The 49149-nt window shown below is 69.2% G+C and carries 43 protein-coding genes and 4 pseudogenes (1 of these 47 running past the window's edge); 15 read left to right on the top strand and 32 right to left on the bottom strand.

The annotated features are described in order from the left end of the window. Positions 1-263: 263 nt before the first annotated feature. Genes IH68_RS0113495 through IH68_RS0113480 form a run of 4 tightly spaced genes read right to left on the bottom strand, consistent with a single transcriptional unit; the run spans position 264 to position 3862 of the window. On the bottom strand, positions 264-1355 hold the full coding sequence (locus tag IH68_RS0113495; protein WP_030933628.1) for an amidohydrolase family protein: 1092 nt from the start codon (positions 1353-1355) through the stop codon (positions 264-266). 21 nt (positions 1356-1376) lie between these two features. Then, positions 1377-2168, bottom strand: a complete 792-nt coding sequence (locus tag IH68_RS0113490; protein WP_030933625.1) for an amino acid ABC transporter ATP-binding protein — start codon at positions 2166-2168, stop codon at positions 1377-1379. Further along, a complete protein-coding gene (locus tag IH68_RS0113485; RefSeq protein WP_030933622.1) occupies positions 2165-3001 on the bottom strand; it encodes an amino acid ABC transporter permease in 837 nt (278 codons plus the stop codon). The genes IH68_RS0113490 and IH68_RS0113485 overlap by 4 nt, the downstream gene beginning before the upstream one ends. A 3-nt stretch (positions 3002-3004) precedes the next feature. After that, positions 3005-3862, bottom strand: a complete 858-nt coding sequence (locus IH68_RS0113480) for an ABC transporter substrate-binding protein (protein WP_030933619.1) — start codon at positions 3860-3862, stop codon at positions 3005-3007. 188 nt (positions 3863-4050) lie between these two features. Here IH68_RS0113480 and IH68_RS0113475 point away from each other — a divergent pair, with 188 nt between their 5' ends. The 6 genes from IH68_RS0113475 to thpD all read left to right on the top strand — a co-directional run bounded on the left by IH68_RS0113475 (position 4051) and on the right by thpD (position 8861). After that, positions 4051-5151, top strand: coding sequence for a pyridoxal-phosphate-dependent aminotransferase family protein (locus IH68_RS0113475; RefSeq protein WP_030933616.1), 1101 nt, complete (start codon positions 4051-4053; stop codon positions 5149-5151). A gap of 28 nt (positions 5152-5179) precedes the next feature. Next, positions 5180-5347 (top strand): DUF664 domain-containing protein, encoded by a 168-nt coding sequence (locus IH68_RS59760; protein WP_078912436.1) that lies wholly within the window; start codon positions 5180-5182, stop codon positions 5345-5347. A 318-nt stretch (positions 5348-5665) separates the two neighbouring features. Beyond that, positions 5666-6172 (top strand): diaminobutyrate acetyltransferase, encoded by a 507-nt coding sequence (gene ectA, locus IH68_RS0113470; protein ID WP_030933613.1) that lies wholly within the window; start codon positions 5666-5668, stop codon positions 6170-6172. 81 nt (positions 6173-6253) lie between these two features. Continuing rightward, positions 6254-7525: a diaminobutyrate--2-oxoglutarate transaminase gene (ectB, locus tag IH68_RS0113465; RefSeq protein WP_030933610.1), complete on the top strand. Its 1272-nt coding sequence runs from the start codon at positions 6254-6256 to the stop codon at positions 7523-7525. A 30-nt stretch (positions 7526-7555) separates the two neighbouring features. Beyond that, a complete protein-coding gene (locus IH68_RS0113460; protein ID WP_030933607.1) occupies positions 7556-7966 on the top strand; it encodes an ectoine synthase in 411 nt (136 codons plus the stop codon). A gap of 7 nt (positions 7967-7973) precedes the next feature. Continuing rightward, entirely contained in the window at positions 7974-8861 is an 888-nt protein-coding gene (gene thpD / locus IH68_RS0113455; protein ID WP_030933605.1) for an ectoine hydroxylase, read from the top strand. Between the two features lie 119 nt (positions 8862-8980). Here the strand turns inward: thpD and IH68_RS59755 are convergent. From IH68_RS59755 to IH68_RS0113435, 5 genes and pseudogenes are all read right to left on the bottom strand, one after another. Next, a pseudogene (locus tag IH68_RS59755) lies at positions 8981-9308 on the bottom strand (hypothetical protein); the annotation flags it as partial. Positions 9309-9365: 57 nt separating this feature from the next. Then, positions 9366-10415, bottom strand: coding sequence for an aminotransferase class V-fold PLP-dependent enzyme (locus IH68_RS0113450; protein WP_037884756.1), 1050 nt, complete (start codon positions 10413-10415; stop codon positions 9366-9368). A gap of 100 nt (positions 10416-10515) precedes the next feature. Further along, complete coding sequence (locus IH68_RS0113445; protein WP_030933599.1) at positions 10516-11232, bottom strand: DsbA family oxidoreductase; 717 nt, start codon at positions 11230-11232, stop codon at positions 10516-10518. A gap of 81 nt (positions 11233-11313) precedes the next feature. Next, entirely contained in the window at positions 11314-11838 is a 525-nt protein-coding gene (locus IH68_RS0113440; protein ID WP_030933596.1) for a GNAT family N-acetyltransferase, read from the bottom strand. After that, positions 11835-12830 carry a GlxA family transcriptional regulator gene (locus tag IH68_RS0113435; protein WP_030933593.1) on the bottom strand — a complete coding sequence of 332 codons (996 nt, stop codon included), beginning with the start codon at positions 12828-12830 and terminating at the stop codon, positions 11835-11837. Before IH68_RS0113435 ends, IH68_RS0113440 begins: the two co-directional genes overlap by 4 nt. Before the next feature lie 70 nt (positions 12831-12900). On the opposite strand from IH68_RS0113435, the gene IH68_RS0113430 reads away from it, so the two are divergent. Next, positions 12901-14268 carry an MFS transporter gene (locus IH68_RS0113430; protein WP_030933589.1) on the top strand — a complete coding sequence of 456 codons (1368 nt, stop codon included), beginning with the start codon at positions 12901-12903 and terminating at the stop codon, positions 14266-14268. A gap of 78 nt (positions 14269-14346) precedes the next feature. Here IH68_RS0113430 and IH68_RS0113425 read toward each other — a convergent pair whose 3' ends face one another. Continuing rightward, positions 14347-14955 carry a DUF1349 domain-containing protein gene (locus tag IH68_RS0113425; RefSeq protein WP_030933586.1) on the bottom strand — a complete coding sequence of 203 codons (609 nt, stop codon included), beginning with the start codon at positions 14953-14955 and terminating at the stop codon, positions 14347-14349. 146 nt (positions 14956-15101) lie between these two features. Continuing rightward, positions 15102-16631 (bottom strand): aldehyde dehydrogenase (NADP(+)), encoded by a 1530-nt coding sequence (locus tag IH68_RS0113420; protein WP_078912435.1) that lies wholly within the window; start codon positions 16629-16631, stop codon positions 15102-15104. Positions 16632-16786: 155 nt separating this feature from the next. On the opposite strand from IH68_RS0113420, the gene IH68_RS0113415 reads away from it, so the two are divergent. From IH68_RS0113415 to IH68_RS0113405, 3 genes are all read left to right on the top strand, one after another. After that, the gene (locus tag IH68_RS0113415; protein WP_004002235.1) at positions 16787-17560 is read left to right on the top strand and encodes an IclR family transcriptional regulator; all 774 of its coding nucleotides are present in this window, start codon (positions 16787-16789) and stop codon (positions 17558-17560) included. Between the two features lie 18 nt (positions 17561-17578). Further along, entirely contained in the window at positions 17579-18049 is a 471-nt protein-coding gene (locus tag IH68_RS0113410; RefSeq protein ID WP_030933579.1) for a GNAT family N-acetyltransferase, read from the top strand. Positions 18050-18127: 78 nt separating this feature from the next. Further along, complete coding sequence (locus IH68_RS0113405) at positions 18128-19576, top strand: peptidoglycan D,D-transpeptidase FtsI family protein (protein WP_030933576.1); 1449 nt, start codon at positions 18128-18130, stop codon at positions 19574-19576. An 84-nt stretch (positions 19577-19660) separates the two neighbouring features. Here IH68_RS0113405 and IH68_RS0113400 read toward each other — a convergent pair whose 3' ends face one another. Beyond that, positions 19661-21112 (bottom strand): NCS2 family permease, encoded by a 1452-nt coding sequence (locus IH68_RS0113400; protein WP_030933574.1) that lies wholly within the window; start codon positions 21110-21112, stop codon positions 19661-19663. Positions 21113-21342: 230 nt separating this feature from the next. On the opposite strand from IH68_RS0113400, the gene IH68_RS0113395 reads away from it, so the two are divergent. From IH68_RS0113395 to IH68_RS0113385, 3 genes are all read left to right on the top strand, one after another. Next, positions 21343-21909 (top strand): SigE family RNA polymerase sigma factor, encoded by a 567-nt coding sequence (locus IH68_RS0113395; RefSeq protein ID WP_030933571.1) that lies wholly within the window; start codon positions 21343-21345, stop codon positions 21907-21909. Then, positions 21906-22745: a hypothetical protein gene (locus IH68_RS0113390; protein ID WP_030933568.1), complete on the top strand. Its 840-nt coding sequence runs from the start codon at positions 21906-21908 to the stop codon at positions 22743-22745. Before IH68_RS0113395 ends, IH68_RS0113390 begins: the two co-directional genes overlap by 4 nt. A 139-nt stretch (positions 22746-22884) precedes the next feature. After that, positions 22885-24567, top strand: a complete 1683-nt coding sequence (locus IH68_RS0113385; RefSeq protein ID WP_030933566.1) for a rhamnogalacturonan lyase B N-terminal domain-containing protein — start codon at positions 22885-22887, stop codon at positions 24565-24567. Positions 24568-24674: 107 nt separating this feature from the next. On the opposite strand, the gene IH68_RS0113380 is transcribed toward IH68_RS0113385, so the two are convergent. Next, positions 24675-25829 carry a right-handed parallel beta-helix repeat-containing protein gene (locus IH68_RS0113380; RefSeq protein WP_030933564.1) on the bottom strand — a complete coding sequence of 385 codons (1155 nt, stop codon included), beginning with the start codon at positions 25827-25829 and terminating at the stop codon, positions 24675-24677. A 239-nt stretch (positions 25830-26068) separates the two neighbouring features. On the opposite strand from IH68_RS0113380, the pseudogene IH68_RS0113375 reads away from it, so the two are divergent. After that, positions 26069-27118 (top strand): annotated as a pseudogene (locus IH68_RS0113375) (glycoside hydrolase family 43 protein); the annotation flags it as partial. A gap of 16 nt (positions 27119-27134) precedes the next feature. On the opposite strand, the gene IH68_RS0113370 reads toward IH68_RS0113375, so the two are convergent. From IH68_RS0113370 to IH68_RS0113280, 19 genes and pseudogenes are all read right to left on the bottom strand, one after another. Next, entirely contained in the window at positions 27135-27932 is a 798-nt protein-coding gene (locus IH68_RS0113370; RefSeq protein WP_030933558.1) for an HAD family acid phosphatase, read from the bottom strand. Positions 27933-28051: 119 nt separating this feature from the next. Then, entirely contained in the window at positions 28052-29164 is a 1113-nt protein-coding gene (locus IH68_RS0113365) for a right-handed parallel beta-helix repeat-containing protein (protein WP_030933554.1), read from the bottom strand. 101 nt (positions 29165-29265) lie between these two features. After that, positions 29266-30447: a dienelactone hydrolase family protein gene (locus IH68_RS0113360; protein WP_078912434.1), complete on the bottom strand. Its 1182-nt coding sequence runs from the start codon at positions 30445-30447 to the stop codon at positions 29266-29268. A gap of 22 nt (positions 30448-30469) precedes the next feature. After that, complete coding sequence (locus tag IH68_RS0113355; protein WP_030933550.1) at positions 30470-31495, bottom strand: pectinesterase family protein; 1026 nt, start codon at positions 31493-31495, stop codon at positions 30470-30472. Position 31496: 1 nt separating this feature from the next. Then, positions 31497-32633, bottom strand: a complete 1137-nt coding sequence (locus IH68_RS0113350; RefSeq protein ID WP_030933548.1) for a pectinesterase family protein — start codon at positions 32631-32633, stop codon at positions 31497-31499. 70 nt (positions 32634-32703) lie between these two features. Next, positions 32704-34017, bottom strand: coding sequence for a pectate lyase family protein (locus IH68_RS0113345; protein ID WP_030933545.1), 1314 nt, complete (start codon positions 34015-34017; stop codon positions 32704-32706). Positions 34018-34034: 17 nt separating this feature from the next. After that, a complete protein-coding gene (locus tag IH68_RS0113340; RefSeq protein WP_030933541.1) occupies positions 34035-34841 on the bottom strand; it encodes a rhamnogalacturonan acetylesterase in 807 nt (268 codons plus the stop codon). A 114-nt stretch (positions 34842-34955) separates the two neighbouring features. Next, positions 34956-36293: an ABC transporter substrate-binding protein gene (locus IH68_RS0113335; RefSeq protein WP_030933539.1), complete on the bottom strand. Its 1338-nt coding sequence runs from the start codon at positions 36291-36293 to the stop codon at positions 34956-34958. A 68-nt stretch (positions 36294-36361) separates the two neighbouring features. After that, entirely contained in the window at positions 36362-37390 is a 1029-nt protein-coding gene (locus tag IH68_RS0113330) for a right-handed parallel beta-helix repeat-containing protein (protein WP_078912433.1), read from the bottom strand. Positions 37391-37423: 33 nt separating this feature from the next. Next, on the bottom strand, positions 37424-38923 hold the full coding sequence (locus tag IH68_RS0113325) for a glycoside hydrolase 43 family protein (RefSeq protein WP_037884798.1): 1500 nt from the start codon (positions 38921-38923) through the stop codon (positions 37424-37426). 347 nt (positions 38924-39270) lie between these two features. Further along, the gene (locus IH68_RS0113320; protein ID WP_030933530.1) at positions 39271-40116 is read right to left on the bottom strand and encodes a PmoA family protein; all 846 of its coding nucleotides are present in this window, start codon (positions 40114-40116) and stop codon (positions 39271-39273) included. Then, positions 40116-41261, bottom strand: coding sequence for a Gfo/Idh/MocA family protein (locus IH68_RS0113315; RefSeq protein WP_030933527.1), 1146 nt, complete (start codon positions 41259-41261; stop codon positions 40116-40118). Before IH68_RS0113315 ends, IH68_RS0113320 begins: the two co-directional genes overlap by 1 nt. Continuing rightward, positions 41258-41839 (bottom strand): annotated as a pseudogene (locus IH68_RS0113310) (pectate lyase); the annotation flags it as partial. The gene IH68_RS0113315 and the pseudogene IH68_RS0113310, both read right to left, overlap by 4 nt. A gap of 392 nt (positions 41840-42231) precedes the next feature. Then, complete coding sequence (locus IH68_RS0113305) at positions 42232-43116, bottom strand: carbohydrate ABC transporter permease (protein ID WP_030933520.1); 885 nt, start codon at positions 43114-43116, stop codon at positions 42232-42234. Beyond that, entirely contained in the window at positions 43113-44048 is a 936-nt protein-coding gene (locus tag IH68_RS0113300; protein ID WP_030933517.1) for a carbohydrate ABC transporter permease, read from the bottom strand. Before IH68_RS0113300 ends, IH68_RS0113305 begins: the two co-directional genes overlap by 4 nt. 198 nt (positions 44049-44246) lie before the next feature. Next, positions 44247-45977 (bottom strand): L-arabinonate dehydratase, encoded by a 1731-nt coding sequence (gene araD / locus IH68_RS0113295; RefSeq protein ID WP_030933514.1) that lies wholly within the window; start codon positions 45975-45977, stop codon positions 44247-44249. After that, on the bottom strand, positions 45974-46885 hold the full coding sequence (locus tag IH68_RS0113290) for a dihydrodipicolinate synthase family protein (protein ID WP_030933511.1): 912 nt from the start codon (positions 46883-46885) through the stop codon (positions 45974-45976). Before IH68_RS0113290 ends, araD begins: the two co-directional genes overlap by 4 nt. Beyond that, positions 46882-47550 (bottom strand): GntR family transcriptional regulator, encoded by a 669-nt coding sequence (locus tag IH68_RS0113285; protein ID WP_030933509.1) that lies wholly within the window; start codon positions 47548-47550, stop codon positions 46882-46884. Before IH68_RS0113285 ends, IH68_RS0113290 begins: the two co-directional genes overlap by 4 nt. A 212-nt stretch (positions 47551-47762) precedes the next feature. Beyond that, entirely contained in the window at positions 47763-48350 is a 588-nt protein-coding gene (locus IH68_RS0113280) for a TIGR03086 family metal-binding protein (protein ID WP_030933505.1), read from the bottom strand. Between the two features lie 155 nt (positions 48351-48505). Between IH68_RS0113280 and IH68_RS0113275 the strand changes: the two are divergent. After that, a pseudogene (locus IH68_RS0113275) lies at positions 48506-49149 on the top strand (MFS transporter) (its annotated part continues 589 nt past the right edge of the window); the annotation flags it as partial.

Raw genomic sequence — 49149 nt, 5'->3', positions numbered from 1 at the left:
ACCAGCTCAACATGCCCATGCCCGCCGACCGGCCGGGATGCCGCACCGCCACACATTCAGGTGAAGACAAAACACCTATGCACTCACGTACCGCCCTCTCAGAGGATTCTTGCTCGGGACCCGTCAAGAATTGCGCACCAGGGGTGATCTGACGGCATTCCGGCGCCACTTCACCCCATCGTGCGTTCGTCGTGAACGTTTTCGAATCGCCAGGCACAGGCGTTCCACTCTTTCACCGCCGTATCGCCTCGCGCCCGCGTCGGCTAGCCGACGACGTGTCCGTTCACCACTACCCGCCGAGGGGTCTCCAGTACACGTACGTCGGCCCGTGGATCGCTTTCGTACACCACGAGGTCGGCCGGGGCCCCCTCCTCCAGGCCGGGGCGGCCGAGCCACTTGCGGGCGCCCCAGGTGGTCGCCGACAGCGCCTCGACGGGTGGGATGCCGGCGGTGACCAGCTCCGCCACCTCGCCCGCCACCAGGCCGTGCGCGAGGTGGCCGCCTGCGTCGGTGCCGACGTAGACCGGGATGCCGGCGTCGTAGGCGTTGCGTACGGTGTCGTAGCGGCGTTCGTGGAGCCGGCGCATATGGGCCGACCACCGCGGGAACTTGTCCTGGCCGCCGTCGGCGAGCTGCGGGAAGGTCGCGATGTTGACGAGGGTCGGGACGATCGCGACGCCGCGCGAGGCGAAGAGGGGGATCAGGTCGTCGGTCAGGCCCGTCGCGTGCTCGATGCAGTCGATGCCGGCCTCGACCAGGTCCTGCAGGGAGTTCTCCGCGAAGCAGTGCGCGGTGACGCGGGCGCCGAGGCGGTGGGCCTCGGCGATGGCCGCCTCCACGGCCTCACGGGGCCAGCTGGGGGCCAGGTCGCCGAGGTCGCGGTCGATCCAGTCGCCGACCAGCTTCACCCAGCCGTCGCCGCGGGTCGCCTCCCGGGCGACGTAGGCGACGAGATCCTCCGGTTCGATCTCGTGCGCGTAGCCGCGCATGTAGCGGCGGGTGCGGGCGATGTGGCGTCCCGCCCTGATGATCTTCGGGAGGTCTTCGCGGTCGTCGATCCAGCGGGTGTCCGAGGGCGAGCCCGCGTCGCGGATGAGCAGGGTGCCGGCCTCGCGGTCGGTGAGCGCCTGCTTCTCGGCGACGTCCTGCTCGACCGGGCCGTGCGGGCCGAGGCCGACGTGGCAGTGGGCGTCGACGAGCCCGGGGAGGGTCCAGCCCTCGACGGTACGGATGTCGCGGGCGCCGGCGGGACGGTCGTACGAGACCCGGCCGCCGACGACCCACAGCTCGTCCCGGACGTCTTCGGGTCCTGCCAGGACCCGGCCCTTCACATGCAGCACCGCACGATCGCTCATGTACCGCACCCTAATGACCGCCTAGTCGGCCTTGCCCACCTGGTCCGAGGTCTCCTCCTCCACCTGGGCCATGGCCGGGTCGAGGAGCCGGGACAGGAAGTGGCGGGTGCGTTCGTGGGTGGGGGCGCCGATGACCTGGCCGGGGGTGCCGTCCTCCACGATCGCGCCGGCGTCCATGAAGACGACCCGGTCGGCGACCTCGCGGGCGAAGGTCATCTCGTGGGTGACGACCATCATCGTCATGCCCTCGTCGGCGAGCATGCGCATCACGGCCAGTACGTCCCCCACCAGCTCGGGGTCGAGCGCCGAGGTCGGCTCGTCGAACAGCATCACCTCGGGGCCCATGGACAGCGAGCGCGCGATCGCCACACGCTGCTGCTGGCCGCCGGAGAGGGAGGCCGGGTAGGCGTCCGCCTTCTCCGACAGGCCCACGCGCTCCAGGTTCTCGGCGGCGACCTGCGCGGCCTTCGCCCTGTCCCGCCTGAGCACCCGGCGCTGCGGCAGCGTGAGGTTCTCGGTCACCGTGAGGTGCGGGAAGAGGTTGAACTGCTGGAAGACCATGCCGATACGGCGGCGTACGGCGTCGATGTCGACATCGGGGTCGGTGAGTTCGGTGCCGCCCACGAAGACCTGGCCCTTGGTGGGCTCCTCCAGCAGGTTCACACAGCGCAGCAGGGTCGACTTGCCCGAGCCGGACGGGCCGATGACGCAGACGACCTCGCCCTGGCCGATCTCCAGGTCGATGCCGCGCAGCACCTCGTTGTCGCCGAAGGACTTGTGCAGGCCGCGTACTTCGATTTCCGGACGGCTCATTTGACGGCCTCCTGGGCCTTCGCCTCCATACGGCGTACGACGAAGCCGAGAGGGATCGTGATCAGCAGGTAGCACAGGCCGGCAACCAGGATCGGCGTGGAGTTGGCGGTCGTACTGGCCAGGTCACGGCCGTACTTGGACAGTTCGCGCTCCTCCAGCGTGACGCCGAGGAACAGGACGAGCGAGGAGTCCTTGAAGAGCAGGACGAGCTCGTTGGTCAGCGGCGGGAGGATGATGCGGAACGCCTGCGGGATGATGATCGAGACCATGGCACGGCCCGGAGAGAAGCCCAGCGAACGGGCCGCCTCCATCTGCCCCTTGGGCACCGCCTGGATGCCCGCGCGGATCGTCTCGGCCATGTAGGCGGCTGCGACCAGGCCGAGCGCGAGCGCCACCTTTCCGTAGGTGCCGCCGACGATCTCCGTGCCGGGGAAGGCCAGCGGGACGGCGACCCCGATGAAGATGAAGATCAGCAGGGCGGGCAGACCGCGGAAGATCTCGATGTAGATGCCGGCCAGCCAGCGGTACGGGCCCACGGACGACAGCCGCATCAGAGCGATCACCATGCCGAGCGCCAGTCCGACGACGAACCCGGACACCGTGTACAGCACGGTGTTCTTCAGCGCCATCGTGATGATGTCCGGGAACATCTGCTTGGCGATGCTGCCCTGCGCGAACTGGTTCTTCAGCCGCCCCCAGTCCGCCGAGACCGCGAAGGCGATCACGGCGGCGACGAAGACGACGTACTGGGCCCCGCGCGACAGGCTACGCTTCTGACTACGCGTCAGACCCTTTTTCCTGGGCTGGAGTTGTACGTCCGTGTCGGTGGTCATGGGTCAGGACGCAGCAGGGGACGGGGAGGCGGCGGCGGGGTTGTACGGGCCGATCCACTTCTCGTACAGCTTCTTGTACGTGCCGTCGGCCCTGGCGTCCTTGATCGCCTTGTTGATGGCGGCGAGGAGCTTGGTGTTGCCCTTCTTCACCGTGAAGCCGTACTGCTCACCGGTGTTGAGGTTGTCGGCGACCTTGAACTTGTCCGCGTTGGCCTTGTCCTTGAGCCAGCCCTGGACCACCGGGTAGTCGATGATGACGGCCTTGACCTGGCCGGTGCGCAGGCCGTTGAGGACGGCGTCGGAGGACTCGAAGGAGACCGGGTCGAAGCCCTGCTTCTTCGCGTAGTCCTCGCCGGTGGTCTGTGCCTGGGCGCCGAGCTTGACCTTCTTGGCCTTCGCGTCGGCGAGCGAGGTGATGCCGCTGTTCTTGTCGACCAGGAGGGCCTGGGTGGCGTCGAAGTAGGGGTCCGAGAAGTCGACGTTCTTCTTGCGCTCGGCGGTGATGGTCATGCCGGCCGCGGCCACGTCGCACTCGCCGGAGTTGAGGAACGCGCCGGTCTTGAAGTTCTCGAACGGCGTGTCGAGGATCTGCTGCTTCACGCCCAGGTCCTTGGCGACGAGGTCGATCAAGGACACGTCGAAGCCCTGCACCTTGCCGTTGATCTCCGACTGGAAGGGCGGGTACGGCAGGTGGGTGCAGGTGGTGAGCTGTCCGGCCTTGACGAGCTCGACGCCGCCGGCGGCGGTCTTGCTCCCGCTGCCACCGTTGCCGGTGGATGTGCAGGCAGCCACGAGCACCAGCCCGGCCGTCGCGGTGGTGGCGGCCAGAATGCGGGTCCGGCGCCCGGAGAACGTCTTCACGGGTGGCCTCCTGTGTGGGAACTGTGGGTTCCGATTATAAGGAGATGTTTGGGTCTCTCAAATCAAACCGATGGTTGCGGGGCTGTCCGGCCTAAGAAGTCGCAAGTGGCGGGAGTGGCACGAGTGGGGTCACGGGTGGTGGATACCCTCGACCGAGCCGACCACTCGTGAGCGAAGAGAGCACCCTCGTGACCCACCCTTTCCTCGATCTGCCCCCGATGAGCGCCGCGCACTTCGCGTCGATCGAGGACCGGGTGGCGCGGCTGCTCGGCACCGAGCAGGATGTCGTGATCATGCAGGGCGAGGCGCTGCTGCCGCTGGAGGGGGCGATTCGCGCCGTCGCAGGGCCAGGGACGGTCGCGCTTAACGTCGTCACGGGGCCGTACGGGCAGACCTTCGGGAACTGGCTGCGGGACTGCGGGGCGACGGTCGTCGACCTGGCCGTGCCCTTCCACACGGCGGTCACCGCCGAGCAGATCCGGGCCGCGTTCGCCGAGCGCCCTGAGATCGACTTCGTGTCGCTGGTGCACGCGGAGGCGGCGACCGGAAACACCAACCCCGTTGCGGAGATCGGGGAGGTCGTACGGGAGCACGGGGCACTGTTCTACCTGGACGCCGTCGCCTCCATCGGGGCCGAGCCGGTGCTGCCGGACGCATGGGGTGTGGATCTGTGCGTCATCGGGGCGCAGAAGGCGATGGGCGGGCCGGCCGGGGTGTCGGCGGTGTCGGTGAGCGAGCGGGCGTGGGCGCGGATGGCCGCCAATCCGAGGGCGCCGCGGCGGTCGTATCTGTCGCTGCTGGACTGGAAGGAGCGGTGGGTCGACGCCGGGCGCAAGGCGCTGCTGCATGCGCCGGCACAGCTGGAGATGCTGGCGCTTCAGGCGTGCGTCGAGCGGATCGAAGGGGCGGGGCTGGATGCCGTCATGGCCCGGCATGCGGCGGCCGCGGCGGCGACCCGGGCGGGGGCCGTGGCTCTGGGTGGGGGGCTGGAGCCGTATGTGTACGAGGCGCGGGAGGCTGCGCCGGTTGCGACGACGCTGAGGGTCCCTGCCGGGGTTGTGGCGTCGGAGCTGGTGGCTCGGGCGCTGGAGGGTGACCCTTCGCTGCCGTTGGCGGCGGGTGGGGGTGCCTTTGCCAAGGAGATGGTTCGGGTCAATCACTATGGGATGGATGCTTCGGTGGGGGTGGTGCAGGGGTGCCTGGCGGCGCTGGGCGCTGCGCTGGCCGAGCGGGGGGTGGCGGTCGACCTTGCGGGGGCTCGGCGGGCTGTGGAGCAGAGCTGGGGCTGACCGACGCCCGCGGCGGAGCCGCTGATGGATGCGGCTTCGCCCCCGCCGCCCCTTCCCGTCCCGACCCGGGGCCGGCCCCCGGACCCCCGCTCCTCAAACGCCGGAGGGGCTGAATTTGGCGGTCGAGGAGTACGCCCGGACCAACGGGCACGCGGATATCTTGCGGGAACGGATCGACGGAGTAACCCGCGCCTAATTCCTGGCCAAACTCCGGGTGTAATTCGGGAATTCACTTCTGCACAGCTTCCCGTATTCTTCTGCCCGCTTTTCCCCGACCTAAACGCAAAGATTTCGCGAACGCCAACCGGGGGAATTCGGGCAGATCTCGTGGGGGTTACATGCTTGTGACGCGTTACACATCACGGTCGATTTGCCCGGTATTTTCCGGACAATACCGCCGATACCATCCCCACCCCCTGCGATCGTCCGCGCCCGCGTGATAACACACAAGCCCGCTGTTCGTAACCCTCACCGGCGATGCAATTTCGAATTTCCCTCGGTAAATTCAATCCGCATGACTGCCGCTCAAGCAGATCTGCACATCGACCGTCCGCAGGTCGCGGACGGAGCCGCGTTGTGGCGGATTGCCAAGGACTCGAAGGCCCTCGACCTGAACTCGTCGTACAGCTATCTGCTGTGGTGTCGCGACTTCGCGGCCACCTCGGCCGTGGCCCGCGACGGGCGCGGGGAGCCGGTCGGCTTCGTCACCGCCTACGTACGGCCGGACCGCCCGCGCACCCTGCTGGTGTGGCAGGTGGCCGTGGACGAGGCGTACCGCGGGCGCGGGCTCGCCGGCGCACTGCTCGACGGGCTCGTCGCGCGGGCCGGTGCCGCGCACCGGATCACCGCCGTCGAGACGACCATCACACCCGGCAACACCGGCTCCGAGCGTCTGTTCACCTCGTTCGCCGAGCGGCACGGCGCCCTCGTGGAGCGCGAGGTGCTGTTCGACGAGGGCCTGTTCCCCGACGGGCCGCACGACCCCGAAGTCCTGTACCGCATCGGTCCCCTCTCCCTCTGACCGACACCGATGACGGCACGCAAGACCCACCCCACTGACGACCCACACGCACTCCCCCCACGCAACGAGGAGCGATTCGTCGTGACCATCACCCAGCCCGACCTCAGCGTCTTCGAGACACTCGAGTCCGAGGTGCGCAGCTACTGCCGCGGCTGGCCCACCGTCTTCGACCGTGCGCACGGCAGCCGCATGTACGACGAGGACGGCCATGAGTACCTGGACTTCTTCGCCGGAGCGGGCTCGCTGAACTACGGCCACAACAACCCCGTCCTGAAACGGGCGTTGATCGACTACCTGGAGCGGGACGGCGTCACGCACGGGCTCGACATGTCGACCACCGCCAAGCGTTCCTTCCTGCAGACCTTCCAGGATCTGGTGCTGCGGCCCCGTGACCTGCCGTACAAGGTCATGTTCCCGGGCCCGACCGGCACCAACGCCGTGGAGTCCGCGCTCAAGCTCGCGCGGAAGGTGAAGGGGCGCGAGGCCATCGTGTCGTTCACCAATGCCTTCCACGGGATGTCCCTGGGGTCGCTGGCCGTCACCGGTAACGCCTTCAAGCGGGCCGGGGCCGGCATCCCGCTCGTCCACGGCACGCCCATGCCGTTCGACAACTACTTCGACGGCAAGGTGCCGGACTTCCTGTGGTTCGAGCGGCTCCTGGAGGACCAGGGGTCCGGGCTCAACAAGCCCGCCGCCGTGATCGTCGAGACCGTGCAGGGCGAGGGCGGCATCAACGTCGCACGGCCCGAGTGGCTGCGGGCGCTGGCCGAGCTGTGCGAGCGCCAGGACATGCTGCTCATCGTCGACGACATCCAGATGGGCTGCGGTCGTACGGGTGCCTTTTTCTCCTTCGAGGAGGCCGGCATCACGCCCGACATCGTCACCGTGTCCAAGTCGATCAGCGGCTACGGACTGCCCATGTCGCTGTGCCTGTTCAAGCCCGAGCTGGACATCTGGGAGCCGGGCGAGCACAACGGCACCTTCCGCGGCAACAACCCCGCCTTCGTCACGGCCACGGCCGCCCTGGAGGCGTACTGGGCGGACGGGTCCGCGATGGAGAAGCAGACCCGGGCGCGCGGCGAACAGGTCGAGCAGGCCTTCGCCGCCATCACCGAGGAGAACCGCGCCGACGTCAAGGAGTACCGCGGCCGCGGGCTCGTGTGGGGCCTGGAGTTCCACGACAAGGAGCGGGCCGGTCGGATCGCCAAGCGCGCCTTCGAACTCGGGCTGCTCATCGAGACGTCGGGCCCCGAGAGCGAGGTCGTCAAGCTCCTCCCGGCGCTCACCGTCACGGCCGACGAGTTGGACGAGGGGCTCAGCATCCTCGCCCGCGCCGTACGCGAAACCATCTAGCCACCACCAGCAAGGAGTAGTGCAAGCACCGTGATCGTCCGTTCGTTCAAGGACATCGAAGGCACCGACCGGCATGTGAAGGCCGCGTCCGGCACGTGGGAGAGCAAACGCATCGTCCTCGCCAAGGAGAGGGTCGGCTTCTCCCTGCACGAGACGATTCTGTACGCGGGTACGGAGACGTCGATGTGGTACGCGAACCACATCGAGGCCGTCGTGTGCGTCGAGGGCGAGGCCGAGCTCACCGACGACGAGACCGGGCAGAAGTACACGATCACGCCCGGCACCATGTACCTCCTCGACGGCCACGAGCGGCACACGATGCGGATCAAGGAGGACTTCCGCTGCATCTGTGTCTTCAACCCGCCCGTGACCGGCCGGGAGGACCACGACGAGAACGGCGTGTACCCGCTGCTCACCGAGCCCGAGCCCGAGGAGGTGTGACATCACCATGACCACCGTCACCGATCTCTACCCCAGCCGCGGCACCACCGAGGTGTCGACCCCGCGCCAGGACCCCGTCGTGTGGGGCTCCCCCGACACACCGGGCCCGATCACGTCCGGCGACCTCCAGTCGTTCGAGCGGGACGGCTTCCTGGCCATCGACCAGCTCATCGCCGACGACGAAGTCACCGTCTACCGGCAGGAGTTGGAGCGTCTCGTCACCGACCCGGCGATCCGGGCCGACGAGCGCTCGATCATCGAGCCGAAGTCCAAGGAGATCCGCTCCGTCTTCGAAGTGCACAAGATCAGCGAGGTGTTCGCGAAGCTGGTGCGCGACGAGCGGGTCGTGGGCCGGGCGCGGCAGATCCTCGGCTCGGACGTGTACGTCCACCAGTCGCGGATCAACGTCAAGCCGGGCTTCGGGGCCAGCGGCTTCTACTGGCACTCGGACTTCGAGACCTGGCACGCCGAGGACGGTCTGCCGAACATGCGGACGGTGTCCGTCTCGATCGCACTGACCGAGAACTACGACACCAACGGCGGCCTCATGATCATGCCGGGGTCGCACAAGACGTTCCTCGGGTGCGCGGGAGCCACACCCAAGGACAACTACAAGCAGTCGCTGCAGATGCAGGACGCGGGCACGCCGTCGGACGAGGCGCTGACCAAGATGGCGAGCGAGTACGGCATCAAGCTCTTCACGGGCAGGGCCGGCTCGGCGACCTGGTTCGACTGCAACTGCATGCACGGCTCGGGCGACAACATCACGCCGTTCCCGCGCAGCAACGTGTTCATCGTGTTCAACAGCGTGGAGAACGCGGCCGTTGAGCCCTTCGCTGCGCCGATTCGGCGCCCGGAGTTCATTGGAGCGAGGGACTTCACGCCCGTGCGATGAACGCCGCTGCCCCGCGACCGGCCCGCCGCGCAGCGGCAATCGGACACAGCATTGGGGCGAGGGACTTGACTCCCGTGCGGTGACTCCTCCTGGAGGAACTCATTCTGGAGCGGGCGGCGTCACAGCCAGGACAGTGACGCCGCCCGCTCCAGTACGTTCCGGACGGCGCCCTCGCCTCCGGTGGCACGGCGCGGAACCTGGTCGGCGGTGTGCCGGCCGCCGACCAGGTGGCAGAAGTCGACCGGACCCAGGGCGAGTTCGGCGCGAACCGGCTCGCCCTGAGCCCAGCACCGGCTGTGCGGTGGGGCCGAGGATGCGGACCGCCGGCCGTACCAGTCGGCCCAGGTGCCCGACGGGCGGCGGCGGGACGGCGAGGCCCAGGGCGCGGCGGATGTCGTCGCTGTGGATCCAGGTCTCGAGATCGCGCACCACGAAGTGCTCGGCGATGGCGCCGCAGATGAACAACGGCACATCCCGCGGAGCGGCCGGGCCCGCTCCAGTGCTTCAGTCGGACAGGACGTCCAGCAGCCGGTCGACGTCGGCCGCGGTGTTGTACAGGTGGAAGGCGGCACGCAGGTTGCCCGCGCGGTCGGAGACCTCCACTCCGGCGCTGCTCAACTCGCCCTGGCGGCGGCCGAGTCCGGGGACCGAGACGATCGGGGAACCGGGCGAGGGGACGGGCTCGTGGCCGAGGGAGGCCAGGCCTTCGCGGAAGCGGTCGGCGAGCGCGAGGTCGTGGGCGCGTACGGCGTCCGTGCCGAGTTCCTCCAGGAGTTCGAGGGAGCGCCGGGCGCCGGCGTAGGAGAAGAGAGCGGGACTCTCGTCGAACCGCCTTGCGGAGTGGGCGAGTTCGTCGATGGGGCCGTAGCACGCGTCCCAGGGGTGCTCCCCCGCCACCCAGCCGGCGAACAACGGGGTGAGTCCGCCGAGGTCCTCCGGGACGACGAGGAAGGCCACACCCCGCGGGCACACGAGCCACTTGAAGGCGACGGAGGCGGAGTAGTCGTGGGAGTCCGCGTCGAAGTCCAGCCATCCGGTGGCCTGGGACGCGTCGATGTACGTACGCGTCCCGTGCTCGCGCGCCGCCTCCCGGATCGCGGGCAGGTCGGCCACCCGCCCGTCGGCGGACTGCGCGGCGCTGACCGCGACCAGGGCGGTGCCGGGCCGCACGGACTCGGCGATGCGCTCCAGGGGCACGCTGCGCACCTTGAGGTCGGAGCGGACATGGAAGGGGTTCACCACGGAACTGAAGTCGCCCTCGGCGGTGAGGACTTCGGCGCCCTCCGGCAGGGAGGCGGCGATCAGCCCGCTGTAGACGGCGACCGAGGCCCCTGCCGCCACCCGGTGCTCGGGCACCCCGACAAGCCGCGCGAAACAGGCGCGGCTCGCCTCGACGTCCGCGAACATGTCGGTCGGATCACCGGCCGCGGCCGCCTCGACGGCGGTGTGCATGGCGGCCACGGTGCGGGCGGGCAGCAGCCCGGTGCTCGCGGTGTTCAGATAGGTGTTCTTCGGGGCGAACTCGGCACGGACGAGGCTCTCGAAGGTCTCCATGGATCCACTGTGAGCCCAGGAGAACCCATAGTCCATTGCCGATTTTTACGTGATTCCGCTAAGCAACGCTTATACGTCCGCCCCGACCTGCACACTTTCCTCAGTGCTGCGGCACCGCGCACCCGTCGGGGCCGCAGGCGTCCGCGTCACCCTGGTCGATCAGCTGCAGCGGCGAGCGCTCGCCCCACGCCTGGGTCAGCGCCTGGGTGAAGACCTCGGCGGGCTGGGCGCCGGAGACGCCGAACTTGCGGTCGAGCACGAAGAACGGCACGCCGTTCGCACCGAGCTCGGCAGCCTCGCGCTCGTCGGCGCGGACCTCGTCGGCGTAGGCGGTCGGGTCGGCGAGCACCTTGCGGACGGCGTCGGCCTCCAGACCCACCGCGACGGCCAGCTCCACCAGCCGCTCGTCGCCCTCGCTGAAGACGGACCGCTCCTCGGCGAAGTTCGCCTTGTAGAGGTTCTGGATCAGCTCGTCCTGCTTGCCCTGCTCCTTGGCGAAGTGCAGCAGGCGGTGCATGTCGAAGGTGTTGCCGTGGTCGCGGTCGCGGGTGCGGTACTCCAGGCCCTCGGCGGCGGCCTGCGCGCCCAGGTTCTCCTCGCCGGCCTGCGCCTGCGCCTCGCTCATGCCGTACTTCTTGGTGAGCATCCTGATCACCGGCTGGACGTCGCCCTTGGCGCGGCTGGGGTCCAGCTCGAAGGAGCGGTGCACGACCTCGACCTGGTCGCGGTGCGGAAAGGCGTCGAGCGCCTTCTCGAATCGGGCTTTCCCGACATAGCACCAGGGGCATGCGATGTCCGACCAGATCTCGACCTTCATGTTCTCGGCTCTCTCCAGCTCGTACGGGTACGGAGACGGAGACACCCTCCGCCGAGTAGGTGAACGTTCAAGCAGCGGGGATCATTCCCCGGCCGAGCTTCGATCCCAGGGCACCGCATACCGCAGGAAGAGGTGATGGTCGCCCTCGGTGGGCGGGTTCTGCGGGTCCGGGACCCAGCCCTGGCGGGCGTAGAAGGCCTGGGCGCGGTCGTTGCCGGCGTGCACGTCGAGAACGGCCGTGTGTCTGCCGTCGGCCCGCCACTGCTCGACGCAGGCGGTGTGCAGGGCCGTACCGATGCCGGAGCGCCAGTGGTCGGGGTCGACGTGGAACTGGAACAGCTTGACCGTTTCTGCCGGGGCACCCTCCGGGTTGCGGAAGGAGGCGATGCCGACCAGGCGGGCGTCGCGGACCGCGCACAGCACCTGGCCGTCGGGGCGCTCCATGGCCTGACTCCAGGCGGCCTGCCAGTCGAAGCCGTCGTCCGGCAGGCCGTCCAGGTAGTACGTGGCGCGGGCGCGCACGTGCAATGCGGCGACGGCGGCGGCCTCGGCCGGCAGGGCGGTTCTGATCACCAGGGAGTCGACGGTCCGGTTCGCTCTGATCATGCAGCGGAGGACGTGGCGGCGGTGGCCTCGGTTCCAAGGCGGGTGAACTGTGCCCGGTAGGCGCTCGGCGTCAGACCGGTCCGGCGGACCACATGGGCCCGGAGGGAGTCCGCCGTGCCCAGACCACAGGCGCGGGCGACCTGGTCCATGGGCAGGGTGGTGGTCTCCAGGAGTTCCCTGGCGCGCTCGATGCGCTGGTGCAGCAGCCACTGCAGGGGGCTGACACCGCTCTCGGCGTGGAAGCGGCGTGTGAGGGTGCGGACGGAGACGCCCGCATGGCGGGCCAGGTCGGTCAGGGTGAGCGGCTTGTCGAGGTTGCGCATGGCCCAGCCGCGGGTGTCGGCACAGACGGTGCCGCGCTCGGGCGGCAGCGGGGTGTGCGTGAACTGGGTCTGGCCGCCGGGCCGTACGGGGGCGACGAGGGCCAGCCGGGCGACCTCGTTGGCGACGGCGGCGCCGTAGTCGGTGCGGATGATGTGCAGGCAGAGGTCGATGCCGGCGGCGTAGCCGGAGGCCGTGACGTAAGGGCCGTCCTGGACGTACAGCACGTCTCCCTGCAGGTCGACCTGCGGGTAGCGCCTGCGCAGTTCCTCGGCGTGCGCCCAGTACGTCGTGGCCCTGCGGCCCTCGAGCAGGCCCGCCTCGGCGAGTTGGAAGGCGCCGGTGCACAGGGAGGCGATCCGCTTGCCGGCGTCGGCGGCCTCACGGACGGCGGCCACGATCCGCGGGTCCGGCTCGTAGGGTGCGCCCGTACCGGCGACGACCACCGTGTCCGCCTGCGGCACGGCCTCCAGCCCGTCGCGTACGTACAGGTCGAGCCCTCCGCTGGTGGGCACGGGCCCGGGCTCGGCGGCGCAGATGACCACGTCGTAGCCCGGCCGTCCGTCCACCTCGACCTTGCCGAACAGCAGCTCGGGGATGGCCAGGTTGAACATCGACACGGGCGAGGGCGCGATCACGGCGATCCGGTGCGGGGCGAGCCGGTCGGACATGGCCAGAACCTCCGGGTGCATGGCATTCGGGCCACTACTGTACGACGGCGGAGCTCAGCAGCATGGAGTCATGTCGACCGACCGGATCCTCCAGGCCGTACAACCCGCCCACTCCGAGGCGGAGTTGACGCCCAAGCGGCCCTCCCCCGGGCTCACCCTCACCGCCGCCCTCCTCGGCTTCGCGCTGATCTGCCTCGACGCGTCCGTGGTGAACGTGGCTCTGCCCGCGATCGGCTCCTCCCTCGGCGCGGGGATGTCCGGCCTGCAGTGGGTGGTGGACGCCTACACCCTTCCCTTCGCCGCGCTGATGCTGTCCACGGGGGCCTTCGCGGACCGGACCGGGGCGAGCCGCGCGTTCGCGCTCGGCACCGCGGTCTTCACGCTGGCCTCGGCGGCCTGCGGGCTGGCGCCGAACCTGCCGTCCCTGATCGGCGCGCGGGTGGTGCAGGGCGGTGCGGCGGCCGTCGTGCTCCCGGCCTCGCTGGCGCTGGTGCGGCAGGCTTATCCGGAGCCGAAGCGGCGTGCGCGGGCGGTGGCGACGTGGGCCGCCGGCGGTTCGGTGGCGGTCGCGCTGGGTCCGGTGGCGGGCGGTCTGCTGACCACGGCGTGGGACTGGCGCGGGATCTTCTTCGTGAACCTGCCGGTGGGGGCGCTGATCGTGGCCCTGCTCGTGCGCGCCCCGCGCTCCGAACGCCGCCCCTCGCCCCTGGACCTGCCGGGGCAGGCGACGGCGGTGGTGGCGCTCACCGGTCTGACGTTCGCGGTGATCGAGGGCGGTACGGCCGGGTGGGCGGCCCTGGCCGTCGCCGTCCTGGCGGCCATGGCCTTCTTCCGCGTGGAGACCCGCAGCCCGCACCCCGTCGTCCCCCTCGGGCTGTTCCGCAACCGGACTGTGGCCGTGACCGTCGCGGCGGGCGCGGCGGTGAGCGTGGCCTTCTACAGCGTGGTGTTCGTCTTCTCTCTCTTCTTCCAGCAGGTCCAGGGCCTGTCCGCGCTGCACGCCGGGCTGGCGTTCCTGCCCATGACGGGCCTGATCGCGGTGACGAACGTGGCGGCGGGCAAGCTCGCGGGGCGGTACGGGCCGCGGCTGCCGATGCTGGTGGGGCAGGCGCTGGCCGTCGCGGGACTGCTCGTCCTGCTGTACGTCGACGCCGGCACGTCTTCCGTCCTGGTGGCCGCGCTCCTCGTGCCGCTGGCCCTGGGCTGCGCGCTGACGGTGCCACCGCTGACGGCGGCGATGATGGACGCGGTGCCGGCGGAGCGGGCCGGACTCGCGGCCGGTGTGCTCAATGCTGCGCGGCAGGTGGCGGGGGGTTTGGGGATCGCGGTGTTCGGGACGCTGGTGTCCGACGGGTTTACCGGAGGCCTGCGGTGGAGCCTGGTGATCAGCGCGGGGTTGCTCGCCGTGACGGCTGCGGCTACGTCCCGGTTGCGGTAGCGCCCTGAAGGGGCGCGGGGAACTGCGCGACCAGCCACGACGGCGCCGCAGACGAACACCGCACATCCCGCGGAGCGCTCAGTTGCCGTCTCTCAGATCCGCGGGCCAAGTGGGGCGGAACTCTATGTGGTCGTAGGTGACCACGCAGCCCTCTCCCATCGGTGACTGGGTCATGAAGCCGACGAGGGCGTCGCCGGTCTCCTTCTCGTCGCCCAGGGTGAAGAGGCGGACGAAGGTCCAGCGCTTGCCGTCACGGGAGGCATGGAAGGCGAAGGCGCGGCCGGTGCGGCTCACCCGGAGCCAGACCGAACTGCCGTCCACGGTGAAGGAGTTGGCGTCGTCGGAGTGTCCCCGGGTGACCACCGTGCAGACGGTGGGCACGTCCGGGGAGTACTCCAGGCAGAGCTTGGCCCAGGCCCGCTCCCCGACGTGGACGTAGAGCACCCCCGCGTCGAAGGCCGAGGCGAACCCGACCGTGACGCGCGCGATCAGCTGGAAGTCCCCCTCGGGCGCCCCGAGCAGCCGGGGCGCGTCGGAGGCGGGCTCCAGCGCCTCCCCGGTGGGCGGCACGAACCGGTCCTGCCGGGGCCCGGCCCATCCGCTGAGGATCCCGTCCTCGTACAACCAGTGCCCGTCGGGACCGTAGGTTCGGAGAGCGAAAGGCAGTTCGGGAAGTTCCACATCCATCAGCTGATTGTCGCAGGCCCGGTGAAGCCGCCCTAAGGGGCGCGGGGCTGTATCGATTTGCGGCTCCGCCGCGTGGGCGCGACAAGCCATGACCGTAGCCGCAGTCCGCAGACAACCCGCACCCCTATGGCGCACCCCGCGGAGCGCTACCGCTCCAGCCTCCCGTTGAACCGCCGGGGCAACCCCAGCGGGTTGGCGTCCCGCAGCTCCGGCGGAAGGATCGCTTCCGGCGCCGTCTGGTACGTCACCGGCCGCATCCACCGCTCGATGGCCGTACCGCCGACCGACGTCGACGTGGACGTGGTCGCCGGGTACGGGCCGCCGTGATGCTGGGCGGGAGCCACCGCAACGCCCGTCGGCCAGCCGTTCACCAGCACGCGCCCGGCAAGCGGCGTCAGCTCGGCCAGCAGCTCCGCGCCGCGGCCCTCCCCGGCCGCCTCCTCCGCCGACAGATGAACCGTCGCCGTGAGATTGCCCGGCAGCCGCGACAGCACGCCCTGCACCTGGGCCTCGTCCTCATAGCGGGCCACCACGGTGACCGGCCCGAAGCACTCCTCGAGGAGCAGGTCGTACTGGCCTTCCTCCGCCAGCTTGTCCGCCGAGACCGTCAGGAATCCGGCGCTCACCGTGTGCTCGCCGCCCGCGCCCGGCGTCACCGGGGACTCGACCTCGGGGAGCTCCGCACGCTCGGCGACCCCGGCGATGAAGTTGTCGCGCATGCGGTGGTCCAGCAGGACCCCGGCGTCCGTGTCGCTGACCGCGTCCGTCAGGGACTTCACCAGGCGGTCACCGGCCGCACCGCTCGGTGCGAGCACCAGGCCCGGCTTCACGCAGAACTGGCCGACGCCCAGCGTCATCGATCCGGCGAGACCCGTGCCGATCGCCTCGGCGCGCTCGGCCGCCGCGGCCTCGGTGACGACGACCGGGTTCAGGGATCCCAGCTCGCCGTGGAAGGGGATCGGGGTCGGGCGCGCTGCGGCCGCGTCGAAGAGGGCACGGCCACCGCGTACGGAACCGGTGAAGCCGGCCGCCGAGACGAGGGGGTGCTTGACCAGCTCAACGCCCGCCTCGAAACCGTGGACCAGGCCGACGACGCCCTCGGGGATGCCGTGCGCGGCGGCGGCCCGGCGCAGCACCTTGGCGACCAGCTCGGACAGGGCCGGGTGGTCGGGGTGGGCCTTGACGACGACCGGGCAGCCCGCGCCGAGCGCGCTGGCGGTGTCGCCGCCGGCCACCGAGAAGGCGAAGGGGAAGTTGGAGGCCGAGTAGACGGCGACGACGCCCAGCGGCACCTTGTAGCGGCGCAGGTCCGGGATCGGCGGGGTCGCGGTGTCGTCGGGGTGGTTGATGATCACGTCGAGGAAGGCGCCCTCGTCGACGATGTCCGCGAAGGCCCGCAACTGGTAGCAGGTGCGGGCGAGTTCGCCGTTGAGCCGGACCGGGCCGAGCGCGGTCTCGGCGTCGGCGGTCTCGACGAGGCCGTCCTTCGCCGCCTCGAGCTGCTCGGCGGCGGTGCGCAGGAAGGCCGCGCGCACCGCGCGGTCGGCGAGGGCGCCGCGCGCGGCGTGCGCGGCGCGGACGGCGGCGTCCACCTCCTGGGCTGTGGCCTCCACCGCAACCTGTTCACGCTGCTTCCCGGTACGGGGGTCGACACTCCAGACTGGTGCTGCTGCCACCGCGGGTCCCTCCACGTATGTCTTGCGGTATGTCCTGCTTGTATTGCCGCAGTATCTGGGTCATCCACCAGGGTCGTTCGATATACTGAACGCTGTCTCTGATGATGAATATGCTGTTGGAGACTATTTCCCGTCGAACGAAGGGGTCAAGGGCGATGTCGGCAGGCGAGACAGGCGGCGGGGCGCAGGTCAAGTCCGCGGTGCGGACGGTGGAACTGCTGGAGTACTTCGCAGGCCGGCCCGGTATGCACTCCTTGGCGTCGGTTCAGGAGGCCGTCGGTTATCCCAAGTCCAGTCTGTACATGCTGCTGCGCACGCTGGTGGAGCTGGGCTGGGTGGAGACGGACGCGACGGGCACGCGATACGGCATCGGGGTGCGGGCGCTGCTGGTCGGTACGTCGTACATCGACGGCGACGAGGTGGTCGCGGCGGCCCGCCCGACCCTGGACCGGCTGTCGGACGACACCACGGAGACCATTCACCTGGCCCGGCTGGACGGCACGAACGTCGTGTACCTGGCCACCCGCCAGTCGCAGCACTATCTGCGCCCGTTCACGCGGGTGGGGCGCCGGCTTCCCGCGCACTCCACCTCGCTGGGCAAGGCGCTGCTGAGCACATACACGGACGAGCAGGTCCGCAAGATGCTCCCGGAGACCCTGCCGGCGCTCACCGAGAACACCATCACCGACCGGGAGAAACTCATCGAGGAGCTGCACCAGGTCCGGGAGCAGGGCTTCGCCGTGGACCGCGAGGAGAACACGCTGGGCCTGCGCTGCTTCGGTGTCGCGATCCCCTACCGGACTCCGGCGCGTGACGCGATCAGCTGCTCGGTGCCCGTTGCGCGCCTCACCCCGGCCCACGAACAGATGGTCAAGGACGCCCTGTTCGACGCGCGCGACCGGCTGACCCTGGCGACGCGGAGGCTCTGACTCCTAGGCTTCGACGTCATGGACGTCGTACTCCGTGAAGTGCATGACAGTGATCTGCCGGTCTTCTTCCGGCAGATGAACGATCCCGAGGCCCTGCGCATGGCCGCGTTCACCCCGAAGGACCCGGCCGACCGGGACGCGTTCGACGCCCACTGGAAACGGATCAGGGCCTCGGAGGACGTCCTGCGCACGGTCCTGGTCGACGGTGACGTGGTGGGCAGCGCCGCGGTGTACGGCGAGCCGGGCGAGCGCGAGGTCACCTACTGGATCGAACGCGCCCACTGGGGCCGGGGCATCGCCACGGCCGCGCTGCGGGAGCTGGTCGCCCAGGTGCCCGAGCGTCCGCTGTACGCCCGGGCGGCCGCCGACAACGCCGGCTCGCTGCGCGTCCTGCAGAAGTGCGGGTTCCGGGTGACCGCCCAGGCCTCCGGGTTCGCCAACGCGCGGGGCGGGGAGATCGACGAGTTCGTGCTCGCGCTGGACGCCTGACCGCTGTGAATGAACGTCCGATGAGAAAAGCGGACGCACGGGAACGATTCACTGCCTCCTGATCGTCCTCCGAGTGGGATGAACAAGACGATCAGGCGGGCCTCCGTCTTCACACTGCTGCTCGTGCTCGCTCTGCTGGCCAGGGCGACCTGGGTGCAGTTCTACGACGGCAAGGCCCTCGCGGACGACAAGGACAACCGGCGCAACGCGATCGAGACGTACGCGGACCCGCTCGGGAACATCATCGTGGGCGGCGATTCGATCACCGGTTCCGCGGCGACGAAGCACAGCGACCTCAAGTACAAGCGCACGTACAAGGACGGCAAGCTGTACGCGGCGGTGACGGGCTATGCCTCGCAGGCCTACGCGCCGACCCAGCTGGAGGGCATCTACCGGGACCTCCTGGACGGCACGGACAACCGCCTCAAGACCGTGATGGACACGGTCACCGGCAAGCGGGCCGACCCGGGCACCGTGGTCACGACCATCGACCCGGACGTGCAGAAGGCGGCGTACGACGCGCTCGGCGACAAGAAGGGCGCTGCCGTCGCGATCGACCCGAAGACCGGCAGGATCCTGGCGATCGTGTCGACGCCGTCGTACGACCCGTCGTCGCTGACGGACGCCAACACCGCGGGCACGGCCTGGAAGAAGCTCAACGCGGACTCCGACAAGCCGCTGACCAACCGCGCGCTGCGCCAGCCGCTGCCGCCGGGCTCGACGTTCAAACTGGTCGTCGCGGCCGCGGCGTTGGAGGACGGGCTCTACCCGAACGTGGACAAGAAGACCGACAGCCCCGACCCGTACACGCTGCCGGGCACCACCCGGGACCTGTCCAACGAGAACCCGAACGCGCCCTGTGAGAACGCCACGATCCGCACCGCGCTGCAGTACTCCTGCAACAACGTCTTCGCGAAGATGGCCGTCAGCCTCGGCCAGGACAAGGTGAAGGCGATGGCCGAGAAGTTCGGCTTCAACGACACGGAGCAGGACGTTCCGGTGCGGGCCTACACCAGCGTCTACCCGTCCGACATGGACAGGTCCTCCACGGCGCTGACGGGCATCGGCCAGTACGACGTCACCGCGACCCCGCTCCAGATGGCCATGGTGTCCGCCGCCATAGCCAACGGCGGCAAGCTGGTCTCGCCGCACATGGTCTCGCAGATCACCGACAGCGGCGGTGACGTGCTGGAGAACTACGACGACAGCACGAGCACCAAGGAGATCGTCAGCTCCTCGACCGCCGAACAACTGCAGTCGGCGATGCAGACGGTGGTGCAGAAGGGCACTGGCACGAACGCCCAGATATCGGGCGCCACCGTGGGCGGCAAGACCGGCACGGCCCAGCACGGCGAGAACAACAGCAAGACGCCGTACGCCTGGTTCACGTCCTACGGCGAGAAGGGCGGCAAGGAGGTCACCGTGGCGGTCATGGTCGAGCAGTCGAACGCAGCCCGCTCGGAGGTCAGCGGCAACGGCCTGGCAGCCCCGGTGGCCAAGGCGGTCATGCAAGCGGCGCTGAAGTAACCCCCTGGGGGGAGCGCCCCTTCAGGGGCGCGGGGAACTGCGCGACCAGCCACAACAAACCCGCACCCGGCCGCGCAGCGTCCCTCACTTCACCCCGAGAATCTGCTCAACCGGGTCAATTGCGAAGTAGACAAGGAACAGCACCGAAACCCCCCACAGCAACCAGTGCACCTCCTTGGCCTTACCAAGCACCGCCTTGATGACGACGTAAGCCAAGAACCCCGCCCCGATGCCATCGGTGATCGAGTAGGTGAACGGCATCGCAGCGATGGTCAAAAACGCCGGGATGGCGATCTCGTACCGGTCCCAGTCGATGTGCTTGACGTGGGTCATCATCAGGAACCCGACCGCGATCAGCGCAGGCGCAGCCGCCTGCAGCGGCACGATCGTCAGCAACGGCGTCAGGAACAGCGCGAGCCCGAACAACCCACCGGTGATCAGGTTCGCGAAGCCAGTGCGCGCCCCCTCTCCGACACCCGCCGCCGACTCGATGTACGCGGTGTTGGAGGAGGCGGACCCCAGACCGCCGGCCACGGCCGCCGCGCCGTCGATGAACAGCACCCGGCCGATGCCCGGCACCTGCCCCTGCTCGTCGAGCAGCCCGGCCTCCGCGCTGATGCCGACGATGGTGCCCATGGCATCGAAGAAGTCCGACAGGATGAGGGTGAACACCAGCAGGACAGCGGTGAGGATGCCCGCCTTCGCGAAGCCGCCGAACAGGCTGAAGTGACCGATGAGCCCGAAGTCGGGCGTGGAGACGATCTTGTCGGGCACGTGCGGGGTGGTCAGACCCCAGCTCTTGATGTCCGCCACCGCATCGATGATGATCGCGACGATCGTCATCGTCACGATGCTGATCAGGATCGCGCCCTTCACCTTGCGCGCGAGCAGCGCGATGGTGAGCAGCACGCCGAGACAGAAGACGAGGACCGGCCAGCCGGTCAGCCGGCCCACGGCCCCCAACTGCACGGGCACGGTGGTCTGCGCCGCGTCCGGGATACGGCTGACGAACCCGGCGTCGACGAAGCCGATGAAGGCGATGAACAGACCGATGCCGACGCCGATCGCCTGCTTGAGCTGCTGCGGAATGGCGTTCATGATCGCCTCGCGCAGTCCGGTGAGGACCAGGACGCAGATCAGGATGCCCTCGAGGACGACGAGGCCCATTGCGTCGGACCAGCTCATCAGCGGGGCGAGCTGGAAGGCGACGACGGCGTTGAGGCCGAGGCCGGCGGCGATGGCGAGCGGGAGGTTGCCGCCGACGCCCATGATGATCGTCATCACACAGGCCACCAGGGCGGTGGCGGTGACGAGTTGGCCGGTGTCGAGGCTGTGGCCGAACTTGTCCTTCGCACTGCCGAGGATGATGGGATTCAGGACAAGGATGTAGGCCATCGTGAAGAACGTGGCGAAGCCGCCGCGTATCTCCCGGCCGAAGGTGGATCCCCGCTCGGAGATACTGAAGAACCGGTCGACGCCGTTCGCCGCTGGTGGCGCGGCACTTGGCCGGTCGACCGTCTTCTTGGTGTCGGACATGGCGGGTGCTCCTAGGTGCCTGATGGATCAGTGTGCGGATGCTGGCTGGATTGTTCCCGCGGTGAACCCGTTTCAGGTTTTCTCCGTGTTACGGAATCGGTCGGCCCGCCAGATTGCGTTCGAAGCCCCGTACGAACCCATTGTTCATCACTGCTACGCTTCCGGATCTCGTCCGGGCCTCCTCCGGATGAGCACATGTCATCTACATGCCACACACAGAGAGGTCGCCCGTGGGCACGGTCGTCGACGATGCAGCCTCCGTGGAGTTTCATGCCTTCTTCGAGCGGCACTACGCCGAACTGTCCCGGCTCGCCCATCTGTTGACCGGTGAGGCGGACGCCGCCGACGATCTGGCCGCCGACGCACTGCTCGCCCTGTGGCACCGCTGGGACCGGGTGCGCGCCGCGGACCATCCGGCCGCCTACGCCCGCGGAGTCGTCGCCAACCTCGCCCGCACCCGGATCCGCAGCGCCGTGCGCGAGCGCCGGCGGATCTCGCTGTTCTGGTCGCAGCGCGAGGAGAAGACCGAGAATCCCGACATAGCGGGCGTTGTCGACGTCCAGGAGGCTCTGCGCAGGCTGCCGTTCAGGAAACGGGCGTGTGTGGTCCTCCGGCACGCGTTCGACCTGTCGGAGAAGGACACCGCTCTCGCTCTGGGTGTTTCCGTGGGTACGGTTAAGTCCCAGACGTCCAAGGGAATGGCCGAGCTGCAGAAGATCCTCGGCTCCCAGGGCGTACCGAAGAAGGTGCACGCGGCGATGGCGCGCGGCGGCGACAGCGGAGGAACGGACCGATGAGGCAGCAGGACGTGCACGGCGAGCTGCGCGCCCGGCTGCACGAGACGGCCGAGGCGCACGAGCCGGACCGGGCCAGGATCCTGGCGCGGATCGAGCGGGGCATGAGCGAGCACGGCCGCCCGGATCACCGGGCGACCCGTCCGCCGGTGTGGGGCTGGGCCCGCGTGGTGAGTGCGACGGCCGCGGTCGCGGGCATGCTCGCGGTCGGCGGTTACGCGGTGGCATCCGCGGTGAAGGACGACACTCCCCCGCAGCAGCAGACGGTCTCGGTCTCCCCGACGCCCACGCCGTCGCCCGATGCGACGAGCCGGGCGCCCGTCCCGCCGGTGGAGCGGACGCCGAGCACCGCGCCGCAGCCCCACAACCCGAGCAACACCCCCGCCCCCAAGCCCTCCGCCTCCGTGCTGGCGCCCGCCGCCGGCGAGCAGGACGGCCCGCTGTCGTCGGACGCCTCGGTGGACCCGCACAGCAACGACTTCTGGGCGCAGAGCGACATCACACTCAAGACGAGCGAACAACTCACCGCCCTGACAGTGCAGTTGAAGGTCGCGCAGACCGGTGGGGTCAGTGACACGGGTGCCTGGCGCGCGCTGCCGGAGCAGGACTTCGACCTCACGGTCGGCGAGCAGAACGGCTTCCTCGTCTACACCTGGACGCTCAAGGCGGGCCGTACGGTCCCCAAGGGCGAGTGGGTGTTCGCCGGGCAGTACAACCACCAGCGCGGCGGCCGGGACGCGAAGGACGACACCTACGCGATCACGGCCACCGCGAAGGGCACACAGCGTGCGGTGGGCGGCGACTTCGCGGCCCACACGAACGACGCGGGCGACTCGTAAAAGGGGCCTGCACGGAATCTCGCGCAAAAAATCTTGAAGAGGGCGGCAACCCGTTCCTCGGCGGCGGCAACCAGGAAGCAGCAGACTTCCTCTTCACCTGCAGCTGAGTGAACATTCAAGTACGACGGGAATTCGCCCCTTGAGCACGCACAAGAGACAGCTCACCCGCCGCCGGGTGCTCGGGGCCTCCGCGCTCGGCGTCGCCGCCACCGGCGCCGCCATGGCGGGAGGCGCCGGCCTGCTGTCGGCCGCGTCCGCCGCGGCCTTCGGCTACAAGGACGACGGCAGGAACTACGTCGTCGACACGGGCTCCTCCCTGGTCTTCAAGGTCTCCAAGACGACCGGCGACCTCACGTCCCTCGTCTACAAGGGCAAGGAGTACGAGGGCTACGGCGGCAAGCACTCGCACGTCGAGTCGGGGCTCGGGGCATCCGAAGTCACGATCAGGCAGTCGGGCCCGACGATCCTGATCAAGGTCGTGCACGGTGCGATCACCCAGTGGTACGCGGCCCGCAGCGGCCAGAACAACGTCTACCTGTGGACGGACAAGAAGGACGCCTCCTTCACCGCGACCCGCTACATCGTCCGCCTCAAGCCGGGGATGTTCCCCAACACGGGCTCGGACGCCTGGAACTCGACCACGGACAAGATCATCGAGGCCGGTGACGTCTGGCGGCATCCGGACGGCACGACCCACTCCAAGCACTACTCGGGCAAGCGCACCATCGACTACGACCACGTCGGCTTCACCACCGGCTCGGTCGGCCTCTGGATGGTCCGCTCCAACCACGAGAAGGCGTCCGGCGGCCCCTTCTACCGCTCGCTGCTGCGGCACTCGAACGACGGCGGCGCGGGCCTGTACGAGATCCTGCACTACAACGAGGCCCAGACGGAGGCGGAGCGCTTCGGCCTCCAGGGCCCCTACGTCATCGCCCTCACCGACGGCGGCGCCCCTGCCTCCTCGCTCTCCCATGCGAACCTGGACACCTCATGGGTGGACGGGCTCGGCATCACCGGCTGGGTCGGCAGGGCGGGCCGCGGCAAGGTGGCGGGCGTCGGGCTGAAGGGCATGGACGCCAAGTACCCCTACACCGTGGGCTTCGCCAACACGGACGCGCAGTACTGGGCGAAGGCCGCGGCCGGAACCGGCGCCTTCTCCTGCAAGGGGATGCTCCCGGGGACGTACACCCTGACCGTCTACAAGGGCGAACTCGCCGTGCACACCGAGTCGGTGAAGGTGACGGCGGGCGGTACGACGTCCCTGCACAGCCTGAGCATCACCGGTGACCCGTCCGCCGCCTCCGCCGTCTGGCGGCTCGGCGACTGGGACGGCACGCCCGGCGAGTTCAAGAACGCCGAGCTGATGACGTACGCGCATCCCTCCGACGGCCGCGCGGACAAGTGGACCGGCAACGTCACCATCGGCAGCGGCGGCGAGGCCGCATCCTTCCCGGCGTACATGTGGAAGGACGTCAACGACGGCATCCTGGTCCACTTCAAGCTGACCAAGGCGCAAGCCGCGGCCGCGCACACGCTGCGGGTCGGGGTGACGGACGCGTTCGCCGGCGGGCGGCCGCGGGTGACCGTGAACGACTGGGTTTCGGCCATTCCCACAGCACCCACACAGCCCTCGACTCGTTCCCTCACCACGGGCTCCTACCGTGGAAACAACCACACCTTCACTTTCAACGTCCCTAGTAGTGCGTGGAAGACGGACACCTCCCAGTACAACGTGCTGAAGATCAACATCGTGAGCGGTTCGGGCGGCACGGCCTATCTCAGCGCCGGCACGTCGTTCGACTGCCTGGACCTGCTGACCTGAGCCCCCCTCGGTCAGCAGAAGAACGCCCCGCCGGTGACGACCGGCGGGGCGTTTTCCTTCGGGGGCTTCAGCTTGTCCCCGTGTGCTTCAGTTCATCGTCGTGGGCTTCAGTTCATCGTCGAGCCGATGGTCGTCGAGCCCGTGGTGAGGAAGGTCGTCGCGGGCAGTGAGCCGTTCGGCTTGCGGACGCCGTAGGCCGAAGTGGCATCCGTCGATCTGAAGGCCGGCGTACCCACCCCGCCGTCCCAGTTGTTCGCCGCGGAGACGGTCTTCGGACCCAGCTTGTCCAGCCCGCCCTTGTCGCTCACCGCGAGGTTGCGGGCCAACCGTGCCTTACCGGTGGCGAAGTAGAACCCGGCCTGCGCATTGGCGTACGCCGTGTTGCGGTTCAGCACGATCGCCCCGGTGTTGGAGTTCTCGGTGAACCCGTTGAGCGTGTTGTCCCAGGCCGCGTTGTTGTTGACGACGTGCGCGACGGCGACGCCCCCGCCACCCAGTTTGAACCCGTTGCCGTTGCCCTCGAAGGCGGAGTCGTTCCAGCGGTTCCTGCCGTTGCCGTACGCCCAGGAGTGCTCGATGGTGACCGGCGAGGAGAACTGCCACAGGTCGAGCCCGTCGTCGGAATTGTTGTACAGGCGGGCGCCGGTGACCTTGTTGCCCGTGCCCGAGCCGAACTTGATGGCGATGCCGTCGGCGTTCTGGCCGTGCCCGGCGGGGTCGTAGTTGCCGTAACTGTCCAGGTTCTGCACGAGGTTGTCGACGGTGTTGTCGCCGCGCAGCGTGAACCCGGAGTCGCCGTTGTTCGCGGTGACCAGGTTCTTGAAGACGCCCCCGGTGGACGAGGTGACGACGAGGCCCTGGGCCGGGGAGTGCTGGAAGGTGAGGTTCTGGACCGTCCAGTAGCTGCCGTAGATCCCGGTGAGCCAGGACCCGGCGGGCAGCTTGGAGCCGTCGATCCTCACCTTCTCGCTGCCGTACGCCCGCAGCGTGATGCGGTTCGAAGCGGTGCCGCCGGCCGTGGACTTGAGGGTGGCCGTCGGATAGTACGTGCCGCCGCGGACCTGGATGACGGTGCCCGCGGCGGCGTTCTTCACGGCCGACTCCAGATGGGCCGTGGAGGACACGGTGACCGTCGTCGCGGCGGCCTCGGCGCCGCCGCCCGAGAGGCCGAGGTAGACGCCGCCGACCCCGGCGGAGAGGGCCACCGCCGCGGCGATCGAGAGCGTGCGCGTCCTGCGGTGGCGTCCGGTGCTGAGTCGCACTGGGCGTTCCTTTCCTAGGGAGTGGGAGCGAAACGGGGCCGGAGGGGCCCTCGCCGGCCCGTTTCTGAAAGCCAGTCGCCGCCGTGACCGGAAGAGGTTGCCGCGTCTCCCCGAAAGCAAGCGAAACTTTCACTGACTCCCGCCCCCCGCTCACCTGTTGACGTGCCGTTTCCCGCTGATGACACTCCGAGGGCGCCGCATCCCCCAACAGAAACCCCCACACTCCGACAGGACTGCCCATGCGTCCCAGAGCCGTGCTCGTCGCCTGCCTCGCTCTCCTCCTCGGCCTGTTCACCGCACCGCCCGGCACCGCGCACTCAGGAGCCCCACCCGTGAAGCACCCCAAGTACGCCGGGTATCTCTTCGCCTACTTCACCGGCGAGGGCACCGCGGACGGCGAGCAGATCCGCTACGCCCTCAGCCGCGGCAACGACCCGCTGCACTGGCGCGAGCTGAACCAGGGCAAGCCGGTCCTGACGTCGACGATCGGCGAGAAGGGCCTGCGCGACCCGTTCGTGATGCGCTCCCCCAAGGGCGACAAGTTCTATCTGATCGCCACCGACCTGCGGATGTACAACAACAGCAGCGGCAGCTGGGACTACGTCCAGCGGCACGGCAGCAAGTCGATCATGATCTGGGACTCCACCGACCTGGTCCACTGGACCAACCAGCGCCTGGTCAGGGTCGCCCCCGACAACGCGGGCAACACCTGGGCCCCGGAGGCGTACTGGGACGACGCGCTGCATGAGCACGTCGTCTTCTGGGCGTCGAAGCTGTACGCCGACGACGACCCGGACCACACGGGATCGACGTACAACAAGATGCTGTACGCCACGACGAAGGACTTCCGCACCTTCAGCAAGCCGAAGGTCTGGGACGACCCGGGCTACTCGGTGATCGACTCGACGGTCGTGAAGTACGAGGACACCTACTACCGCTACACCAAGGACGAGCGTGACCCGTCGTCCAGCTCGCCGTGCTCGAAGTTCATCACCGGCGAGAAGTCGAAGGCCCTCACCTCGACCGAGTACGACTTCGTCTCCGACTGCATCGGCAGCGGCTCCATCCAGCGGGGCGAGGGGCCGACCGTGTTCAAGTCCAACACCGAGAAGAAGTGGTACCTGTTCATCGACGAGTACGGCCTGCGCGGCTACGTACCCTTCGAGACCACCGATCTCGCCTCGGGCAAGTGGACCATGTCCACGGACTACGAACTGCCCGCCAGCCCCCGCCACGGCACGGTGATGCCGGTGACGGGGGCCGAGTACGAGCGGCTGCTCAGGACGTACGGCTGAGCAGGACGGGTCAGGACACGAAGTACGTCGGGTTCGGGATCTTGTACGTGCGGTCGGCGTAGCCGCCGTCCAGGTCCGAGTACTGGTCGCCGAAGTTGGCGACGATCTCGTACCCGAGGTCGTCCTCGATGTGCTTGCGGGTGCCGGACTTGTACTGCACGGTCGTGCAGGTCCAGGCGCCCGGGGTGGCGCAGGCACTCAGGTAGGCCGGAGGGTTGGCCTTGTCCTTGAGGAACATGTGGTCGGCGTCGAGGTTCACATCGGCGCCGATCTTCTTCAGGTTTTCGACGGCGGCGGTGCGCTGCGCCTCGCTCAGACCCGAGTTGTAGAAGACCTCGACGCCCTTCTTCTCCGCGTACTGGACCAGCTCGGCGGTGCCGAACACGCCCGGACGGTCGGCCTTGTTCACGTAGTCGGCCCAGGTGGTCGGGTTGTACGTGTAGTTGTAGCGCTTCTCGTAGTCGAGGCTGAGCAGCAGCGTGTCATCGATGTCGAAGACCACCGCGGGCTTCTCGCCCCGGTGGTGCGCCTTGCGGGCGGCCTGGTTTATGTACCTGCGGGCGGCCGAGTCGATCCGCGCCAGGTCCTTGGCGTACGGGCTGTCCGGGGACGCCTGGTACACGCCGCCCGCATCGGCCGTGGTGCCGTAGTAGGTGTCGATGTCCTTCACCAGGAGCCCGATGTTGTACGGCTCGTGGGTGGAGTTGGCCGTGGACTGGCCGGCCGTGGCCGCGCCGGCGCCGTAGAGGGCGCCGCCGGCGAGGGCACACGCTGCGGCGAGCGCCGCGATACGCAGTGACTTATGCATGACAGGTTTCTACGCGCGTCACCCCGGCGGGCGCGAGACCCGTTGCCTGATCGATATCTCTTCGACGGGCAAAAAACGGGTCAAGCGCTCTGGACGGGACGGTTCCGGATCGGTACCGCTCAGTTCATCGTCGCCCCGATGGTCGTGCTCCCCGTCGTCAGGAACGTCGTCGCGGGCAGGGTGCCGCTGGAGCTGCGGGCGTTGTAGGTGCTGCTCGCGTCCGTCGACTTGAAGGCCGGTGTCGAGATCCCGGAGTCCCAGTTGTTGCCGGACGAGGTGACCGCGGAGCCCTTGGTGACCGACCCGCTGCCGTTGCTCACCGCGAGGTTCTTGCCGAGCTTGGCGGAGCTGGTGGCGAAGTAGTAGCCCCACTTGCCGTTGGCGTAGGCCGTGGTGCGGTTGATGACGATCGAGCCGGTGTTGGAGTTCTCGGTGAAGCCGTTTCCTGCGTTGCCCCAGGCGGCGGAGTTGTTGACGACGTGGGCGACGACCTTGCCGTTGCCGCCCAGCTTGTAGCCGTTGCCGTTGCCCTCGAAGGCGGAGTCGCCCCAGCGGTTGACGCCGTTGCCGAAGGACCAGGAGTGCTCGATGGTGACCGGCGAGGAGAAGGACCAGAGGTCGATGCCGTCGTCGGAGTTGTTGTAGAGACGCGCGCCGGTGACCAGGTTGCCGGTGCCGGAGCCGAACTTGATGGCGACGCCGTCCGCGTTCTGGCCGTGGCCCGCGGCGTCGTAGTTGCCGTAACTGTCCAGGTTCTTGACGGTGTTGTCGACCGTGCCGTCGCCGGTGAGCGTGAAGCCGGAGTCGCCGCCGTTGATGGTCTTGATGTTGTTCCAGTTGGTGCCGGTGCAGGACTGGCAGACGACCGCGCTGTCCGGGGAGTTCTGGAAGGTGATGTTGGAGACGTTCCAGTAGTCCGCGGTCAGTTTGAAGATCCAGGAGCCGGAGGGCAGCGAGGAGCCGTCGATCTTGACCGTCTCCGAGCCGTACGCGGTGAGCGTGACCGGTGAGGAGGAGGTGCCGTTGGCCGTGGACTGCAGGGTGGCCGTGGGGTAGTAGGTGCCGCCGCGGACCTGGATGACGGTGCCGGCGGTGGCGTTCTTGATGGCGTTGGACAGGTCGGTCGAGTTGCTGACGACCACCGTGGCGGCCTGGGCCTGGGTGGGGAGTACGGCGAGACCGGCGCCCAGGGCGAGGGTCGCCAGGGTGGCGAGTGCGGTACGACGAGACATGGAGAGCGGTTCCTTTCTCGTGCGGGTTCTCGTGGGGGTTGTCGTGCGGGTTGTCGTGCGGGTTGTCGTGCGGGTGGAGGGATGGTGCACAGGACGGTGGTTCAGAGGACGGTGTCGAGCCGGCTGAAGACCTCGTCCTGCATGCGGTCGACGAAGACATGGCCCAGGTCGGACCAGGTCCTGAGGTGCAACCGCTCCTCGGCGTGGCGGGAGCGCCAGACGGCGCGCAGCTTCTCGTGAGCCGTGCGGACGCCGTCGGCGGGGAAGAGCGGGTCGAGCCCGCCGTTGAAGAACAGCATCGGCCGGGGTGCGGCGATGCTCGCCACGTCGGGGATGTCGAGATACCGGGCGAGCCCGGGACGCAGCATGTAGTACGAGGACTGCCCGCGCAGCGTGTTGTTGCCGGGCACCATCATTTCCTTCAGGCCGGTCATCCAGCAGACGCAGGCCGCGGCGGCGATGTCGTCGGTCAGCGCGGCCGTCTGCCAGGCGCGGTAGGCGCCCATGGAGAACCCGACGGCCGCGACCCGGCGTGCGTCCACATGGTCGAGACCGGCCAGGAACCCGGCGGCCCGGGCGTCCTCGCGGGCCATGAGTCCGGCGAGGGAGGAGCCGAGGTTGTAGAGGTTGGAGGCGAGGGCCTGCTGCCGGTCGTAGACGACCGGGCCGCGGTCGCCCCAGCCGAGCGCGTCCACGCAGAGGACGACATGGCCGAGGCGGGCCAGTTCGTCGCCGACGAAGCGGCCGCTGAAGTACTTGTCGGCCCAGGCCTGCGCCGAGGCGAGACGGGTGTCGTCGTACCAGGGCCGGACGAGTTTCTCCTTCCCGATGTCGAACCTGGCTCCGTGGTCGTGCAGGAGGAGTACGGCGGGGAAGGGGCCGGTGCCGTGCGGGGTGAGCAGCGCGGCGCGGACGCGGTCGTAGCGCGTGAGGGAGAGCGTGACCAACTCCCGTGTGAAACCGTCACCTTGACTGCTTTCACCGAACTCGGGCGCGTACGGTGTCCCGTCCTGCCGTGCGACGAGGAGGTGCTCCTCGGCTTTGGCGCGGGCGGTGCGGCGCCAGGCGGGGAAGTCGTGGAGGGGGGAAGTCCCCCAGGCGAGGGGGAAGTCGAGCTCGTCCATGAGGGCTTGGTGGAAGTCGGGAAGGTTGCCGTCGACGAGGTCGGCGGCCTCGGCGGTCTGCGGGGCCGCGCCCCGAAGGGGCGCGGTGCTGTATCGATATGCGGCTCCGCCACGGGGCGCGACCAGCCACGACGGGCCCGCAGGCGACCGACGGTCCATGGCGGCACAACCAGCGGAGCGCCTACGCACAGGGCCGCCAGTCGCCGAGGTACGTCTCCCGGGTGTGCAACCGCGCCTCATCCACGGTGAATTGAGGACGGTTCTCCGGAACCGTGACCACTGCTCCTGGGCCCGTGTTGCGGTACTCCCCGAACCGCATGGTCTGCCAGGGATAGGCGTCCCGCATGTTGACGTAGGGCGCGGCCGGGTCGATGCCGGACCCGATCCGGGTGTCCCGGACGACGAGGGACGGCCAGGCAGTCGTCTCGTACGACGGCACCCAGGGCCGCGCCAGCTTGTACGCCCCGTCCTCGGCGCCGGAGGTGATGCGGGAGCGGACGGCGAGGATCCCGTGCGGGTTGGCGCGGGCGGTGGAGGGGGCGAAGACCATGCCCTTGGGCGTGAAGGTCACGTCCCGCTGCAGCGTGTGGAAGTGGCACTCCTCGAACACGGCGGTCGCCCGCCCGAAGACGAAGTCGACGTCGCCCTCGATGTAGCAGTGGCGGAAGTACTGCCGGTCGAAGGTGTCGAGTGCGGTCGTGTCGACGAAGAGGGTGTCCTGGTGGGCCAGGAGCCGGACGTTCTCGAAGCTCGACCGGTCACCCGTCACGTACGCGGCAACGGCCTGGGTGCCGGTGATGTCCGGGTGGTCGGCGCGCAGCCAGTCGTTGGCGAGGGTCAGGTCGCGGACGGTCAGCCCGGGGGCCGCGGAGGTGAAGGTGGCGGAGCCCGGTGTCCCGTACGTCGTTCCGTCGGGCTTCTTCGTGCCGTTCGCGTGGTCGAAGACGATGACGGTGTCGCGGGGGTCGCAGGTGGCGCCGCGGATCGTCAACTCACCTTTGCCGACAGGGAGGTTGACGACCTCGCTGTACGTCCCCGGGTGCACGACGATCGTGCGGCCGGGCCCGTCCACCGCGTCCACGGCCGCCTGGACGGAGTCGCCGGGGCGGACGTGCAGGACAGGACGGCGGGCGCTCGCGAAGGCGGGACCGGCTCCGGCGGCGACCAGGCCTGCGGTGATGCCCGCCAGAAGAGTGCGTCGGCGCATGTCAGCACTCCTCCTTCCACGGCTTCCAGTCACCGAGGTAGGACTCGCGGGTCGCCGAGTCCGCCTGGGCGTCGGTGAGTTGGGGCCGGTTCTCGGGGACCGTGATCTCCGCGCCGGGTCCGCTGTTGCGGTACTCGGCGAACCGCTGGTTCTGCCACCGATAGGTCTCCGACATGTTGGTGTAGGGCGCGACCGCGTCGATGCCGGGGCCGAGGCGGGTGTCCCGGACGGTGAGCATCGGGCGGGCGGTGGTGTCGGAGCCGGGCACCCAGGGCCGGGCCAGCTTGTAGTAGGCGTCCGGGGCTTCGCTGCTCACGCGGCTGTGTGTCACCAGGTAGCCGCGGGGGTTGGCGACCGCCGTGGAGGGCGCGAAGACGAAGCCGTACGGGGCGGCTGCCAGGTCGGTGCGGTTCAGCGTCCGGAAGTGGCAGTCCTCGTACACCGCGGTCGCCCGGCCGAAGACGAAGTCGACGTCGCCTTCGACATGGCAGTGCGCGAAGTACTGCCGGGCGAAGGTGCCGAGCGCCATCGAGTCGGCGTACAGGGTGTCCTGGTGGCCGAGGAAGCGGCAGTGGGTGAACGCACTCCTGTCCCCCTGCACCTTGATGGCCACCGCCTGCGTGCCCGCGATGTCGGGGTGGTCGGCGCGCAGCCAGTCGTTGGCGAAGGTGATCCAGCGGGCGATGAAACCGTCGGCCTGCACGGTCGTGGTGGCGGAACCCGTGGTGCCGTGGGTGCCGCCGCCGGGCTTGGGAGTGCCGGCCGCGTTGTCGTACACGATCACGACGTCACGGGGGTCCTCCGAGGCGCCGATCCAGGTCGCCTCCGTGCGGGTGACGTCCACGGCGACCGTCTCCCGGTAGACGCCGGGGGCGAGCACCAGCGTCCGGCCGGTGCCGCTCGCGGCGGTCACGGCGGCCTGGACACTCGCGAAGTCGCCGCGGCCCTGCTGGTCGACGTAGAGGGTGCCGGGCGTGAGGCGGCGGTCCGGGGAACCGTACCGGCCGAACGGGCGCGCCCCCGAGTCGGCCCGCGCGGGCGTCGACACGAGGCCGAGCACGGCGGCGGCCCCGGCGCTCGCGACGAGGAAACCCCTTCTGGACAAAGGGAGTTGAGTTGAGAGTGAAGGCGAGGGCATGCGGGTGCTCCTTCGCAGTGCGGCTCATGAGAGAAGCGGCCGGGGCGTCGGGCGCCCCGGCCGGGGGGCGTCAGCGCAGGTTGCCTGCGCCCGCGCAGTGGTCGACGATCCCGGGGATCGCCTTGGCCGGATCGACCTTCGTACGCAGCGTCGGCGTCCAGCCGGCGCCCGAGCGGAGGATCTCGGTGGGCACCTCGGCGTTGTGGACGGCGATCAGATCGACCGGCTCACCGTTGACGTAGTTGTCGTCGGCGGTGAGCGGCGAGTCCTTCCACTTCTTGAGGATCTTCCCGGCACCGACCCCGTCCGGCAGCGTGAACGCGTTGTGCTCGGCGACGAGCTGGGACTCCATGCCGATGCCGTAGCTGTAGGAGTAGCCGTCCTCGGCCACGAAGTGGTTGTTGTACGAGTCGACCTGCCCGAAGCGGATGCGCGGGGCGCGCTCCACCAGGTTCGAGAACAGGTTGTGGTGGAAGGTGACCTTGAGATGGCCGCGGTCGACGGCGGCCGTCGAGGCGCTGTCGCTGTTGCCGATCAGGATCGTCTTGTCGTGGTCCTCGAAGACGTTCCAGGAGGCCGTGACGTAGTCGGCGCCCTTGACGATGTCGAGCTCGCCGTCGTGCTGCTCGTAGATCCGGCCGTAGTAGTACGGCAGTGTGCTGTCCGGGTGGTCGCCGTCGGTGAACGTGTTGTGGTCCATCCACACATGCGTGGATCCGTAGATCACCGCGCTGTCGTACTCGGAGTTCCAGTTGCCGTCGGCGGTGTCGGTCGGGTCCCACTGCGGGAAGCAGTCGAGAGGGCTCTCGAAGGTCAGGTTCCTGACGACGACATTGTCGACGGCCTTGATCTGCAGGCTGGCACCCTTGAACCCGGCGTCCTTGCCGACGCCGATGATGGTGGTGTTGGCGGGTACGGCGGCCTTGATGTAGGCGTCCTGGTTGGCCTGGGAGGCGCGGCGCAGGCCCTCGGGGCTGTCGTCGGGCTCGCCGTCCAGGTTCTTGTCGTGGCCCCAGACCGCGGGGTCGTACGTCTTCAGATAGGTGGCGAAGTCGTACCCCGGTGCCTCGAAGGAGGCGCAGCTCGGCCCGTCGGCGTCGATCGTCCCCCTCACTCTGATGATCTTCGGCGCGCTGCCGCCGTCGGCCAGGGCGGCCTTGAATCCGGCCCAGTCGGTGACGGTGTGGACATGCGCGGCGTCGGCGGCCGCGCCGCCGGTGGTGCCGGTGCCGTAGGAGCCCCAGCCGTCGTTCGCGCCGAGCGTCTGCCGGCCGAGGTCCCGGGCCTGGGCGTGGGCGGAGGCGGTTCCCGTGACGCCGAGCACCAGGGCGGTGCACCCCACGATCGACGCTATGACGCGTCCATGACATTTCTGTGTACGCACTGTGCGGCTCTCCTTGGTTACGCGACCGAGGCGCTGCTCGCCTCGGGCCAGGTGATCCAGGACGTCGGAATCTCGTCGTTCAGCCGGATGACGTCCCGCAGCGCGAGCACTCGCGTGCGCAGCAACTCCCGCGCCACGAGCCGCGCCACGGCGATCGCGCCCGGCGGATTGAAGTGCGTGTTGTCCTGCTCGGTGGCGGTCCAGTTGAAGTAGACCTTCGTCTCCTCGACCCCGAGCCGCTGCCACAGCGCGAGCGACAGCGCCTCGACGTCGAGCAACGCCACCCGCTCCTGCCCGGCGAGCGCGCGCATCGCCGCCGGGTACTCGCCGTGGGTCGGCACGGCGTTCCCGTTCGCGTCGAACCTGCGGCGCTCGACGGGGGTCGCGAGCACGGGCCGGGCACCGTGCGACCGTGCGCCCTCGATGTACTGACGCAGATATTCCTGGTACGTCGTCCAGGGCTCGGTGTAGCGGGTGGGGTCGTCGCTCTTCTCGTCGTTGTGCGCGAACTGGATGAGCAGGAGGTCACCGGGCTTGATCAGCCCGAGGATCACATCGAGCCGGCCTTCGTCGATGAAGCTCTTCGAACTGCGCCCGTTCACGGCGTGATTGGCGACGATCACGTCTTTACGGAGGAAGAACGGAAGGGCCATACCCCACCCGGTCTCGGGAGCCGCGTCGGCGTATTTCTGCGCGGCGGTGGAATCACCGGCGATGTAGAGGGTGCGATGGCGCTGCGCGGCCTGCGCGGTGCCGATGCCCGACAGGGCGAGAGGAACGGCGGCAACAGCCGCCAGGCTGACCTGTCTGCGGGTAAGGAACACAACGGTGCCTTTCAAACAAGGATGAGGGGAAGCGCCCCCTTAGGGGCGCGGGGAACTGCGCGACCAGCCACGACCAACCGGCAGTCCCCCCACAAACCGAAACCACCCGAGCTCTCAGTGGTTCTTCTTCCAGTCCGCCTGCGCCTTGTTCAACTGATCGGCAAGCGAGTCCAGGAAATCCTTCGCACTCATCTTCCCGAGCAGCACCTTCTGGAAGTTCGGCTCGTTGTCCGCCTTGGAAATCGTGTTCCAGTCCGGCAGGTAGTACGGCAACTGCACGATCTTGGTGTCGGCCCCGTTCAGCGCGGCAGCGGCCAGCTTCGTGGGCTCGGCCTTCTGGATCCACGCGTCCTGCGCCGCTTCCGTGTTCGCCGGAATCTGCCCCGCGGACTCGTTGAACTTGGAGTTCTCCTCGTGCGAGACGGCGAACTCGACGAACTTCCAGGCAGCCGATTTGTTCTTGCTGGACTTGAAGACACTCAGCCCGTCGACCGGGTTGGAGATCTGCACCCGGGCGCCGTTGTCCTGCGTCGGGTTGGGCAGCCCCCGGAACTTGTCCGCGCCCAGCGCCTTCAGATGGTCCTGATACGAACCCAGGTTGTGGCTCAGCATGCCGATCGTGCCGCTGTCCCACTGGGCGACCATCTTGGTGAAGTCGTTGTTGACGTCGGCGGACGGGGTGTCCTTCTTGTAGAGCGCGACGTACTTCTCCAGCGCGGCAACGTTCTTCGGGTCGTTGACCGTCGTCCTGTCACCGTTCCAGAACGAGGTGATCCCGCTCTGGCTGTACGAGGCGTCGAGCGCCGGCGCAATGGAGCCCTCGCCACCCCGAATGGTGAAACCGAACTCGTTCTTGCTCTTGTCGGTGAGCTTGTCGGCGGCCGTGTAGAACTTCGACCACGTCGTCGGCGCGTCCAGACCCGCCTTCTTGAACAGGTCGGTCCGGTACCACAGCGTGCCGTTGTTGGACGAGGTCGGTATCTGGTACAGCTTGTCGCCGCCGCCCGCGGCCTTGCTGCCTTCGAGCAGGTTCTGGCTCAGCTTGCCGTTCAGGGAGCTCTTCGCCAGACGGCTGTCCAGCGGCTCCAGCGCGCCCTGGACGGCGACCTCGGCGAGCATCGCGGTGCCGACGCCGCCGACGTCCGGCAGGCCGCCGCCCTGGATCGCGGTGTCGTACTTGGACTGGGCGCTCGCGGCCGGGATGCCGACGTAGTTGACCTTGATGTCCGGGTTCTTCTTCTCGAAGTCGGCGATGACCTGCTTCCAGATGTCGGTCCGGACACCGCCGTTGTTGTCCCAGAAGGTGATCTCGCCCTTGCCGGAGCCCTCGTTGCCCTTGTCCCCCGCGCTGCCGCTGCCGTCGTCGCCGCAGGCGGTGGCGGTCAGTGCGAGCACGGAGCCCAGGGCGACGGCGACGGCCGCGCGCCTGCTTCTGCGGATGCTGCTCTTCATTGGTCGGCTCTCTTCCTCTGGATCCAACGGAGATGTGAAGTTGTGGGGGGTCTGCTGCGGGAAACTGCTCAACGGCGGGCGTGCGGCGCCCAGTTGTCGTCGCCCTTGAGGTAGTCGGCGACGGTGTGTGTCCTCGCGTCGGCGTCGCTCATCTGCGGCCGGTCGGCCGTCACACCCGCCCCGGGCCCGAAGTTGCGGTACTCGGCGAACCGGGCGTCCTTCCACGAGAACCCGCTCATGTCGGTCCACGGCGCGGACTTGACCGCGGCCGGCAGCTCGGTGTCCCGGATCAGCACCTCGGCGACGGCCTCCGGTTCACCACCCGGATGCCACGGCCGCCCGAGATGGAAGGACTGCTCGGGTGCGTCGCTCACCACCTTCGACCGGGTGATCCAGTTGTGGTCGATGGTGACCTGGGTCTTGACGTTCGTCGTCCAGCCGATCCCGAACGCCTTGTTGTGGTTGCTGAACTGGCTGTAGGAGACGGTGATGTACTGGCTGTCCTTGCCCAGGTCGATCAGTCCGTCGCCCATGTGCGTGAGGCGGTTGTGGTCGATCCAGACATGGTCGACGGTGTCCATCTGGATGGCGTCGAAGTCCTGCGTCCTGCCGTCCCAGTCGCCCTCGACGTAGGAGTCCCGGATCGTCAGGTTGCGGATGATCACGTTGTGCGTGCCGGGGTCGAGGTGCAGTTCCCCGTGGACGATCTCGCCCGTGTCGCCGATGCCGATGACGGTCTTGTTCGAGCCGACGACGATGTTCGACCCGAAGGGTTCGACGGCGATCGATCCCGAGACCCGGATGATGTACGGCTCCTCGGCCGCCGCATACTTGGCCAGCGAGGCCTGGTCGGTGACCGTCACGACCTTGCCGCCCGCGCCGCCGGTGGTGCCCCCGGCGAGGGAGGCGAAGCCGTGCGGCCGGTCGCTGAAGCGGTCGGCGTCGGGCGAGACCGTAGCCGGAGCGCCAGCCGGGGTGACGGCCCTGGCCTGCCCGATCGTCCCGAGGCTCAACGCGGCCGCCAAACCGATCACGGCGGCCAGGACCTTGCCGGCCCCCGATCTTGGCAAGCGCTTGCTATGGAGGTGCTGCGTCATTGCGGCTCCCAACAGGCTTACGGGTGCGGTGGGTTACTCGGGCGCGACGGGTGACAAGGGGTCGATCCTGAAGTGCGTGAACGTTGCCGCCCCGGCGTGACCCGAGCCGACGGGCGCGAGCGCGAACAGGCCGAGCAGGGCGCCGACCCAGCGCCAGGGGGTGGCGGCGAAGACGGGACCGGACGGGCGCGGGCCGTCCCCGATGTCGTAGCTGAAGCGGCAGCGCGCCCCGGCGCCGATCTCGATCCGCAACCGCACCCGCCCCTCGGGGGCGATCCGCGGATGGTCGGCGTCCCGCTCGTGCTCGGCGACCCCCTCGGCGAACCGGTGCACGAGATGGACCGTCCCGTCGGCGCTCCGCTGGAGCCCGATCCAGCTGAACGCGTCCCCGAGGACAGCGAGGCCGGCCCGCGCCCCCGGTTCCTCGCTGTGCAGGTTCAGCTCCACCTCGGCCACCGACGGCGTACCGGGCAACCGCTGGGTGAGGACGTTCGGGAGTTTGCGCAGGTCGTGTGCGTCGGCCGAGCGGACGCAGGTCAGCCGGAGCCCGTCGCCGGAGTGCTGGGTGGCCCAGCCGTCCTGAGGGTTGGCGGTCCAGGACCACTGGCGGCCGAAGCGTCCGCCGGGGAAGTCGTCGTCGGTGGCAGGCGCCGCGGGCGGCTGCGGCGGGAGATCGGGCTTCTTGTGTACGGCGACGGGTGCGCCGTCGTCCCCGAGCACCGGCCAGCCGTCCATGCCCCAGCGCATCGGCTGGAGGTGCACGACCCTGCCGTAGGCGCCCTTCTGCTGAAAGTGCAGGAACCAGTCCTCACCGGACGGGGTGCGCACCCAGCCGCCCTGGTGCGGGCCGTTGACCTGGGTGTCCTTCTGCTCCAGGACGATCTTCTCCTCGTACGGCCCGAAGAAGCCGCGCGAGCGGAAGGCGCCCTGCCAGCCGGTCTCCACTCCCCCGGCGGGGGCGAGGATCCAGAACCAGCCGTCGTGCCGGTAGAGCTTGGGGCCTTCGAGGGTGAACCAGCCGGGGATGCGGTCGCCGTCGACGATCAGCTTGCCCTCGTCGAGGAGTTCGGTGCCGTGGGGGTGCATACGGTGGCCGGTGAGGCGGTTCTTGACGCCGGAGCGGGACTTGGCCCAGGCGTGGACGAGATGGGCCTCACCGGTCTCCTCGTCCCACAGGGGGCAGGGGTCGATGAGCCCCTTGCCGGCCTTCACCAGGTACGGGCGGGTCCACGGGCCGCGTATCTGTGGCGCGTTGATCTGGAAGATGCCCTGGTCGGGGTCGCCCCAGAAGATCCAGAAGCGGTCGTCGTGATGGCGCAGCGAAGGCGCCCAGACGCCGCAGTCGTGGCGCGGGGTCCTGAACTCGGCGGCAGGTTCGAGGCGTTCCAGCGCGTGGCCGACCAGCGTCCAGTCGACCAGGTCGCGGGAGTGCAGGAGGGGCAGGCCGGGGACGCGGCCGAAGCTGGAGGCGGTGAGGTAGAAGTCGTCGCCTACGCGGACGACGTCCGGGTCGGACCAGTCGGCGTTGAGGATCGGGTTGGTGTAGACCGTCGGGTCGGTGCGGACGACCGGGTTGGTGTAGACGGTCGGGTCGGTGTCGACGACCGGGCCGGTGCGGACAACCGGATGGGAATCGACGGCCGGGTCGGTGCGGACAACCGGGCCGGTGTCGACGACCGGATTCGAGTCGACGACCGGGTCGGTGCGGACGACCAGGCCCGTGTCGGCAACCGGATGGGAGTCGACGACCGGATCGGTGTCGACGGCCGGATTCGAGTCGACGACCGGGCCGATGTCGACGACGGGGCAGGTGTCGACGACCGAGCCGGTGTCGACAACCGGATGGGAGTCGACGGCCGGATTCGTGTTGGCGTCGTTCGTCACTGGCTCACCGCCTTCCGGACCAGTGCCGCAGCCTCGTTCCGGCTGAGGCGGCCGTCGGCGACGACGGTGACGATGCGCCGCACGACGGTCTCGCCGGGCGGGATCGGGAGCCGTTCGGTGTGCGCCAGGGACGAGCCCACGCCGGGGTACTCGGCAGTGCGCACGAACCACGGGTCGCAGCGGGTGGCGGCCGTGGCACCGGCGAAGACCAGGGTCCAGGTGCTGCCCGCGAGGGCGAGCCAGTCGGCGCGGGCTCCGTGCACCTGCGGTTCGCCCTCGCGGCCGGCGGTGAAGACGTGCGCGGTGTCGTGCTCCTTGCGGGCGCGCCAGAAGAAGCCGCCGTAGGCCGCGCCGGGGCGTCCGTTGGTGGCCGGACTGCCGATCGACAAGGGCCTGTCGGTGACGTTCGTGAGCGAGAACGTGAAGTCCAACGCCCAGGCGGAGCCCGTGAGTTCGGTGGCGGCGACCGTACGGCGCTCGCGCAGCAGTTCGCCGCCGGATGCCACCCAGCGCAGTTCCTCCACGAAGCCGTCGGGGTCGCGCAGCTGGAAGGAGGTGTGGCGCTGGGCGCCGTGGTTGTCCAGCTCGGTCGGCCCCTGGCCTGGGACGTAGGTCCGCCCGCCCCAGAAGTTGTGCCCCTCGACGTCGGGAACCGCGACACCGACGCCGAGGTGGTGGATGTGGTCGGCGGGGCTCAGCTCCGTGACCGCCGTGCCGGCCAGGGTGGTGACGGGGTGCAGATAGGGGCGCGGGGAGAGCCGGGCCGGCAGTTCGGGCCGGGTGACGTAGCGGCCGACCGGGCGGCCCGCGACGCGCAGGACGGGCGAGTCGGTGGTCGTCATCAGGTGCTCACCTCTTTCGGTGGGGCCCAGGTGGCGCCGAGCTCGGAGTAGAGGGAGAGGGTGTCGGCGGCGGCCGCGACGAGTCCGTCGATGCCGTCCACGACCCTGCGGCCCTCGTCGGGGACCAGATGCCAGGCGCCGGCCGGCAGCGGGGTCGGGTCGGGGGCCTGCCGAATCGCTTCAACGACCTTCATGAAGGCGCCCGTTGCGTCCGGGGTGACCAGGAGGTCGGCGCCGTCGGTGAGGTGGTCGACCAGGTTCTCCAGCAGGTCGGTGCGGCCGTACTCGTACTCCTCGGGGCCGTGGTCGGCGCGCTGGAGCAGGACGCGGTCCTGCTTGTACCAGAAGGTGATCCGGCCGCGGGTGCCGTGCACGACGACGTACGGCTCGTCGTCCCGCTCGGCGCACAGGGTCGCGGCGACGGTGACCTTTCGGCCCTGTGCGGTGGTGACACGGACGCAGGAGGTGTCGTCGGACTCGATGTCGTTGGCGCGCAGCAGCTCGAGCTCGATGCCGGTGACGTCCTCGGCGAGTGTGGTGCCGTTGACGGCGAGCGCGGTGGCCACGGCGTGCGCCAGGGGGTTGGTGAGCACGCCGTCGATCACGTCGACGCCGTTCAGGCGCCGTTTGCCCGCCCAGGGAGCCCGCCGGTAGTAGGACTCGGCCCGCACCCAGGCACCGGCCCCGCCGACCCCGACGACCTCGCCGACGGCGCCCTCGGCGACCATCGCGAGGATCGCCGGGACGGCGTGCGAGCCCAGCGACTGGAAGCCGATCTGGCAGACCACGCCCGCCTCGGCGACCCCGTCGGCCATCCGCCGGAACTCGGCGTACGACGGCGCGGGCGGCTTCTCCAACAGCAGGTGCACGCCCTTGCCGGCGGCCGTGAGCGCGAGGTCGGTGTGGGTGGGGATCGGTGTGCAGACGACGGCGATCCGGGCGCGGGTGGAGTCCAGGAGCGCGCCGAAGTCCGCGGACTGCTCGGGCGTGCCGAGGCCGTCCGGGATCTCGTCCCCGGTCAGCGGGGTCAGCTCGCAGATGCCTGCCAGCCGTACGATCCCCTTGTCCTGGAGGCGGCGGATGTTGTCCAGGTGCCAGCGGCCGTGGCCGCGCGCGCCCGCCAGGACGATGTCTACGGTGCTCATGGGATCCTCCCCGCGCCCGCGCCGCGCGCCACCTCTCGGTCGGCCGCCTCGGCGCTGTCGAACTTTGTGTGCAGGGTAGGCGTCCAGCCGACGTCGGCCGTGAGGTCGCGCTCGCTGCCGGAGTTGTAGGCGTTGTAGATCGCCAGGAGGTCCACCGGGTAGCCGTTGAAGAGGGTGCCGGTCTGGTGCAGGGCGGTGCCGTTCCAGCTCTTCACGAGGTCGGCGACCTCGACATGGCTCGGGGTGTGGAAGGCGTTGTTCTCGGCGTGGATGCCGGACTCGGTGGAGACGCCGAGGGAGTAGCGGTATTCGCTCCCCTCGGGGACGACGTACCGGTTGTCGTAGACGTGCACCTGCCCGAAGCGGACTCGGGGCGCACGCTGGACGATCGACTCGAACTGGTTGTGGTGCAGGGTCACGCGCAGTTTGCCGCGGTCCCCGGTCGCCGAGTCGCTGTTGCCGATCAGCATCGCCTTGTCGTGGTCGGCGAACCGGCTCCAGGAGACGGTGACCAGGTCGGAGCCGCCTGTGATGTCCAGCAGGCCGTCGTGGCGCAGGCAGTTGCGGGCGAAGTAGGTGACCGGCAGAGTGACGCGCTCGGCCTGCCCGGAGGAAGCCCCGCGGGCCTCCTCCGGTTTGCCGTGGGACTCTGCCGAGTCCCGAGTACGCGGGCCAGTCGCAGCCAGGTACTTCTTGAGCCTTTGGTGTCCTCCGCGGCTCTGGAGCCGTGGATTCTGGTCCGTGCCGCTACGTGGCACCACCGCGGGTTCCTGCTTCGCAGGCCCTCGCCACCCACCGAAGTGAGCGGTCTTACGTGGGCCTCCACAGGCGTTACTTCCCGCCCACCCGGCAGTAGGACCGGCAAACAGGTTGTCGGACGATGCCACGTTTGCGACGACGGTTCGGCTACCGCTGGCCCAGTCCCCAAATCCACCCTGAAGTGCGATGTGCGGTGCGACGAGTTGACGCATTACCCCTTCACCGCCCCCGCACTGAACCCAGTGATCAGCCACTTCTGGATGAAGGCGAACACGATCACGACGGGGACGGCCGCGATGATGCCGCCCGCGGCGAGCGCGCCGAGGTCGACACTGTCCGCGCTCATCAGCGTGTTGAGACCGACAGGGATGGTCTGCTTGCTCTGGTCGCTCAGGAACATCAGGGCGAACAGGAAGTGGTTCCAGGCGTGCACGAAGGCGAAGGAGCCGACGGCGATCAACCCGGGCCGCAGCAGCGGGAGTACGACAATACGGAAGGCGGTGAACCGGTCGCAGCCGTCGACCCAGGCGGCCTCTTCGAGCGAGTACGGCACGTTCCGGATGAACCCGCTGATCAGGATCATCGACAGCGGCAGCTGGAAGACGGTCTCGGCGATGATGACACTGACGAGGGAGTTGATCATCCGCAGGTTGGCGAAGATCTCGAACAGCGGCACCAGGAGCAGCGCGCCCGGCACGAACTGCGTGCAGAGCAGGGCCAGCATGAAGGCCTTCTTGATCCGGAAGTTGAACCGGGCGAGGGCGTAGCCGCCGGCCAGCGCGACCAAGGTCGTCATCACCAGGGTGGCGATGCCGACGAGCACGCTGTTCTGGAAGTAGGTGCCGAAGGCCCGCTCGTTCCAGACCTTCTCGAAGTGTTCGAAGGTCATCGGCCAGGGCACGAGCGAGGTCGAGCCGGGCCGGCGCAGAGCGAAGAGGAGGATCCAGTAGAAGGGGATCAGGGTGAAGAGGAGGTAGATCGACAGGGGGACGTAGATCTGCCGGCGGGGGACCTCGTCCCAGGCGCGGCGCTTCCTCCTCGGCCGGGCGGGCTCGGCGGCCACGCGCTCCGGCGCGGGTGCGATCTCGGTGATCACTTCTCCTCACCTCCGAACTTGCTCAGGCGCAGATAGACGATCGAGCAGAAGAGCAGAATCACGAAGGCCACCGTGGTCAGGGCCGATGCGTAGCCGAAGTTGTGGGCGTCCACGCTGGTGTTGGCGATGTAGAGGGGCAGGGTGGTGGTCTCTCCCGCCGGTCCGCCACCGGTGAGGGTGTAGAGCAGGTCGACGTTGTTGAACTCCCACACCGCGCGCAGCAGCGTCGACAGCACGATCGCGTCCTTCAGATGCGGCAGCGTGATGTGCCAGAACTGTTTGACACGGCTGGCGCCGTCGACCTCGGCGGCCTCGTAAAGGTCCTTCGAGACGGACTGCAGGTCGGCGAGGATGAGGATCGCGAAGAAGGGGACACCGCGCCAGAGATCGGCAACCACCGCTGCCGGGAAGACAGTTGAGGTGTCCGAGAGCCAGCTGGTGCCGTACGAGCCGATGCCCATGTCGGCGAGGTAACGGGTGACGCCCGTCTGGGAGTTGTAGAGCAGCACCCAGATCGCGGAGGTCAGCACACCGGACACGGCCCACGGGGAGAAGACGAGCGCACGGCCAACCGCCCGCCCCACGAAGGTCTGGTTGACGATGAGGGCGAGTGCGAGACCGAACAGCAGCTGCAGGCCCACCTCGACGACGACCCACTTGGCGCTGAAGGTCAGCGTGTCCCAGAACTGGGTGTCCTTGGTGAAGATCTGGACGAAGTTGTCGAAGCCCGCGTAGCCGTTCCGCCATGGCTTGGTGGGGTTGAAGTTCTGCAGGCTGTAGTAGAAGACGCTGATCACCGGGTAGGCGATGAAGCCCAGCATGAGCAGGGCCGCCGGGGCGATCAGCAGATACGGCAGCCTGCGCGGGGTGGCGGAGGCACGGCGCCGCCGGGGTGGCGCGGGCGGTTTCGCCACGGCTGCGGCTTGGGCCATGAGCGGGTCTCCGTTTCTCGGTGCGGCCTTGCTCCTGCGTGCAGGAAGCGCTTTCTCGTTGTGCAGGGGTCCGCCTGGATTTCGCGGTACAGGGTGCCTCTTGCTGTTGTGTGGCGAGTGCGGGTGTGATGTGGCTTGTCGCGCCCACGCGGCGGAGCTGCATATCGATACAGCCCCGCGCCCCTTACGGGGCTGCTGTCAACCGGCGTACGGGGCTGGGGCCTTGCCTTGCCTGGCCAGGAACTTGAAGTCGCAGCCTGTGTCTGCCTGGGTGATCTGTTCGTTGTAGAGCGCCCCGTAGCCGCGCTCGTAACGGGTGGGCGGTGGCGTCCACTCCGCCCTGCGCCGCTCCAACTCCTCGTCGTCGACGTTGAGTTGGAGGGATCGCGCTTCGACGTCGAGGGTGATCGAGTCCCCCGTCCGCACGAGTGCAAGAGGTCCGCCGACGTACGACTCGGGCGCGACGTGCAGCGCGCACGCGCCGTAACTCGTGCCGCTCATCCGTGCGTCGGAGATGCGGACCATGTCCCGCACGCCCTGCTTGAGCAGGCGGTCCGGGATGGGCAGCATGCCGTACTCGGGCATGCCCGGGCCGCCCTTGGGTCCGGCGTTGCGCAGCACCAGCACGCTGTCGGCGGTGATGTGCAACTCCGGGTCGTTGATGGTGCGTTGCATGGACTTGTAGTCGTCGAAGACGACCGCGGGGCCGGTGTGCTTGAGCAGGTGCTGTTCGGCGGAGATGTGCTTGATGACGGCGCCGTCGGGGCAGAGGTTGCCGCGCAGGACGGCGACTCCGCCCTCGGCGGCGACGGGGTTCTCGCGGGTGCGGATGACGTCGTCGTCGTGGACGACGGCGCCCTCGATCTGTTCGCCCAGGGTGCCGTTGACCGTCGGCCGGTCCAGGTGCAGCAGGTCGGTGATCCGCGAGAGGAAGGCGGGCAGGCCGCCGGCGAAGTAGAAGTCCTCCATGAGGTACGTCTGTCCGCCGGGACGGACGTTGGCCAGCACCGGCACGGTACGCGCGATGCGGTCGAAGTCGTCGAGGGTGAGCGGGACTTGGCAGCGGCCCGCCATCGCGATCAGATGGATGACCGCGTTGGTGGAGCCGCCGAGCCCGAGCACCGTGGTGACGGCGTCCTCGAAGGCCTCACGGGTGAGGATCCCGGACGGCTTTAGCCCGGTCCAGGCGAGGTCCACGGCGCGGCGGCCGGAGGCGGCGGCCATCCGCTCGTGCCCGGAGTCGACGGCGGGGACCGAGGAGGCGCCCGGCAGCGTCATACCGAGGACTTCGGCGGCCGCGGTCATCGTGGACGCCGTCCCCATGGTCATGCAGTGACCGGGCGATCGCGCCAACCCGCCCTGCAGCTCCCGCAGTTCGCAGTCCGTGATGTTGCCCGCGCGGTGCTCGTCCCAGTACTTCCACATGTCGGTGCCGGACCCGAGGGTCTCACCGCGCCAGTGCCCCGGCAGCATAGGTCCCGCGGGCACGAAGACCGACGGCACGTCGGCCGAGGCCGCGCCCATGAGCAAAGCCGGCGTCGACTTGTCGCAGCCGCCGAGCAGCACCGCGGCGTCCACCGGATACGACCGCAGCAGCTCCTCCGTCTCCATCGCGAGGAGGTTGCGGTAGAGCATCGGGGTGGGCTTCTGGTAGGTCTCCGAGAGCGTGGCGACGGGGAACTCGAGCGGGAAGCCACCGGCCTGCCACACGCCCCGCTTGACCGCCTCGGCCCGCTCGCGCAGATGGACATGGCAGGGGTTGATGTCGGACCAGGTGTTGAGGACGGCGATCGCCGGGCGGCCCCGGTACTCCTCCCCCTCGTAACCCAGCTGGCGCATACGGGCGTTGTGCGACCAGGTGCGCAGCCGGCCCTCGGTGCCGTACCACTGATGGCTTCTGAGTTCCTCGGGACGCATTCTGTCGGTCATATCGACCATCCGGCGGCTATGGCGGCGACCTCGGCGCGCTCGTCCTCGGAAAGGGTGCTGCTCGGCGGGCGGACGTCGCGGCGGCACAGGCCGAGGGAGGCGAGGGCCTCCTTGACGACGGTGACGTTGTTGGCGGAGCCGTGCGCCGCGCGGAGTTCCTCGAAGCGGCGGATCTGCTCCCAGACCTTCATGGCGGCCGGGTAGTCGCCGAATCGAAGCGCTTCGATCATGTTCAGCGAGACGGACGGGGCGACGTTCACGAGTCCGGAGGTGAAGCCGGTGGCGCCCCCGGAGAAGTAGGAGGGCGCGTAGGGCTCGGCGAGACCGGCGACCCACACGAAGCGGTCGAGCCCCGCGTCCCGTGCGAAGGCGGCGAACCTGGCGGCGTCCGGGACGGCGTACTTGACGCCGATGACGTTCGGGCAGGCGTCGGCGAGTTCGGCGAGGCGGGCGCCGGCCAGCTGGGCGTTGCGGATGTAGGGGACGACGCCCAGTTCGGGGACGGCCTCGGCGATGGCGCGGTGGTAGTCGGCCCAGCCGCCCTGGGAGACGTACGGGTGGACGGGCTGATGGACCATCACCATCTGGGCGCCGTGCTCGCGGGCGTGCCGTGCGGAGGCGATGGCGGTGGGCAGGTCGTGGCCGACGCCGACGAGGATCGCGGCGCGGTCGCCGGTCTCCTCGATGGTCAATTCCGTGACGAGACGGCGCTCTTCGGGGGCGAGGGCGTAGAACTCGCCGGTGTTTCCGTTGGGGGTGAGGATGCCGATACCGCCCTCGACCAGCCGACGCAGCAGGGCCCGGTGGGCGTCCTGGTCGACGGTGCCGTCCTCGGCGAACGGGGTCACCGGGATCGCCACCACGTCGGCCAGGGCCGCCCGTTGGGTCTCGAACGCCACGCTGCTCATGCGGTGCCTTCCTGGTTCGCTGCCTGGTCGGTTGCCTGGGGGAACGCTCGCTCGACGAAGGACGCGATATGGGCGTGCAGGGCGCGTGCCGCACCGTCGGCGTCGCCCTCCAGGGCGAGACGCAGGATCTCCCGGTGCTCGCCGGCCTCCCGCTCCCAGGAGGGTGAGGCAGCCCAGGCCACGGCGGAGACGAGGGCCGCCTGGTCGCGGACCTCGTCGAGCATGCGGCCGAGCAGCGGGTTGCCGCAGGGCAGGTACAGGGCGCGGTGGAACTCCCGGTTGGCGAGGGACCGTTCGGCGGTGTCGGTGGCGTCGTCGGCCCTGGTCAGCGCGGTGCGTGCGGAGTCGAGTGAGGCTCCTCGCCGCACCGCCCGCCTGAGCGCCTCGGGCTCCAGCAGCAGCCGCACGTCGTACACCTCGCGCGCCATGTCCGCGTCCACCATGCGCACCGTGACGCCCTTGTACTGGCTCATCACGACGAGCCCGGTGCCGGCCAGGGTCTTGAGCGCCTCGCGCACGGGGGTCTTGGACACCCCGAACTGTGCGGCGAGCTCGGTCTCGACCAGGGCCTGGCCCGGCGTCAACTGGCCGGTGAGGATGCGGTGTTTGATCGCGTCCAGCACGTACTGCGTGCGGGACGGGATCGGGGTGGGCACAGAGGTCATGCGCGCCTCTCGGAAGTCACGTATCAGATCTCGGGTATCTGATCTCGCGTATCGCGTCTCATATATGACGTACGAAGTACGACGCGTTGAAGGTAGGAGTGGGCGCATGTTTCGTCAATGCTTCTGACAAAGGAAGTTGGGGTTGCCCAGGTGGCGACCGGGGGCGGTTCAGCGGGTTGCGCTGGACGCCCCCGGCACCGATGCCACGTCCTCTACGGCGTCCAGCCGGGGTCGCGCCCGCTCAGCCCCACCGCCCGTTCGAGCAGCGGAGCCTGCGGCGGTACCGGCACCACGGGCCCGAAGATGCCGCCGCCCCGGCTCGGGTCGTTCGCCGCGGCCAGCAGGAAGTCGTGCGAGGCCTGCAGCGCGGCCGGGTCGGGGGTGTAGTCCTGGCCGGTGGCGCGGGCCAGGTCCCAGCCGTGGATCACGAGCTCGTCGACGGCGACGACAGCGGCGACCTCGCCGGGGAGATCCACGCCGCCCGCGCGGGTCATGCCGGTCCAGGCGGCCGGGTCCCGCCAGGCGTCGGCGAGTTCGTCCAGGACCTTCGGGAGCTCCACGCGCCAGCCGGGGCCGATGTCGGGTGCGGCGGCTTCCGGGGCGGTGTTCGTCGTGACGCCCAGGTCCTTGCGGGCCGCGTCGCGGAAGGCGACGGACAGTCCTAGCAGATGGCCCAGCATGTTGCGCACCGCGCAGCCCGGACAGGGCGTCGCGTCCGCCAGCTGCTCGTCGCTCACGCCCTCCGCAAGCCGTGCGATGACGCGGGTCTGGGGTCCGAGGTCGAGGGTCGTGTCAGTCATGCACTGCTCCTCACGGTTGTGTCTCCTGGATGTGGACCGACCGTGCCCCCGAAACTCATCGCAGCCCGGTCTCCACCCGTCCGGCCCGCACGGACTCGCTCATAAGGCACTTGCCTCATCCCCCGCCGGGGGCCTTAGACCCACGATGGCCAGGCATGACGACATCGACATGGGCAGTGGTGCGGGTTCTGCGGGACCGCAACGCGGGGCTGTATCTGGCGGGCGTGGTGATCTCCGGCTTCGGGACGTCGGCGTTGTGGCTGGCGTCCGGCGTGTGGGTCAAGGAGCTGACCGGCTCGGACGGACTGGCCGCGCTGTGCCTGCTCGCCATGTGGGCGCCCACGCTCGCCGGCCCTCTGCTCGGCACCCTCGCCGACCGGGTCCGCCGCAAACCCCTTCTCATCGGCGCGAACCTCCTCCTGGCCGCCCTCCTGCTCACCCTCTTCGCCGTCGATTCCCCGAGCCGGCTGTGGCTGCTCTACACGGTCCTGTTCGTGTACGGCGCCGCGGGCGTCGTCCATGACGCGGCCGAGTCGGCCCTTGTCGCGGCCGCGGTCGACCGGTCGCTGCTGGGCGACTTCAACGGGCTGCGCATGACGGCGACCGAGGGCATGAAGCTGGTCGCCCCGCTCGCGGGTGCGGCCCTCTTCGCGGCGTACGGCGGCCCGAGCGTCGCCCTGCTGGATGCCGTCACGTTCGTGCTGGCCACCGGCGTGTACGCCCTGCTGCGCGTCCGCGAGGAAAGGCCGCAGCCGCCCACGAGCGGCCGGCGGGCACGGGCCGTGGAGGGCATCGGATA

Origin of the sequence: Streptomyces sp. NRRL S-646, from assembly GCF_000720765.1 — a bacterium.
GTDB lineage: Bacteria > Actinomycetota > Actinomycetes > Streptomycetales > Streptomycetaceae > Streptomyces.
The sequence above is the reverse complement of the archived record's forward strand: the minus strand, read 5'-3'. Positions and strand labels throughout refer to the sequence as shown.

Bases quoted from the DNA above. Each gene is read 5' to 3' on its own strand.
- IH68_RS0113335 (WP_030933539.1), bottom strand. From the start codon at position 36,293: ATGAAGAGCAGCATCCGCAGAAGCAGGCGCGCGGCCGTCGCCGTCGCC.
- IH68_RS0113405 (WP_030933576.1), top strand. From the start codon at position 18,128: ATGAACAAGACGATCAGGCGGGCCTCCGTCTTCACACTGCTGCTCGTG.
- IH68_RS0113445 (WP_030933599.1), bottom strand. From the start codon at position 11,232: ATGAAGGTCGAGATCTGGTCGGACATCGCATGCCCCTGGTGCTATGTC.
- IH68_RS59760 (WP_078912436.1), top strand. From the start codon at position 5,180: ATGCGGCTTCGCCCCCGCCGCCCCTTCCCGTCCCGACCCGGGGCCGGC.
- IH68_RS0113485 (WP_030933622.1), bottom strand. From the start codon at position 3,001: ATGACCACCGACACGGACGTACAACTCCAGCCCAGGAAAAAGGGTCTG.
- IH68_RS0113365 (WP_030933554.1), bottom strand. From the start codon at position 29,164: ATGTCTCGTCGTACCGCACTCGCCACCCTGGCGACCCTCGCCCTGGGC.
- IH68_RS0113330 (WP_078912433.1), bottom strand. From the start codon at position 37,390: ATGACGCAGCACCTCCATAGCAAGCGCTTGCCAAGATCGGGGGCCGGC.
- IH68_RS0113435 (WP_030933593.1), bottom strand. From the start codon at position 12,830: ATGTCCGACCGGCTCGCCCCGCACCGGATCGCCGTGATCGCGCCCTCG.
- IH68_RS0113440 (WP_030933596.1), bottom strand. From the start codon at position 11,838: ATGATCAGAGCGAACCGGACCGTCGACTCCCTGGTGATCAGAACCGCC.
- IH68_RS0113400 (WP_030933574.1), bottom strand. From the start codon at position 21,112: ATGTCCGACACCAAGAAGACGGTCGACCGGCCAAGTGCCGCGCCACCA.
- IH68_RS0113285 (WP_030933509.1), bottom strand. From the start codon at position 47,550: ATGACCTCTGTGCCCACCCCGATCCCGTCCCGCACGCAGTACGTGCTG.
- thpD (WP_030933605.1), top strand. From the start codon at position 7,974: ATGACCACCGTCACCGATCTCTACCCCAGCCGCGGCACCACCGAGGTG.
- IH68_RS0113430 (WP_030933589.1), top strand. From the start codon at position 12,901: ATGTCGACCGACCGGATCCTCCAGGCCGTACAACCCGCCCACTCCGAG.
- IH68_RS0113425 (WP_030933586.1), bottom strand. From the start codon at position 14,955: ATGGATGTGGAACTTCCCGAACTGCCTTTCGCTCTCCGAACCTACGGT.
- araD (WP_030933514.1), bottom strand. From the start codon at position 45,977: ATGACCGACAGAATGCGTCCCGAGGAACTCAGAAGCCATCAGTGGTAC.
- IH68_RS0113360 (WP_078912434.1), bottom strand. From the start codon at position 30,447: ATGGACCGTCGGTCGCCTGCGGGCCCGTCGTGGCTGGTCGCGCCCCGT.
- IH68_RS0113350 (WP_030933548.1), bottom strand. From the start codon at position 32,633: ATGCCCTCGCCTTCACTCTCAACTCAACTCCCTTTGTCCAGAAGGGGT.
- IH68_RS0113300 (WP_030933517.1), bottom strand. From the start codon at position 44,048: ATGGCCCAAGCCGCAGCCGTGGCGAAACCGCCCGCGCCACCCCGGCGG.
- ectA (WP_030933613.1), top strand. From the start codon at position 5,666: ATGACTGCCGCTCAAGCAGATCTGCACATCGACCGTCCGCAGGTCGCG.
- IH68_RS0113415 (WP_004002235.1), top strand. From the start codon at position 16,787: ATGTCGGCAGGCGAGACAGGCGGCGGGGCGCAGGTCAAGTCCGCGGTG.
- IH68_RS0113355 (WP_030933550.1), bottom strand. From the start codon at position 31,495: ATGCGCCGACGCACTCTTCTGGCGGGCATCACCGCAGGCCTGGTCGCC.
- IH68_RS0113290 (WP_030933511.1), bottom strand. From the start codon at position 46,885: ATGAGCAGCGTGGCGTTCGAGACCCAACGGGCGGCCCTGGCCGACGTG.
- IH68_RS0113450 (WP_037884756.1), bottom strand. From the start codon at position 10,415: ATGGAGACCTTCGAGAGCCTCGTCCGTGCCGAGTTCGCCCCGAAGAAC.
- IH68_RS0113280 (WP_030933505.1), bottom strand. From the start codon at position 48,350: ATGACTGACACGACCCTCGACCTCGGACCCCAGACCCGCGTCATCGCA.
- IH68_RS0113315 (WP_030933527.1), bottom strand. From the start codon at position 41,261: ATGAGCACCGTAGACATCGTCCTGGCGGGCGCGCGCGGCCACGGCCGC.
- IH68_RS0113495 (WP_030933628.1), bottom strand. From the start codon at position 1,355: ATGAGCGATCGTGCGGTGCTGCATGTGAAGGGCCGGGTCCTGGCAGGA.
- IH68_RS0113320 (WP_030933530.1), bottom strand. From the start codon at position 40,116: ATGACGACCACCGACTCGCCCGTCCTGCGCGTCGCGGGCCGCCCGGTC.
- IH68_RS0113370 (WP_030933558.1), bottom strand. From the start codon at position 27,932: ATGCATAAGTCACTGCGTATCGCGGCGCTCGCCGCAGCGTGTGCCCTC.
- IH68_RS0113410 (WP_030933579.1), top strand. From the start codon at position 17,579: ATGGACGTCGTACTCCGTGAAGTGCATGACAGTGATCTGCCGGTCTTC.
- IH68_RS0113390 (WP_030933568.1), top strand. From the start codon at position 21,906: ATGAGGCAGCAGGACGTGCACGGCGAGCTGCGCGCCCGGCTGCACGAG.
- IH68_RS0113490 (WP_030933625.1), bottom strand. From the start codon at position 2,168: ATGAGCCGTCCGGAAATCGAAGTACGCGGCCTGCACAAGTCCTTCGGC.